Raw genomic sequence first — 55,803 nt, forward strand, 5'->3', positions numbered from 1 at the left:
CCAGGTAGAGGCCGGCCAGCAGGGCGGCAATGGCCAGCACCGAGGTGAGTGCGTCGGCCACCACGTGCAGGTAGGCAGAGCGCAGATTGTTGTCGTGGCCGTCATGGTGGGTGCCGTGATGGCCGTGATGGTCATGGTGTTCTTGGTGCACTTGCCCGTGCGTCTCATGCCCGTGATGCGCACGACCGTGCGGATGATCGTGGGAATGCTCGTGTCCATGATGTCCCTCCATGAGCAGCAAGGCACTGACGATGTTGACGATCAGACCGACGATGGCAATCGGGATCGCCTCGCCAAAATCCACCGTGCTCGGACTGGCCAGCCGCCACACTGATTCGCCGCCAATGCCGATGGCGATCACCGCCAGCACCAGCGCCGATGCAAAACCGGCCAGGTCGCCGACCTTGCCGGTGCCGAAGCTGAAACGGCCATCATGCGCGTGGCGGCGTGCAAACACGTAAGCGCCGGCAGCAATGGCCAGCGCGCCGGTATGGGTGGCCATGTGGAAACCGTCGGCCAGCAAGGCCATGGACCCCGTAAAGTAGCCGGCGGCGATCTCGGCCACCATCATCACGGCGGTCAAGGCCACCACCCACAGCGTGCGTCGGGTGTTGCGGTCATGGTTGGCACCCAGATACATGTGCTCGTGGCGGTAAGTGGCGGGACTGGTCATGGCGTCTCCTTCGACTTCATTTGGCATAGCGCCGAATTGCCTCCAGGACTTCTTCCAGTCCCTGTTGGCGTTGTTCATCGGTCAGGCCGGGGGCGGCCACGTGTTCCCGCGCATGCGCCTCGATCAGCTCGTCCATCAGGCCATGCACGGCGCCACGGATGGCTGCCGCCAGATGCAAGGTCTTGGCACAGTCGGCTTCGCCTTCCAGTGCGCGTTCCAGTGCCTGCACCTGGCCGCCGATGCGACGCACGCGCTTGAGCAGGGCATCCGTCTGTTGTGTGAGATGGGCCATATACCATACCCCCCTATCCTATTAAAGGAGGGGATTATAGCGTCATTGCGCTGGACAAGTGCAATTGGCCTTGGAGCAGGGGTACCGGCGCTCTTGTGCTGTGGCAATATGGCTATATGAAGCTTTGTTCATTCAGTTACGCGTAAGCTGGCCGCTATAGCCTCTGGACAATGCGGTGTGTTTCGTCCGCAATCAAACCTGTAGTGGATCAGGTGAAGAAAAGCGGAAAATCCGCGAGGAGACAAGGATGGGGAAGAACAAGGGAGCCGGTGCATCCGCCCGGGCATGGACTGGTGGATTGCCCTGGGTGGCGGGCTTGGTGCTGGGCGGGGCAGGGGCCTTGGCCTTGCATGCGGCCGGTGCCGCGCAATGGCTGAGTGCGCCAGGCTGCAGCGGTGTGGCCGTGGTGCTGGGGCTGGCCGGGTTTGCCCTGGCGCAGCGGCGTGCACAGCCCGGAGAAGGACAACTGGTCGACAAGATCAGCGGCGAGATCGATCACATCATGATCGGGGCGGCGGAGACCTCCTTCTTTGTCGATACCATCAAGACCAAGATCAGCAAGGACGTCGTCGCCGCCGACCGCATCGCGGCCAGTGCCGAGCAGAACGCCGCTACCACTGAACAGATTGCCGCCAATGCCGAGCGCGCCTCGGCCATCGCGGCGGAGGTGCGTACCGAGAGTGTCAGCGGCCGCTCTGAAGTGGATCGCGGACTGCAGCAGATCGGGCAGGCCCGCACGGATGCCTTGTCAGCCTCTTCGATGATGGCGCAGCTGCAGGAAAAGTCGCGCCGCATCCACGGCATCACCGAAGTCATCAGCGAGATCGCGGCCCGCACCAACCTGCTGGCCCTGAACGCCGCCATCGAGGCGGCGCGCGCTGGTGAGCAGGGGCGCGGGTTTGCCGTGGTGGCGGGCGAAGTGCGCCAGCTGGCCCAGCGGACCAAGGAAGCCACGGATGATATCGGCGTGATGGTGCGGGCCATCACCGAAGAAGCCGAGCGCGCGGCGACCGGCATGAATTCGCTCAGCAGCCGGGTGCTGGAGGCAGCCCAGAACGTGGAGAAGGTACACGGCCTGCTCAACAGCATCGAACGCTCTTCCAGCCAGTCGCAGGAACAGATCGAGGAGATCGCGGTGGCCTCGCGCGAACACGTGCAGACCACGCAGGAGATCGCCGAGGCCATCACCGACATCCGCAACGGCATGCTGCACACCGATCAGGAACTGCCGCGCGTGGCGGCGTCCGCCATGTTGTTGTCAGAGCGTGCCGAAGCGGTGTTCGAAGCCATCATCGATGGCGGCGCCCGCAGCGGACACGACGATATCCGTGTCGCCGCCACGGGTGCGGCGCATGCCGTAGGCAAGCTGTTCGAGACCGCGATCCGTTCCGGCCAGATCAGTGAGGCGGCCCTGTTCGACCGTACTTACAAGCCTATCCCCAACACCTCGCCGCAGAAGCATTCCAGCCAGTTCGACGGCTTTACCGATCGGGTGCTGCCAGCGATCCAGGAAGCGCTGCTGGCTAGCATGCCGCAACTGGCCTACGCGGGTGCAGTGGACAACAACGGCTACTTCCCGACCCACAACAAGAAGTTCTCCCAGCCCCTGACCGGCGACTACGACACCGATCTGGTCAACAACCGCACCAAACGCATCTTCAGCGACCGCACCGGCAAGCGCTGCGGAGCCAATACCAGGCCCTTCCTCCTGCAGACCTACAAGCGCGACACTGGCGAGGTCATGCACGACCTGTCGGTGCCGATCTACGTGAACGGCAAGCACTGGGGCGGCTTCCGGGTGGGGTATCGCTCCAGCCACGCACCGGCCTCCGGCGACACGGTGCCGGCCGAAACGCCGGTGCCTGCCGCAGCCGCACCCCGGCTGGCGTCCGCGGGCACGCGCGCGCTGCGGCGCTGAGGGCGGGACCTGGCGGGGCCATGCCTCACCCCGTCAGATTTGCTTGACACTCCGTAGAGCTTGATAGACTATTCGACAAGTATTTGCAGTGCAGCATAAACCGCCCGCCAGAAGGCCGCGTTGCTTGTTGCACCATCGCAATGAGGTCAACGTGGCTGTCTTTTTGCGTCTGCGGCCTGCTGTTCAGCCTCGGGGCCGAGGTGCAGCGCGCTTCGCTCCAGCGGGGTGATGACGGCGATGCCTCCGGTTGCCGCATGATGGCTTGCGCTGGTCAGCCCATCCCTGAACTGTTGGCCAGGTGGCTCGTCCAAGCCTCTCATTGCAAGGATGACTGGCGGGGCAATGCGCCGACTGTCCCGCGCCAGGTCTTGTGCGCGGATGGATCTCAATCATTTGATTATGGAGTGTGACGATGGCCACCATCGACGTCTTGTTGCCGGTGAAGAATGGCGTGGATTTCCTGGCAGAGTCCCTGGACAGCCTCAAGGCACAGAGTTTCAAGGACTGGCGTGTCCTGGTGCTGGATCACGGCTCGGATGACGGCAGCGCCGAAATGGCCGCGCGCTATCACGAGGCCGATCCGCGTATCGAACTGCATTCCTTCCCCGAGGCGGATGGCTTGTCCGGCCTGCTCAACAAGGGCCTGGAGATCAGCGATTGCCGCTATGTCATGCGGCATGATGCCGATGATGTCTGCTACCCGGAACGCATGGCGCTATCGCTGGCAGCCTTCGAGCAGGACCGCCAGTGCGTGGCCATCGGTGGCCAGGCCGACGTGATCAATGCCGCCGGCGCGCCGATCGGCGACATGTCGATGCCCATCGGCCGCTTGCGCGTCGGTGCCGCCAGCCTGTTCCGCAATCCGATTGCACACCCCACGGCGATGCTGGATTTCGCCCAGGTGCAGAAGGCCGGCATCCGTTACGGCAGCGATTTCATGGGCGTGTTCGCGCCCGAACAGCAGATGGTCGTCAAGAACCTGGCGGAAGATTACTTCTTGTTCGGGCAGTTGGCCGTGCAGGGCAAGTGCAACAACGTGCCGCACAAGCTGATCAAATATCGTTGGCACGGTAACAACGTCAGTGCGCGTCGCTTCGATGATCAAATGAAAGTCTCGCTGCAGATCTCGCGGTATCTGTCCCGCGCTTTTGCGCAGATGAAGCAGCAGCCTTATTTCGATCCCGCGCCTTTCTGCAATCATGGCGGGATCCTGTTCGAGCTGGAAGGGCGCAGCGATTTCTCGGCGGAATTCGAACGCATGGCAGCCAGCGTACGTGGCGGGTTCGAGGGATCGCCGGAGGTCGAGCGTGAACTGCGTTTCCGCAAGATCGCCGACACCCGCAACAGTGCCTTGCTGCTGTGGCGTTACTTCCTGTTCCAGTCGCGCGAAGTACCGGAGACCGGCGAGTGGAACGCGATCCGTTCCTGGCTGATTCGCCGCCTGCCCGGCAAGCGCCGCATGAGTGTCTTGCCGGAAGGTGTTCCGGCCTGATGCCATACCGGGGCGGGACCGATCCCGCCCGCTCCGTCCCACGCTTCCCGTGAGGATTTCCAAGGATTGAGAAGTCTATGCACGGCTGCCCCCGATTGACTTGTCGCAATAGGGGGGTAAAACCGTTTCATTTCCAAGGCTGATTCGCTTGACCCCGCCAGGCGGCTGATAGATTATGCGCCAAGGGGATGTCCGCCCAGATGGGGCGGGCGACAGATAGCAAGCAGCGCCGCGACGTGCGCTGCGCCAGGGAAGGGAAGACAGTGAAGCCGACGGTACCAGGCAAGGGCGAATCATCCGGCAAGGAGTTCGATTTCAACAGCCGTGATTTCGAGCGAGTGCGTGGCCTGATCTACCAGCGGGCCGGCATCGCATTGGCCGACAGCAAGCAGGAAATGGTTTACAGTCGCCTCGCGCGACGCCTGCGCGCCACCGGCATCACTTCCTTCCAGCAATACCTGGACATGCTGGAGCGCACCCACGACTCCGAAGAGTGGGAAGCCTTCACCAATGCGCTGACCACCAACCTCACCTCGTTCTTCCGCGAGGCGCACCATTTCCCCATCCTCGCCGACTTCCTCAAGACCCTGAAGGAACCCGCGACCATCTGGTGTTCGGCTGCCTCCACGGGAGAAGAACCCTACACCATCGCCATGACCGCCTGTGAAGCCTATGGCTCGATGACGCCGCCCGTACAGATCGTGGCCACCGACATCGATACCAACGTGCTCGCTACCGGTGCCAATGGCGTCTATCCCATGGAGCGCATCGAGAAGATGTCGCCCGAGCGCGTCAAGAAGTTCTTCCTGCGCGGCAAGGGCAGCCATGAAGGCTACGTGCGCGTGCGTCCCGAATTGCGCAAGCTGATCACCTTCAAGCAACTGAACCTGCTGGGCGATGGCTGGCCTCTCAGCGGCCAGTTCGACGTGATCTTCTGCCGCAACGTGATGATCTATTTCGACAAACCTACCCAGAGCAAGATCCTGTCCCGATTCGTACCCTTGATGAAGCCTCACGCCTTGCTGTTCGCCGGCCACTCGGAGAACTTCCTGTATGTCTCCGACGCCCTCAAGCTCAAGGGCAAGACGGTCTATGAGCTCAATGCCAACCAGCGCGTCGCGAGGGCCAAGCCATGAGCCACGCCTCGGAGCAGATTGCCACCAATCTCTACTACGACCGCACTTTCGATTGCGATGCGGCCAAGATCCTGCCGGGCGAGTTCTACTTCACCAGCAAGGACATGATGATCGTCACCGTGCTGGGCTCCTGCGTCTCGGCCTGCATCCGTGACCGCGTCTCCGGCATCGGCGGCATGAATCACTTCATGCTGCCCGATGGCGGCGGCGACGATGGCAGCCCGGTGTCGGCCTCGGCGCGCTACGGCACCTATGCCATGGAAGTGCTGATCAACGAAGTGCTCAAGTCCGGCGCGCGGCGCGAGAACCTGGAGGCCAAGGTGTTCGGCGGCGGCAACGTGCTGCGCGGCTTCTCGGCCATCAACGTGGGCGAGCGCAATGCCGAATTCGTGCGGCGCTATCTGAAGGCCGAAGGCATCCGCGTGGTTGCCGAAGACCTCAATGACATTTATCCGCGCAAGGTGTACTTCTTCCCGCGTACCGGCAAGGTGCTGGTCAAGAAGCTGAAACAGATGCACAACGACACCCTGGTGAACCGCGAAAAAGCCTACGCCAGCAAGCTGGTCACCAAGCCGGTCGGCGGCGAGGTGGATCTGTTCTGATGGGGCAGGGTGGACAACGACACCCGAGGCATCTCAGGGCAACCTGCAACATTGAGTTTGAGTGATTGAGTGATTGAGTGATGAAAATTAAAGTTCTTATCGTCGACGATTCGGCACTGATCCGCAGCGTGATGCGCGAGATCATCGGCAGCCAGCCGGACATGGAAGTGGTCGGCGTGGCGCCGGACCCGATCATTGCCCGCGAGCTGATCAAGCAGACCAATCCGGACGTGCTGACGCTGGACGTGGAAATGCCGCGCATGGATGGCCTGGATTTCCTGGAAAAGCTGATGCGCCTGCGCCCCATGCCGGTGGTGATGGTGTCCTCGCTGACCGAGCGCGGCTCCGAAATCACCCTGCGTGCGCTGGAACTGGGCGCGATCGACTTCGTGACCAAGCCCAAGATCTCGATCCAGAGCGGCATGCAGGAATATGCCGACATGATCGCCGACAAGATCCGCGCCGCCGCCAAGGCGCGCGTGCGCGCCCGTCCGTCGCGCGCCGCCGAGCAGGCGACCACGCCCGGCGAGGTCTTGCCGCAGATCCGCAATCCGCTCACCAGTAGCGAAAAACTGATCATCATCGGGGCCTCCACCGGCGGCACCGAAGCCATCAAGGAATTCCTGATCCGCATGCCCTCGGACTGCCCGGGCATCCTGATCACCCAGCACATGCCGGAGGGCTTTACGCGCTCCTTCGCCCAGCGCCTCAACAACCTGTGCAAGATCTCGGTGGTGGAGTCGGCCGGCAACGAACGCGTGCTGCCGGGCCATGCCTACATCGCGCCGGGACACTCGCACCTGAAACTGGTGCGCAGCGGTGCCAACTACATGACCCAGCTCGACCAGGGCCCGCCGGTGAACCGGCATCGTCCTTCGGTGGATGTCCTGTTCCAGTCGGCCGCCACCTGTGCCGGCAAGAACGCGGTCGGCGTGATCCTGACCGGCATGGGCAAGGATGGTGCCCAGGGCATGCTGGAGATGCGCAATGCCGGGGCCTACAACTTTGCCCAGGATGAAGCATCCTGCGTGGTCTTCGGCATGCCGCGCGAAGCGATAGCCATCGGGGCCGCGCACGAAGTGCTGGCGCTGCAATCCATGCCGGGCCGGGTGCTGGCGTGGCTGGCAGAACACGGAAGCCGCGCATTGCGCGTATGAAGCATTTTTCAGCGCTTATTGTTCTGCCAATTTTGTTTTGCTGCACTACAATGCGTTGCAGATAAGAGGCAGCATGGGCTCTCCCGCCCGTGCTGAGGTAAAAAAGAGAGGTCGGTTCAAGTTCGCTGCGCAACTTGCCGATAATCAAGAATTCAATTGTTCAGATGGAGTCTTAGCATGTCGGGTCCCAATACCAAGTTCTTAGTCGTCGATGACTTTTCGACCATGCGCCGCATCGTGCGCAACCTGCTCAAGGAATTGGGCTACACCAACGTGGACGAGGCCGAAGACGGCGTGCAGGCGCTGCAGAAACTGCGCAGCGACCAGTTCGACTTCGTCGTCTCCGACTGGAACATGCCCAACATGGATGGCCTGACCATGCTGCAGGAAATCCGCAAGGATCCGGCCCTGTCCAAGCTGCCCGTGCTGATGGTGACGGCCGAAGCCAAGAAGGAAAATATCGTCGCCGCCGCCCAGGCCGGTGCCAATGGCTACGTGGTCAAGCCTTTCACCGCGGCGACGCTGGATGAAAAGCTGGGCAAGATCTTCGAAAAAATGGCCGCAGGTGGCTGAGGTGGACAACGCCGCTCATCCTGCTCGCACGCCCTCCGCCGAGGGCACCGGGGTCAACGACGAGGTGCTGGTCCGTATCGGCCACATGACGCGCAACCTGCACGACAGCTTGCGCGGCCTGGGCTTCGACCGGCTGCTGGAAAAAGCCGCCAGCGACATGCCGGACGCGCGTGACCGCCTGGAATACGTGGCCCGCATGACCGAACAGGCCGCCCAGCGCGTGCTCAACGCTACCGAACTGGCGAGCCCGCTGCAGGAGCGCATCAATGAAGGTGCCAGCGAGCTCAAGGCGCAATGGGATGCGGCTGCTACCGGCAGTTTTGCCGAAGCCGATGTCCGCGCGCTGGCGGCGAAGACCTCCGCCTTCCTGGCCCAAACCAGCGAAGACAGCAGCGTCACCAAGCAGCAACTGCTGGACATCATGATGGCGCAGGACTTCCAGGATCTGACCGGCCAGGTCATCAAGCGCGTCACCAAGCTGGCGCACGACCTGGAATCGCAACTGGTGCAGCTGCTGGTGGACTACGCGCCCACCGAGACCAAGCGCGAGGATACGGGACTGCTCAACGGTCCCCAGATCGATCCTGCCGGCAAGGATGTCATCGCCAACCAGGGGCAGGTGGACGACCTGTTGGAGAGTCTGGGCTTCTGAAGCCGGTTTCTCCGCATCTCCCGACCCGGATAGACGCTTCGGCACTTGCCAATCAGGCAAGTCCGGAGCGTTTTGTCTTGATGTGGCCGCTACGCCACGCCGGGCGGGCTTTTCAGGCCGGGCAGGTGGCCGCAAGTGCCCGTCCAGCTTGACTTTCTTCACATTTTGACGGCCCGATACGTAGCGTTTTGTCCAAGGCAGACCCTTGCGGTTTTGCCTAGTCCGAAATGGGGGACCTTTTCGCCCCTATTCCCCTGATGATCCGGGCGGCCGCTCGCCAATAATCCTAGCCTATTGTTCTACAAATCCGTCCAGCGCCGGCGCTGGCGGAAAAGCGGTTTAGCAGGGGGATACGGCGGATGGCCGAAGACAGCGACATGGAGCGGACCGAACCCGCCACGGGCAAACGCATTGAGCGTGCCCGTGAGCAGGGGGATGTGCCGCGTTCGCGCGAATTGGCCACGACCTTGATGCTGCTGGTCGGCGGCAGCTGTGTCTGGCTTTTCAGCGGCCCCGTAGTGACCGCCCTGGATCGCATCATGGTGGCGACCCTGACCTTCGAACGGGCGGCCGCCTTCGACCCGGCGCTGCTGTTCGACATGCTCAGTGCCCATATGCTGGATGTGGCCGTTTCCATGATCCCGCTGGCCTTCCTGATGACCCTGGCCGCCATGGCCGCGCCGCTGATGCTGGGCGGCTGGCTGTTCAACGTCGATTCGCTGGCGCCCAAATTCAGCAAGCTCAATCCCATCAGCGGCTTTGCCAACATGTTCTCGATCAATTCTCTGGTCGAACTGGGCAAGGCGGTGCTCAAGACGCTGCTGGTCGGTACCGTGGCCTGGATCGCCATCCGCAGCCAGCTGGATGCCGTCATGGGCCTGGGCGTGGAATCGCTCAAGACCGCCGGTTCACATGCCGCGCAGCTGCTGTGGATCAGCTTCATCACCATGGTCTCGGCGCTGATCCTGATCGCGGCGCTGGACGTGCCTTACCAGATCTGGAATTACGGCCGCAAGCTGCGCATGACGCGCGAAGAGGTCAAGCAGGAACACAAGGAATCCGAAGGCGATCCGCACATCAAGGGCAAGATTCGCGCGATGCAGCGCGCCATGGCCCGCCGCCGCATGATGGCCGAAGTGCCGACCGCCGATGTGGTGGTGACCAACCCGACCCACTTCGCGGTCGCCCTGAAGTACACCGAAGGCAAGATGGGCGCGCCCAAGGTGGTGGCCAAGGGCGCCGACGACGTCGCCGCCAAGATTCGCGAACTGGCGCGCGAGCACAAGGTGCCGCTGCTGGAAGCGCCGCCGCTGGCACGTGCGCTGCACGCCCATACCGAGATCGGCGACGAGATTCCCGAAGCGCTCTACACCGCCGTGGCCGAAGTGCTGGCCTACGTGTTCCAGTTGCGTACCTTCGGTCAGTTCGGCGGCAACCGTCCGGTGGAACCGACCGAACTGAACGTGCCCAAGGACCTTGATCCGGCCACTGCGCCCAAGAAACCTCGCGGCCCCAAGAATAGAAACAGGCAGTAACGATGGCAACCAAACTCAATACCATGAAAATCCCGGCCTGGGTCCCGCTCAAGAGCGGCCGGGCGCTGGCGGCCCCGATCCTGATCGTCATGATGCTGGCGATGATGGTGTTGCCGCTGCCGGCTTTCATGCTGGATCTGCTGTTCAGCTTCAACATCTCGCTGTCGGTGATCGTGCTGATGACTGCGCTGTACACCGTCAAGCCGCTGGACTTCATCGCCTTCCCGGCGGTGCTGCTGGTGTCGACCATGCTGCGCCTGTCACTGAACGTGGCCTCCACCCGGGTGGTGCTGACCGAAGGCCACACCGGTCCGGATGCGGCCGGCAAGGTGATCGAAGCCTTCGGCCACTTCCTGATCGGCGGCAACTACACCGTTGGTATCGTGGTGTTCGTGATCCTGACCATCATCAACTTCATGGTGGTGACCAAGGGTGCCGGCCGTATTGCCGAAGTGGGCGCGCGCTTCACCCTGGACGCCATGCCCGGCAAGCAGATGGCGATCGACGCCGACCTCAACGCCGGCATGATCGGTGAACCCGAAGCCCGCGCCCGCCGCAAGGAAGTGGCGCAGGAATCCGAGTTCTACGGGGCCATGGACGGTGCCTCCAAGTACGTGCGCGGCGATGCCGTGGCCGGCATCATCGTGACGGTGGTCAACATCGTCGGCGGCCTGGTGGTGGGCATGGTGCAGCACGACCTGGCCTTCGACGCCGCGTTGAAGAACTATACGCTGCTGGCCATCGGTGACGGCCTGGTGGCGCAGATCCCTTCGCTGATCATCTCGACCGCCGCCGGTGTGGTGGTCTCGCGCGTGGCCAACGACCAGGACGTCGGCGGGCAACTGATCAACCAGCTCTTCGCCAAGCCGGAAGTGCTCTACATTACCGCCGTCATCATCGGCGGCATGGGCCTGATCCCGGGCATGCCGCACATCGCCTTCCTGCTGCTGGCTGCGGCCATGGCCGGCGGTGCCTACGCCATCAGCAAGCGGGTACAAACGGCCAAGGCCGAAGCCGCCGCGGCCACTCCGCAGGCCGCTGCCGCCGCAGCTGCGCCCTCGGAAGCGGAAGAGGCGACCTGGAACGACGTCATGCCGGTCGATACCCTGGGCCTGGAAGTCGGCTATCGCCTCATCCCGCTGGTGGACAAGGGGCAGGGTGGCGAACTGCTCAAGCGCATCAAGGGCATCCGCAAGAAATTCGCCCAGGAAGTCGGTTTCCTGTCGCCGCCGATTCACATCCGCGACAACCTGGAACTGAAGCCGTCGGCCTACCGCATCACCCTGAAGGGTGTGGAAGTGGGCAACGGCGAGGCGCATGCCGGCCAGTACCTGGCCATCAATCCGGGCATGGTGACTGGTCCGCTGCCAGGGATGATGACCTCCGATCCCGCTTTCGGCCTGCCGGCCGTGTGGATCGACAGCAGCCTGCGCGAACAGGCTTCCACCATGGGTTACACCGTGGTCGATGCCGGTACCGTGGTGGCGACGCACCTGAATCACCTCATCACCACGCACGCGGCCGAACTGCTGGGCCGCCAGGAAGTGCAGAGCCTGCTGGATCACCTGGCCAAGGAAGCCCCCAAGCTGGTGGAAGACCTGGTGCCCAAGATGCTGCCGCTGGGCACGCTGCAGAAGGTCTTGCAGAACCTCTTGCTGGAAGGCGTGCATATCCGCGATATGCGCACTATCATCGAAACATTGGCCGAACACGCCGCCCGCATTCAGGATCCGACCGACCTGACGGCGATTGTACGGATTGCGCTGGGACGCGCCATCGTGCAACAGATTTTCCCGGGCGAGAGCGAGCTGGCCGTCATGGCCCTCGATTCCAAGCTCGAACGCCTGCTCATGCAGGCACTGCAGGCCAGTGGCGACACCGGCGGCATCGAGCCGGGCCTGGCCGATTCGCTGGTGCAGCAGACCGAAATGGCGGCGCAGCGCCAGGAGCAGATGGGCCTGTCGCCCGTGCTGCTGGTCGGCGCACCGCTGCGGACCTTGCTGGCGCGCTTCCTGCGCCGCGCCATGCCGCAGTTGCGCGTGCTGTCGCACGCTGAAGTACCCGAGTCGAAAACGATTAAAGTTACCAGCCTAGTTGGAGGGCAAGCATGAACGTCAAGAAATTTATCGCCAATTCTTCTCGCGAGGCCTGGCGTCAGGTGCGCGAGGCGCTTGGCCCGGATGCCGTCATTCTCTCCAACCGCAATATTCCTGACGGGGTGGAGATCCTGGCCATGGCCAACGAGGACATGACCACCCTGGTGGCCCCGACCGGCGCGCGCGACCCCAATGCTCGCCCGCAGGCGGCCTCGCTGCAGCAGCAGTCCGGTGCGCCGAACGCACAGCAGGCCAAGCGTCCGGCGCTGCTGTCGTCGCCGCTGGCCCAGCAGCCGCCCCGCGCCGCGCGTCCCGAGCATGCGCCATTGCTGGACCAGCCGGCCCACGGCCGCGCGCCTGCGCGCCCGGTGGAAGCCGCTCCGGCCAGCGATGCCCGCGTCTGGCGCAGCCGCCGCGCGGAGCAGGCGGCCGGTGGCCGTCCGGCCTCGGCCCAGCAGGCGCAGGAATCCGGGGAACATGACCAGCGTCCACGTTCGGCCCTGCCTGAATTCGATGGCAAGGACTACGACGAAATCCTCTCCGAAGTCATGAGCGAGATCCGCTCCATGCGCGGCGTGCTGGAAACCCAGCTGGCGGAGATTTCCTGGGGCGGTACGCAGAAACGCGATCCGCTCAAGGGCGTGGTACTGAAGGAAATGCTGGCGGCCGGCTTCTCGGCCAGCCTGTCGCGCCTGATCACCGAAAACCTGCCTGCCAACTCCAAGTCGCAGGACATCATGTTCTGGGTCAAGTCGGTGCTGGCGCGCAATCTCAATACCCTGGCCAACGAAAACGAACTGCTGGAAAACGGCGGCGTCTTCGCGCTGGTCGGCCCCACCGGCGTTGGCAAGACCACCACCACCGCCAAGCTGGCGGCGCGCTGCGTGATGCGCCACGGCTCCGGCAAGCTGGCCCTGATCACGACCGACGGCTACCGTATCGGTGGTTACGAACAACTGCGCATCTACGGCAAGATCCTGGGTGTGATGGTGCACTCGGTCAAGGATGAGACCGACCTGCGCATCGCCCTGGAAGAGCTCAAGGGCAAGCACACCGTACTGATCGATACCGCCGGTGTCGGCCAGCGCGACCAGATGGTGGCCGAGCAGGACGCCATGCTGGCCGGTGCCGGCGTGGACATCAAGCGCCTGCTGTGCCTGAATGCCACCGCCACCGGCGGTACGCTCAATGAAGTGGTGCATGCCTATTCCAGCTCCGGGCTGGCCGGCTGCATCATCACCAAGCTGGACGAAGCCGCCACCATCGGCAACGTGCTGGATGTGGTGATCCGCCACAAGCTCAACCTGCATTACGTGGCCAATGGCCAGCGCGTGCCCGAAGACCTGCATGTGGCCAACAAGCTCTACCTGGCCGACCGTGCCTTCAAGCAGAAGCGTGAAACCGCCCCTTTCGAATTCCAGGAAGGTGAGTTGCCGGGCGTGATCGGTCCTACTGCCATGTCCATGAATGACCGGGGACTGCGTGAGGTGAGCTTTGGCTAGTTACGATATCGACCAGGCAGCAGGGCTGCGCCGGATGCTGGAGCGTCCGGTGCCCAGGCTGTTCACCTTCTTCTCGGTGCTGGGTGAGGAAGAGAAGAGTGCCATGCTCATCAATCTGGCGGCGTCCCTGTCGCAGGCCAAGCACAGCGTGCTGGTGGTGGATGGCGACGTTGCCACGACCGGTCTGCTGACCCGCATCGGCCTGCGTCACGACGTGGCGACGCTGCAGGAAGTGGCGCGGATGGAGCGTCCCATGGCGGAAGCCACACGGCTCCTGCCGGAAGGTTTTTCGATGGCGCGCATCGCCCGCCGCAGCGTGCCCTCGGCGACCGATCCGCATGCCGGCCGTCTGGCGGAGATCTTCGACAGCCTCATCGAGCAGGCCGAGATTACGCTCGTCAATGGCGTGCTGGCGCGCGACCTGTCGCTGCCGGTGCCGACCATGGAAATGGGCGAGATCGTGATCCAGGTCTCGACCACGGCGTCTTCCATCAAGGCGGCCTATGTGCTGCTGAAGAGCCTGAGCGACCGCATCGGCCGCCGTCCCTTCAGTCTCATCGTCAACGATGCCACCGAAGCCGAAGCCCGTACCGTCTATGCCAACATGGCCCAGGCGGCCAGCCGCTACCTGGCGGCGCAGCTCAATTTCATCGGCGCGATTCCGGCGGATGACCATATTCGCCGCGCCACCGGACAGGGGCGGGCGGTGATGGACGTGTTTCCCTTCGCCGGTGCCGCGCTGGCCTTCCAGCGCCTGTCCAAGCGCTTCACGGCCGGTCCGGATGCAGCCCGCAGCAGCTACGGGATGGCCACCGACGGCGCCAGTCTGGGAGTGTGACGTGCATGTATAACGTCAAGGGAAAAAAGGGCAAGAACGACGTGCTGGAGCAGCATGCGCCGCTGGTCAAGAAACTGGCGCATCAGCTCAAGGCCAAGCTGCCCCCCAGCGTAGAGGTGGACGACCTGATCCAGGCCGGCATGATGGGCTTGCTCGACGCCGTCAACCGCTACGAGGAAACCCATGGCGCGCAGTTCGAGACCTACGCCGTGCAGCGTATCCGCGGTGCCATGCTGGATGAGCTGCGCAGCAGCGACTGGCTGCCGCGCAGCATCCGCCAGAATGCGCGCAAGGTGGAAGAAGCCATGCAGTCCCTGCTGCAGCAACTGGGCCGCCAGCCGCAAGAAGCGGAAGTGGCGCAGCACATGAAAATTAGCCTGGCCGAGTATCAGTCGCTGCTGACCGACTGCGGCGGCCACCAGTTGATCTATTACGAAGATTTTCACGACGACGATGGCGGCCACGAACACTTCCTGGACCGCTACCAGACCGGCGACGGCGATGATGATCCGCTGCAGAGCCTGATCAATGGCGGTTTCCGTGAAGCCGTGGTGGATTCCATCAAGGCCTTGCCCGAGCGTGAGCAGATCCTGATGGCGCTGTACTACGAGCAGGAAATGAACCTCAAGGAAATCGGCGCCGTCATGGGCGTTTCCGAATCGCGCGTGTGCCAGTTGCACAGCCAGGCGATCTCGCGCATGCGTTCGTATCTGCGCGAGCATTCCTGGAGCGGGGTGGCCTGAGGCTGCCTGCCTTCAGGGCGCAGATCCGAGAGAGGTCGCAGGACGCGTTAACGACAAAGCCCGGCAAATGCCGGGCTTTTTGTTGATGCGATCTTGCTGTGCTTCCGTGAGCGGGAAGCGGCTGAAACTTATACCACGCCCAGACGGCGTCCCGAGGACCGGATGCTGTTCTGGCCGTCCGGGCCATAGAAATTGCCGGTGCCGGTCTTGCCCTGCAGGATGGTCAGGGCGCTCTGATTGATGGACAGCTTCTTGCCGATCAGCAGGCCATTGACGCGGTTCAGTTCCTTGGCGTCCTGCGCCAGTTCGAACAGGCTGGCCCAGATCTCGCGGTCAGCGTCGCCGGCTTGCTCATTCATCCACTGTTGCATGCCGCTTTCATCTGCACTGTAGCCGAGGCTGCCCAGCAGCGCATGGCGATTGCCGGCCAGCGTGGACATTTCAGCAACTATCGCGGCCTTTTCGGTAATGATGTCGGTCAGGCCTTCGGCGGTGGCTTCCGCCAGCAGTGCCTGTTCCTGGCTCAGTTTTTCCACCAGGCGCGACAGCGCGGCGTGTTCCAGGGACAGGTTGCTGGCCGGATTCATGCGAAAGATCCTCTGAGCGGTAAAACGGTAATCAGGCCGGGCGGGCGCTGATGAGATTCTTGACGGTATCGATCACGCCGTCGGCGATCTTGTCGGCATCGATCTGGAAAGTGCCGTTGGCGATGGCCGCTTTCAGCTTTTCCACTTTTTCGGCATTGAAACCGCCGTTTTTGGTGTCCTTGGTTTCCAGCGCCTGATAGGTGCTGGACAAGCGCACGCTGTCCGAAGCCGCTTTGGTGGCGGCCGGGTCAGTGCCCGCAGGATTGGCGGCAGTCGTGTTGCGGGTCTGCGTTTGCGTCTGCTCGGTGTTGAGGGCAGCAGATTTGAGGGCGTCGTTAACGTTCACGGCAGTATTCCTTGTAGGGTGGGGGCGCTTCGCACCCGCCTGTCGTATGGATTATCGACCAGTTCTGGGCAAACTTTAACATTCCCGCACCTGAATTAAGCTGAATTCGGGTACTTTTCTTCACATTCCTGTTCGGGCGATCCGCTGCGTTCCGCGCGGCACTTGCCCTGCGGGAAATTGCTTCATATCAATACAGAAGCCGGGGTCGCCGGCTCAGTAGTTGATTTCCAGAATCCCGCCCGCTTTGGCAATACCGCTCACCACCTGGCCGGCCGCCGTCCGGGCCTGGGCCATCTGGCCTTCGTTGGCATTGGTCAGGGCGCGCGCTTCGGTGGAAATCTGGAAGCCCGGGCCGATCGATACGACCCGTACCGCCTGGCCTTGCTGCACCACGCGCTGGTTGCGGATGGTGTCGAGGCGCAGCGGCGTACCGGCGCGCAGCGACATGTTGGCGACGCGGCCGATGACCTGTGATTCTTCGGTGATCACGCCGCTGGGCAGCGCCGACATGTCGCCGCGAATGCGTGTGATGTCGCTGGCGCTGATGGTCTGGCCCTGGGCCAGCGGGACCGCGGCGACCAGGTAATCCGAGATCACCTGCACGTTGGCGCGCAGGTAGATGGTCCAGGGGGAGGGGGCCACGCACTTGATGCCGACCGTGGTGCGGCCGAACAGGCGGCCACCATTGGGCATGAAGGCTTGCGGTTCAAGGCAGGCCGCCAGCGTCAGGCGTGCATCGGCGGGATCGATGGTGACCGTGACGCTGCCGGGCAAGCCCGAGGTCTGGCTTTTCAGGAATTGCTCCGCCACTTGTTGCAAGGCTTGCAAGTCCTGCTTTTGGGGGGAGTTGGGGTCGTTCTGGGCGAGCGCAGGCGCAGTCGCCCCCAGGCCGGCTGCCAGCAAGGACAGGACGGCGAAAGTGCGGCGCAGGGCGCGGAAAGCGTGTTTCATTTTGTGCAACTTGCCCGCAGGGCATAGGCGAATCTTGGCACTCATGGTACGTCGCGCGCGCGAGGTCAAAAGGGCAAACAGGGGAGGCTTTTCTCTCTTTATCGCCCCTTAGAGTTCGGGGTGCGAACGTATGATCAAGCCTACGTAATTCCATCATCGGCGCAGTCCGCAAGCGGCCCGGCAACAGGCCGGGCAGGACAGGGGGCGCTGGTACTTCCGGAGGACCTGATGGTCTCTAAGCTCGACGATTATTTCCGTTTCAACGAGATGGCGCTGAACCTGCGGTCCCAGCGCCAGCAGGTGCTGGCGTCCAACATCGCCAACGCGGACACGCCCAACTACAAGGCGCGTGACGTCAACTTTGCCGACGCGCTCAAGAATGCGCTGGACAACAAGTCCAACACGATCCCGCCGCTGCAGCTGGAGCGCACTGCTGCCACGCACGTGGCCGGCACCGCGCCCGACAACGGTCCGGGCAGCATCGGCGGCACCGCCTTGCAGTACCGCACGCCGGCCCAGGGCAGCGTGGACGGCAATACGGTCGATATGGATGTGGAGCGCAATGAATTCCTGGACAACGGCATCCGCTACGAAGCCGGAGTCACCTCCGTGAACGGCCAGATCAAGGCCATGCTGAACGCTATCCAACCGGGCTGATAAACATGTCTCTTTCCAACATCTTCAACGTCGCCGGCTCGGCCATGAGCGCCCAGGCACAGCGCCTCAACGCCACGGCCAGCAACATCGCCAACGCCGACAGCGCGACCAGCCCCGATGGCACGCCCTACAAGGCCAAGCAGGTGGTGTTCGAAGCCATTCCGGTGGGCAGCGTCAAGGACAGCGGCGTGAAAGTGGCGGCCGTGGTCGAGAATCAAGCCCCGCCCAAGCTGGTCTACGACCCCAAGCATCCCATGGCCGATGGCAATGGCTACGTCGCCATGCCCAACGTCAATCCGGTCGAGGAAATGGTCAACATGATCTCGGCCTCCCGCTCTTACCAGACCAATGTGGAAACGATGAACACGGCCAAGGCCATGCTCGTCAAGACCCTCACCATCGGCCAATAACCAGGACCTGAACCATGGCAATCGTCTCCAGTGACCTGCTCACCGCAATGAATGGCACGAGCAGCAGCTCGTCCACTACCACCAGCTCTTCCAGCCTGGACAACAACAGCCCGGACGCGATCCAGAACCGCTTCCTGACGCTCTTGATTGCGCAGATGAAGAACCAGGATCCCAGCAACCCGATGGACAACTCGCAGCTGACCACCCAGATGGCACAGTTGTCGACGGTCACGGGCATCAGCCAGCTGAACAATTCGCTGTCCACGCTGATGAGCAACCTCAATTCCTCGCAGGCGCTGTCGACCGCCAACATGATCGGGCACAGCGTGCTGGCCCCGGGCAACAGCATCCAGCTGACCAGCGATACCACCAAGGATGCCAGCGGTACGGAAACCACCAGCCAGAAGGCGGTGTTCGGCGTGAACCTGTCCGGTACCGCCTCCTCCGTAGTGGTCACCATCAAGGATTCCTCGGGCGCCGTGGTGCACACCACCGACCTGGGCACCCAGGCCGCCGGCGTGGTGCCGGTGATCTGGGACGGCTCCAACGATACCGGCGGCAAGGTGGCCGACGGCAATTACACCTTCACCGTCAGTGCCTCCAACAATGGCACTGCAGTCACCGCTTCGACCCTGTCGTTCGGTACCGTTTCCAGCGTCTCGACTGCGTCGGACGGCGTCAAGCTCAACGTCACCAATGTCGGCACCATCAAGCCGACCGACGTCGTGCAAATTCTTTAATCGTCATTACCGACAACATTCGGAACAAGGGGATATCTCATGAGTTTTCAGCAAGGTCTGAGCGGACTGAACGGCGCAGCCAAGAGCCTGGACGTCATCGGTAATAACGTGGCCAACGCCAGCACGGTGGGTTTCAAGCAGTCGCAGACGCAGTTTGCCGACATGTACGCCAATTCCATGAACCGTTCCGGCAATTCGCCGGTGGGTATCGGTGTGACGGTCGCCAATGTGGCGCAACAGTTCACCCAGGGCAATATCACGTCGTCCAACAACCCGCTGGATATCGCCATCAATGGTGACGGTTTCTTCCAGTTGGCCGCCAGCTCCAGCGACCTGTCGCCGATGTACGGCCGCAATGGCCAGTTCCAGCTCGACAAGAACGGCTACATCGTCAACCCCAGCATGAACGGGGCCTTCCTGATGGGTTATGCAGCCGGCGTGACCGGTGGCGACCCGGTGCGCCTGCAGATTGATACGTCCTCGATCCCGGCGACCACCACCACCACCATCAATACCAAGGTCAACCTGGATTCGCGCGTGACCGTGCCGACCACGACCACCTTCAGCGCCACCGACCCGACCTCGTACAACAACTCGACCGGCGTGACCATCTATGACAGCTTGGGCAATCCGTACAGCGTCCAGACTTTCTATGTGAAGAACACGCCGACCGGCACGCCGCCGACCACTACCTGGGACGTCTACGCCACCGTTGACGGCAAGACCCTGACCACCACCTCGGGCGGCACGGTCCCCCTGAAGCTGGGTTCGATGGTGTTCGATTCGACCGGTACCCTGACCTCGGGCGGTGCCATGACCATCGACCTGACTACGACCGGTACCAACCCCGGGGTGGCCAAGGCGGGCGGCAACTTCGCCAGCACCATTGCGCTGAGCTACACCGGCTCGACCCAGACCGGTTCGGCCTTCGTCAACCTGGCGCAGAGCCAGAACGGCATGCCGCCGGGCACCCTGTCGAGCTTCTCGATTGACAAGGACGGCACCATCGTCGGTTCCTACAGCAACCAGCAGACCAAGAATCTGGGCAGCGTGGTGCTGGTCAATTTCGCCAACCCCAACGGCCTGCAGCCGCTGGGCAACAACCTGTACTCCGCCACGGCCGCCGCCGGCAGCCCGCTGGTGGGCAAGCCGACCACCGGTACCTTCGGTACCCTGCAGGCCCGTGCGGTGGAAGACTCCAACGTCGACCTGACCGCCGAGCTGGTCAACATGATCGTGGCGCAGCGGGTCTACCAGGCCAACTCGCAGACCATCAAGGTGCAGGATACCGTGTTGCAGACGCTGGTCAGCCTGCGTTAACAGGGTGATCCGGCGCGCCTTGCGGCGCGCCTGCTTCAAGGCTGCCGGCGTCGCCGGTGGCCGGTTTCAACCGGTGGTGCCAGGGATGGGTGCCACCACTAAGGGGTGATATGGATCGTCTGGTCTATACAGCGATGTCGGGCGCCAAGCACACGCTTGAGCAGCAAGCCAGCGCCAGCAACAACCTGGCCAATGCCACGACCACGGGCTTTCGTGCCCAATTGAATACCTTCCGTTCGGCACCGGTGGTGGGGCAGGGCTTGCCGACGCGTGCTTTCGTGGTGGACTCCACCGCAGGCAATGATTTTTCGCAGGGTCCGATCCAGGACACCGGCCGTGCGTTGGATGTGGCCATTCAGGGCCGTGGCTGGATCGCGGTGCAGACTGCCGATGGCGGCGAAGCCTACACCCGCAACGGCAGCTTCAAGATCAACGAGAACGGCATCCTGCAGACCCAGAACGGCCAGTCCGTGCAGGGTGACGGCGGTCCGATCACGATTCCGCCCGATACCACCGTGGCCATCGCGGCTGACGGCACGGTGTCGTCGATCCCGACCAACGGCATTCCCAATGCGGTCAACGTGCTGGGCCGCATCAAGCTGGTCAACCCGGACGAGAAGAACCTGAAACGCGGCGACGACGGCCTGTTCCGCACCATCACCGGTGCCGCCCAGCCCGACGCCAACGTGCGCCTGGCCAGCGGTGCGGTCGAAGGCAGCAACGTGAACGTGGTGGAAGCGATGGTCAACATGATCAACCTGTCGCGCCAGTTCGAAATGAACATGAAAGTGATCCAGACCGCCGAAAGTGATTCCACCAAGGCGACCACGATCCTGTCGCTGTCTTGATGCTGCCTACGCACCTGACCTCACCGATGCACCCGCAGCGCAAGCGCTGATTACCGGAGAAACAAATGATTCGTTCCCTGTGGATTTCCAAGACCGGCCTGGATGCGCAACAGACGCAACTGGACGTGATCTCCAACAACCTGGCCAACGTCAGCACCAACGGTTTCAAGCGTTCGCGCGCCGTGTTCGAAGACCTGCTGTACCAGACCGTGCGCCAGCCCGGTGCCCAGTCCTCGCAGCAGACGCAATTGCCCTCGGGCCTGCAGATCGGTACCGGCGTGCGTCCGGTCGCCACCGAACGTATCTTCACCCAAGGCAACGTCAACCAGACCAACAATGACAAGGATCTGGCGATTCAGGGCAACGGCTTCTTCCAGATCCTGCTGCCGGACGGCACCACCGCCTATACCCGCGACGGTTCCTTCCAGACCGACAGCCAGGGCCAGATGGTGACCTCCAGCGGCTATACGCTGCAGCCGCCGATCACCATTCCGCTCAACACCACCAAGCTGACCGTGGGCCGTGACGGTACCGTCTCGATCATGCAGGCCGGTTCGACCGCCACCACCCAGATCGGCACCATCCAGGTCGCCACCTTCATCAACCCGGCCGGTCTGGAAAGCCGTGGCGAGAACCTGTACGTGGAAACCGCCGCTTCCGGTACCCCGAACCCGAACACCCCGGGCACCAACGGTGCCGGTGCCCTGTGGCAGGGTTACGTGGAAACCTCCAACGTGAACGTGGTGGAAGAACTGGTCAACATGATCCAGACCCAGCGCGCCTACGAAATCAACAGCAAGGCCATCACCACTTCCGACCAGATGCTGGCCAAGATTTCGCAGCTGTAATGCAGTCGTGCAGTGGTTTTTGAACAAGGCAGTCGGTAGCAGAAGAAGGACGAGGCAATGATGAAAAGCATGCTGAAATTGGCCACCATCGCGGGCGTGTTGGGCGTGAGCGCCTGCACCACCGTGCCGGACAGTATCGTGACCGGGCCCAAGACGGCGCGTCCGCAACCGGCATCCTACGCACCGCCGACCTCCGGCGCGATCTTCCAGTCGGCGGTCTACCGCCCCTTGCTGGAAGACCGCCGCGCGCGCCTGGTGGGTGACACCATCACCATCGTCATCAACGAAAAGACCAGTGCCGTCAAGTCAGCCGGGAGTTCGGCCAGCAAGACAGGCACGGTAGCCTCGCCGGCACCGACCATCTTCGGCACATCCATCAAGGAGTTGTCCGCCTCCGGTACCTCGTCCTCCAAATTCGAGGACAAGGGCGCCACCAGCTCCAGCAACACCTTCACCGGCACCATCGGCGTGACCGTGGTGGAAGTGCTCCCCAACGGCAACCTGGTGGTCTCGGGTGAAAAGCAGGTGGCGCTGGACAAGGGCGTGGAATATGTCCGCTTCTCCGGCACCGTCAGCCCCGACAACATCCAGACCGGCAACACCGTTTCGTCTACCCTGGTGGCTGACGCCAAGGTCGAATACCGTACCAATACCCGCGTCGACATGGCTGACTTCATGTCCTCGCTGGGCCGTTTCTTCTTCAGCGTTTCTCCTTTCTGATGTGGAGTAGTGCAATGACCCGGAAAGGATTTTTCGCCATGGACATGATCAGGATGGGCAGCAAGCTCCTGTCGGCTGCTGCCGTGGCCGCACTGTGCGTGGCCGCTGCCGCGCCGGCCCACGCCGAGCGCCTCAAGGACCTGGCCAGCATCCAGGGCGTGCGTCAGAACCAGCTGGTAGGTTACGGGCTGGTGGTAGGTCTTGACGGCAGCGGTGACCAGACCACACAGACACCCTTTACGGTGCAGAGCGTGGTGAGCATGCTGCAGCAACTGGGCGTGAACGTGCCCAGCGGCACCAGCAGCAACATGCAGCTGAAGAACGTGGCGGCAGCGATGGTGACGGCTACCTTGCCGGCCTTCGCGCAGCCGGGCCAGCTGATCGACGTGACGGTTTCTTCCATCGGCAACGCCAAGAGCATTCGCGGCGGCACGCTGCTGATGGCTCCCCTGAAGGGTGCGGACGGCCAGATCTATGCCATCGCCCAGGGCAACATCGTGGTCGGTGGTGCCGGCGGTTCGGCTGCCGGCAGCAGCACCGTCATCAACCAGCTGTCGGCAGGCCGCATCTCGGGCGGTGCGACCGTGGAACGGGCGGTGCCCAGTTCCCTCGGTGGCGGCGACATGGTGATGCTGGAACTGAACGACAATGATTTCTCGACCGCCAGCCGGGTGGTCGATGCACTGAACAAGCGTTTTGGCAGTGATACCGCCGTGGCCCAGGATGGCCGCGTGATCCGGGTGCGCGCACCGATCTCCAGCGGCGACCGCGTGGCCTTCCTCGGCGCGCTCGAAAACGTCGATGTCACCCCCGGCAAGCTGGCCGCCAAGGTGATCCTGAATGCACGTACCGGCTCGGTGGTGATGAACCAGAGCGTGATGCTCGATACCTGCGCGGTCTCGCACGGCAACCTGTCGGTGGTGATCCAGGCCGACAATGCGGTCAGCCAGCCCAATGCCCTGGCCGGTGGCCAGACCGCGGGCGTGCAGAATGCCCAGGTCTCGATCAACAAGGAGCCGGGCAAGGTCATGCTGTTGAAGGGCGGGGCCTCGCTGTCCGATGTGGTCAAGGCGCTCAATGCCATCGGTGCCACGCCGCAGGACTTGCTGGCCATCCTGCAGGCCATGAAGGCGGCCGGTTCGCTGCGCGCAGAACTCGAAGTGATCTGACGCTCCGGACTGATCCGACACCCAACGCTTTCCTCCAAGGTAATCCATGCTCAACAAGATCAACCCATCCAATCCGACCGAGGGACTTGCCGTCGATGCGAATGGGCTGAACGGCCTGCGTGAGGCTGCCAAGCAGAACACGCCGGAGTCCGTCAAGGGCGCAGCCAAGCAATTTGAGGCGCTGTTCCTGAACATGGTGATGAAGAGCATGCGGGATGCCACCCCGCAGAACGGCCCGTTCGACAACGAACAGACCAAGATGTTTACCTCCATGCTGGACCAGCAGCTGAGCCAGAGCCTGGCCCAGCGCGGCGTGGGCCTGGCTGACGTGCTGACGCGCCAGCTCTCGGCCTCGCTGCCCAAGAAACTGCCGGACGCGCAGGACCTGGAAGGCAATCCCTTGCCGGGCGAAGAGGGCTTGCCGATGGGTATTCCGCTGGTCAAGGACATGAGCGATGCCGACCGCGCCAAGTTCATCCAGAGCTTCGCCAGCCAGCAGGCGGCGGAGAGTACGGACCAGGATGGCCGCAACAAGCAGCGCCGCAATTCCAACAAGCCGGCCCACGTCGAAGCCTTCCAGAACCGCCTGCAGGCCGACGCCGAAATGGCCAGCAAGATGACCGGCATTCCGGCCAAGTTCATGCTGGCGCAGGCCGCGCTGGAAACCGGCTGGGGCAAGAAGGAAATCGTCACGCGCGATGGCCGCTCGGCGCACAACCTGTTCGGCATCAAGGCCACCGGCAACTGGACCGGCAAGGTGGTCGAGGCCACCACCATCGAATACATCAACGGCAAACCGCAGAAGCGCGTGGAGAAATTCCGCGCCTATGATTCCTATGCGGATGCCTTCAAGGATTACGCCAACTTGCTGCGCAGCAATCCGCGCTACGAGAAGGTACTGGCCAGCGCCCAGGATGCCCACGGCTTCGCCTATGGGCTGCAGCGCGCCGGCTATGCGACCGATCCGCATTATGCGGAGAAGCTTTCGCGCATCATCCGCCAGTCGCTCTCGGCCTGATTTTTCAGCGCCGCAGGGCGTGTCCGGGCGGCAAGCTCATCGGTTCCGGCCGGAAACAAATTTGGACCGGACCCTCTAAAGTTTTGGTCAATCCTGCCGTTGACTTGGTTATTCCGCTAAAAGCTTTCAGGGACGACAACCTAGCATGGCAACTAACATCTTCAGTATCGGGCAAAGCGCGTTGCAGGCGGCCATGGCGGCGCAGGCCACCACCAGCCACAACATCTCCAACGCCACCACTCCCGGCTACAACCGCCAGGAAGTCGTGCAAAGCTCGGCCGGCGGCATCAACTACGGTTACGGTTTCGTCGGCCAGGGCACCCAGGTCACCGAGATCAAGCGCATCTACAACGACTTCCTGACCAAGCAGGCGCTGGCCTCGCAGAGTTCGGCCAGTTCGCTGGATTCGTACTACTCCCAGATCTCGCAGATCAACAACATGGTGGCCGATACCAAGGCCGGCCTGTCGCCCGCGCTGCAGGATTTCTTTGCGGCAGTCCAGAACCTGGCCTCCAACCCGAATACCCAGGCTTCGCGCCAGTCGGTGCTGTCGCAGGCGTCGACCCTGGTAGCGCGCGTCTCCAGCATCAATGACCAGCTGGCCCAGAGCAGCGCCAGCGTCAACAGCCAGATCACCTCCACGGTGACCAGCATCAATTCCTATGCCCAGCAGATCGCCAAGCTGAACCAGGCCATCGTCAATGCCAACGGTACCGGTGGCGGCCAGCCGCCCAACGATCTGCTGGACCAGCGCGACCAGCTGGTGTCCGAGCTGAACAAGTACGTCAAGATCACCACCGTGCCGCAGGATACCGGCGCGGTGAGCGTGTTCATCGGCACCGGCCAGGCGCTGGTGACGGGCGACCAGGTCACCCAGATGGTGGTGACCAATTCGCCTACCGATGTCTCGCGTCTGCAGATCGGCCAGGTCACTGCGGGCGGCGGCACGGTCACGATTCCCGACAGCTTCTTCTATGACGGCGGCAGCCTGGGCGGTCTGCTCAAGTACCGCACGGAAACGCTGGATCCGACCCAGAACGCTTTGGGGCGCATCGCCATCGCCATGGGCACGGCCTTCAACCAGCAACAGAAGCTGGGCCTGGACCAGAACGGCGATGCCGGCACGGCCATGTTCAACGTCAGCTCGCCCAACCTGATCGGTTTCCCCGGCAATACCGGGACGACCAACCTGACGTCGACCATCAGCGATCCCTCGGCGCTGAGCACCAGCGACTACACGCTGAGCTATGACGGCACCAACTACACCTTCACCCGGCTGTCGGACAACACCAAGACCGTCAAGGTCGCGGGTGATTTCCCGGTCACGCTCGATGGCGTGACCTACTCCAACGGTGCGACCCCGGGCGGCGCGCCGACCATGGCCAGCGGCAACACCTACAAGATCCAGCCGACCGCCAATGGCGCAGCTGCCTTCTCGCTGGCGCTCAACAATACCCAGTTGCTGGCCACGGCCGCGCCGATCACCACCGCGATCAACGCCACCAACAACGTCAATGCCAGCACGCCGGGCACCAATACCGGCAATGCGATCATCTCCAACACCTCGCTGGATCCGACCACCTTCAAGCAGGGCTCCTCGGTCGCCTTCACGGCTTCGCTGAGCGGCACCCAGGTGCAACTGACGGCGGCCTGGACCGGAGCAACGCCGGCACCTGCGGTGACCTATACCAATCCGGACGGCACCACCGGTTCGGTGGCAGCCGGCACGGCGTTCAACTACACGCCGGGCATGACCATCAGCAGCGGAGGCGTGACTTACTCCCTGACCGGCACACCGTCGGCCGGCGACAAGTTCAACTTCGCGCCGGTGGCGGCCAACAAGGGCACGGCGACGATCAACACCGGTTCGGTCACGGCGGCGTACCTGACCACCACCACGCCGCTGACCAAGCCGACCACGCTGACCTACAACACCGCGGCCACGCCGCCGGCGTTCACCATTTCGCCGGCCGTGCCTGCTGGTGGCGGCACCATCACCCACCAGGATGGCACCACCACCGCCATCGCAGGCGGTGCCACCAGCCTGGCCTATACCGCTGGCGACACCTACGAGATCAGCGGCGTCAAGTTCAAGATTTCGGGCCAGCCGTCCAATGGCGACCAGTTCACCATTGCCGCCAACACCAGCGCCGCGTCGGACAACCGCAACGCGCTGGCCATGGCCAACCTGCAGACGGCCAACACCATCAATGGCACCAGCTTCCAGGGTTCCTACTCGCAGCTGGTGGCCACCATCGGCAACAAGACCAACGAGATCAACGTCACCAACACGGCCGAGAAGACGCGCCTGACGGCGATCCAGGCCCAGCAGCAGTCCGAGTCCGGGGTCAACCAGGACGAGGAACTGGCGCAGATGATCAAGAACCAGCAGCAGTACCAGGCCGCGGCCAAGATCATCCAGGCCGCCAGCGACATGATCAATGTCCTGCTCACCCTGGGCGGTTAATCAGTTAAAGGAAGACGACCATGCGTATTAGCACCCAGATGCTCTATCAGTCGAGCAACAATGACCTGACCAGCATGCAGAGCCAGATCCTGAAGCTGACGCAGCAGGTGACGGCGCAGCAGAAGGTGTTGCTGCCCTCGGATGATCCGGTGGCTGCCGCCCGCGCCCTGGACATGACCCAGACCTCGGCCCTCAACGACCAGTACAAGACCAATCGCCAGAACGCCAACAGCGCGCTGTCGACCGTGCAGGGAACCCTGGACAGCCTGACCAACATGCTGACCAAGCTGAAATCCAACGTCATCACGGCCGGCAATGCCTCCTACTCGAACGCCGAGCGTATCAACATGGCGTCCGAGATCAAGGGCAACCTCAACGAAGTGCTGGGCTATGCCAATGCCCAGGACGGGCAGGGCAACTACATCTTCTCCGGCTTCAAGAGCACGACGCAACCCTTCACGCTGGATGGTACCGGCGGCGTGGTCTACAACGGCGACCAGGGGGCCATGACGCTGCAGGTGGACTCGACCCGCCAGATGGATGTCAGCGCCTCGGGCCAGACGGTGTTCCAGGGCAATGGTCAGGACATCTTCAAGACCATGACCAACCTGATCAACGTCTTGTCGGTGCCGGTGACCGAAGCCGCCAACAAGGCCGATGACACGGCCGCCAACAACTACGTCTATCCCGCTGGCAGCGGCCAGACCCCGATCGCCGCCTACAAGGCGGCCCAGGCTACCCTGGATGCCATGAAGCCGGACGATCCGGGCTACCAGGCGCAGTTCACCTCGACCGCCGCACTCAAGCTGCAGTCGGATGCGGCCAATGCGGCACGTACCCCGGTGGTCGGCAGCCAGGCGGCACTGGCACGCAACCTGGCGCAGTTCAACACCCAGATCGACTCGATCTCCAGCAGCGTGTCCACCGTCAAGGCATCCATCGGCGCGCGCCAGAACGAGCTGGACAACCTCGACGCCGCCGGTGAAGTCAACAAGGAAAACTACACGCAGACCATCAACAACCTGCTGGGCCGCAACCTGTCCGATACCAGCGAGCTGATCAGCGACCTGACGCTCAAGCAGACCTATCTGTCGGCGGCGCAGAAGGTGTTCGTCACCACCAGTGGCCTGACTTTGCTGAATTACCTGAAATAATGAATTTACTTTCACAGCGACGGCGTTCCAGGCCGATCGCCGTGAAGGAAAATGCAAAAAAGGCGAACCCGCGGGTTCGCCTTTTCATTTGCTGCGGACACAAACTGCCGCCGCTCATTGCGGCGGAGTCGCACGGGCATCGCCGCCCAGGGCCTGGTACAGCGTCATCTGGTTTTTCAGCTGGTTCAGGCGGACCTGTGCCAGCGTGTTCTCGGCGCTGCGGCGTTTGTCCTGCTGATCCAGCCAGGATTGCAAGGTCACCGAGCCGGCCCGGTAACGCAGTTCGTAGAGCTGTTCGGCTGCCCGTGCCACCTCGACGTTGCGCGCCAGCAGCGCCTGCTGCCGAGCGTATTGCGTGCGCGCCGAAAGGGCGTTCTCGACGTCGCTGAAGGCGGCGTACAGAGTCTGGCGGAACTGGGTGACGGCGCTCTCATAGTCGGCCTGCGAGACCTTGATCTGCAGCTTCATCTGGGTCTGCTGCAAAAACGGCAGGCTCAACTGCGCCGCCAGCGAGGCCACCGGATTCTGCACCAGGCGCAGCAAGGCGTCGCTGCTGGTCCCCAGCGATCCGGTCAGGCTCAGCTTCGGATAGAAACTGGCGCGCGTCAGGTCGACGTTGGCCAGCGACTCGCGCAACCGCAATTCAGCCGCCCGCAGATCCGGACGCCGCGCCAGCAGTTCGGCCGGCAGTCCCGCCTCCAGCACCGGCAGGGGCTGCTCCGGCAGCGCCGGTGGCAGGCTGCGGCGCTGGCCGGGCGGACTGTCGAACAGGATGGCCAGGGCATTGTCATTTTCCACCTGCTGCTGCACCAGTTCGGTATAGCTGGCTTGCTGGCTCAGCAGGTTCTGCTGTGCGGTCAGCACATCCACTGACGACACCGCCCCTGCGCGGTACTGGGTATTGATCAGGTCCAGGGTCTTCTGCGCGTAGGCGATGCTTTGTTCGGCAGTGCGCAGCCGCTGGTTCAGGTAGGCACCGGTCCAGTACAGGTTGGCGGTGGTGCCGACCAGCGAGAGCGCCGTGGCCACGCGGTCTTGCTCGGTGGCCAGGACTTCCCAGCGGGCCACGTCGTAGTTGGTACCCAGCCGGCCCCACAGGTCGACTTCATAGGACAGGCTCAGCGAGTTCTGGCTGCTGCGGGCAGTCTGGCGATTGCCATCGAGCGCCTTGCTGGCGGTGCTGCCCACTTGTCCGCTGAGCGCCGGGACGAAGGCATCATTGGCGATCCCGGCCTGCAACTGGGCGCGCCGGACCTTGATGGTCGCCAGCGCCAGGTTGTTGTTCTTGCGCAGGACCTCATCGATCAGGGCGCTGAGGGTCTCATCGCCGAAGCCTTGCCACCAGCGGCTGGCGTTGACGGCAGCGGCCGGGTCGCGTTGTTGCCAGGCGGCCGGGGTCTGGGTCACTGGCGCGGTGTAGGGCGTGCGCACCAGCGAACTGCAGCCGCCCAGCAGGGCCAGCGCCAGCAACAGCGCGAAGCGGGAAGGAGGAGGGAAGGACAGGAACTTGGACATGACGGGCAATTTCATTCGCGGGCGAGGGCATCCACCGGATTGAGGCGCGCAGCATTGCGCGCCGGCAGGAAGCCGAACACCACGCCGATCAGGGTAGAGCAGGCGAAGGCACTGACGATGGAGGCAGTGGAATAGATCAGGTGGAAGCTGCTGACGAAGTGCGCAAACACCGCCCCGAAGGACAGCGCCAGCAGCACGCCCAGCAAGCCGCCGGCCAGGCAGACCAGTACCGCTTCGATCAGGAACTGCTGCATGATGTCGCCCTGGCGCGCACCTACCGCCATGCGCACCCCGATCTCGCGGGTGCGCTCGGTGACCGAGACCAGCATGATGTTCATCACGCCGATGCCCCCGACCACCAGCGAGATCAGCGCAATCATCGACACCAGCAGGGTCAGCGTGGCCGTGGCCTTTTCGATGGTCTGGCGGATGCTGTCGGTGTTGAAGATGTAGAAGTCCTTGGTACGATGGCGCAGCGTCATCAGCTGGGTGATGCCTTGCTCCGCTGCCGCGCCGGGGACCTTGTCGCTGACCCGCACCGTGATGCCGCTCAGGTAGCGCTGGCCGATCACGCGCGTCATGGCGGTGGTATAGGGCACCCAGACATTGAGCGAGCTGTTGTTGCCGAAACCGTTCTCGCGCTTCTGCGTGACGCCGATCACCCGGCACGGCACGCTGCCGAGGAAGATCACTTCACCCAGCGCATTGCCGCCGTTGGGAAAGAGCTTCTTGTAGGTATTGGCATCGATCACCACTTCCTGCGCCTGGCGGCGGATGCTGTCGTTGTCGAAGCTCATGCCCTGTGCCATCTTCAGTCCGCGCACGCGGAAATACTGTTCACCTACGCCATTGATGGTGGCCGTGACCGAGATGTTGCCGTAGCGCGCCGAGGAGGCTGTGGACACGCTGGGCGTGACGCTGTCCACGTAATTCTGTTCAGCCAGGGCGGCGGCATCGGCTGGCGTGAGGGTGCGGATGGCGGCGGACTTCATGTCGCCGAAATCGGTGCCGGGGAAGATGTCGATGGTATTGGTACCCATGGAGCTGATATCGGACAGGATCTGTTCGCGCGAGCCACTGCCCAAGGCCACGACCGAGACCACCGAGGCGATGCCGATGATGATCCCCAGCATGGTCAGGAAGCTGCGCAGGCGATGTGCGTTCATTGCCAGCAGCGACATGCGCAGCGCTTCCTTGAAGCGGTCCAGCGCGGCGCGCCAGGCGCTGGCTTGCCGGTGTTGCTGGCGCTCCTGCTTGATGATGCCGCTCACCGCTGCCGCCTCGGGCGCGTTGTTGCGGCGATCCGCGATGATCAAGCCATCCTTGATCTCGATGATGCGCTGGGCATTGCTGGCCACCTGCATGTCGTGGGTGACGATGATGATGGTGTGGCCTTCGGCGTGCAATTCCTTGAGGATGTTCATCACCTCGTGGCCGCTGTGGCTGTCCAGCGCGCCGGTGGGTTCGTCGGCCAGGATCACGTCGCCGCCGTTCATCAGCGCGCGCGCAATCGACACACGCTGCTGCTGGCCGCCCGAGAGCTGGCCGGGCTTGTGGTGGCCACGGTCGGCCAGACCGAGCCGCGCCAGCAACTGGGCGGCGCGCTGGCGGCGCTGCGCCGCTTCCTGGCCGGCATAGACGGCGGGCACTTCCACGTTGGCGGTGGCGTCCAGGTCCGACAGCAGGTGATAGCGCTGGAAGATGAAACCGAAATGCTCGCGCCGCAGCTGTGCCAGTTCGTCCGGGGCCAGCTTGCCGGTCTCGCGTCCGGCGACCAGGTAGCTGCCGGCGCTGGGCTTGTCGAGGCAGCCAAGGATGTTCATCAGCGTCGACTTGCCCGAACCGGAGGCCCCGACGATGGCGACCATTTCTCCGGCGGCGATGTCGAGGTTGACGTCGTTGAGCACGGTGATGGTGTCATCCCCGGCCGGGAAGTCGCGGCGCAGTGCGCGCAGTTGCAGCAATGGCGTCGTCATGGCCACCTTACATGCGCGGCGGCGGACCGCGATGTTCGCTGCTGCTGTCCGCCGTGCCCGGTACGGCGGTGCCGGTGACGACGCGCTCGCCGGCCTTCAGTCCTTCGATGATCTGCACCTGCGCATTGGTATTGATGCCGGTGCGCACCTGGCGCTCCTGGGCCTGGCCTTGCGCATCCAGTACGCGCACGGTGTAGCGGCCCTGAGCATCCTTCGCACCCAGCGCCGTGGAGGGCACCACCAGCGCGTCCTTGGCCTCGGAGAGCACGATGTTGACCTGGGTGGTCATCGAAATGCGCAGCTTGCCATCGGGATTGGGCAGGTCCAGCAGGCCGTTGTAGTAGATCGCCGTCGAGCTGGAACTGCTGGTGGTAGTGCTGGTGGTGCTGGTGGTGGTGTCGTCCTGCAGGATCGAGTCCGGTGCCGGTTCGATGGCGCGCAGGGTGGTGCGGTAGCGATGCTCGGGATCGCCGAGGATGGTGAAGTACACCGGCAGGCCGGGCTTGACGCGTACCACGTCGGCTTCCGAGATCTGCGCCTTGATGGTGACCGTATCCATGCGTGCCACCTTGATGATGGTCGGGGTGGACTGGTTGGCGTTCACGGTCTGGCCTTCCTGGGCCACGATGGCGACCACTTCGCCATCGATGGGAGCGGTGATGCGGGTGTAGCCCAGGTTCAGGCGGGCGGTGTCAACCTTGATGGCACCGTCCTTGATCTGCGCCTGCAGGGCGGCGATGTCGGCACGGGTGGAGTTGAGGGTGGCTTCGGCCGTCTCGAAGTTCTCGCGCGAGCTGGCGTCGCCGGCCAGCATCATCTGCTGGCGCGCATAGGCCAGTTGCGCCTGTTTCAGCGTGGCTTCCTTGGCACGCAGCTGGGCCTGCAGGTTCTGCAGCGAATATTCGGCGCTGGCCAGGGCATTGGCCTGGGTCAGGGAATCGATCTCGGCCACCAGTTGGCCCTTCTTGACGCGCTCGCCCAGCGCCACCTTGAGCGATTTGATCTGGCCCGACACCTGCGCGCCCACGCTGACCTGCTTGTAGGCCTTGACGGTGCCGCTGGCCAGGACCACGTCCTGGATATCGGCCACGGACGCGGTGGCGGTCAGGTAGCTGGGCGGCGCTGGCGGCGTGAGTGCGCGATGCACGAGGTAGCCCCCGGCCAGCAGGACGGCGAGACTCAGGAGCAGGATCTTGGGGCGGCGGAAGTAGGCGATATTCATGCGAGAAAATGAGGGGCGGCCACAGGGTCGGCCGGACGCACAGCGGTGCTGCAGGCAAAGGCGTCATTGTGAGGCCGTCGCTGCCTTGCGTGTGTCAGCAGACGTAAATGTTGTGCAAGCAAAGCTTGCCGCTTACGGTTTGGGCAGCGCATTGACCGGCGGCACGCTGCCCAGCAGGCGGACCATCTCCACGCCATCGGACAGGAAGCGCTGCAGCGGGGTGAGCATATAGGGAAGGGCGAAGGCGATCAGGATGAATCCCGCCAGCATGGTAATCGAAAAACCGATCCCGAAGAGATTGAGCTGCGGCGCGGCGCGGGTGAGGATGCCCAGGGCGAAGTTGGTGATGAGCAGTGCGATCAGCAGCGGCAGCGACAATTGCAGTCCCATGCTGAAGACCTTGGCCCCCCACAGGCCGAGCTGATGGAAGCCCTCGGTGGTGATCGGCACGCCCGTGATGGGCAGGGTGTGGAAGCTCTCTGCCATCACCTGCAACAGCAGCAGGTGGCCGTTCAGGTTGATGAACACCATGGTGGCCAGCAGCGAGAACACCTGGCTGATGACGGCCGTACGGCCCTGTGTCTGGGGATCGAAGAAGGCCGCGAAGGACAGGCCCATGGTCGAGCTGGTCAGTTCACCCGCCGCTTCCACGGCGGCAAATACCACGCGCATGGCAAAGCCCATGGACAGGCCGATCAGCAATTGCTGCAGCAGGATCAGCAGTCCGGTCATCGACATCGGATCGATGGCCGGGGGAATCGGCACATCCGGCGCCAGCACCGCGCCGATGGCGATGCCCAGCAGGATCTTGACCAGCATCGGCACGCTGGCGCTGCCGAAGGGCGGGGCGATGGACAGCAGCCCGAGGATGCGCGTGGTCGGCCAGATGAACATGGCGACCCAGGCGTAGAGTTGCTGGCTGGTGAAGGTGAGCATGGATCAGGAGCCGCCGGGCCTGCCCGGCGGACCGGCCTACTGGACCATGGCGGGAATCCCGCTGAACATGGTGTGCATGTAGTCGAGGATGATGGTCAGCATCCACGGGCCGGCGATGATCAGTGCCAGGAACACGCCCACCAGCTTGGGAATGAAGGCCAGGGTCTGTTCGTTGATCTGGGTCGCGGCCTGGAAGATGCTCACCAGCAGCCCGATGAGCAGGGCCGTGATCAGCATCGGGGCGGCGATCAGGAGAGTGACTTCCATGGCCTGGCGGCCCATGGTCATGACGCTTTCGGGTGTCATACGTATCCTTGCCTTGGGCTAGTAGAAACTCTGGGCCAGGGAGCCGATCAGCAGCTGCCAGCCATCCACCAGCACGAACAGCATCAGCTTGAAGGGCAGCGAGACGATGGCCGGAGACATCATCATCATGCCCATCGACATCAGGATACTGGCCACCACCATGTCGATGATCAGGAAGGGGATGAAGATGGCGAAGCCGATCTGGAAAGAAGTCTTCAGTTCACTGGTGACGAAGGCCGGGACCAGCAGGCGCAGCGGCACATCCTCCGGACCTTGCAGGGCCGGACCGCGCGACAGCTTCACATACAGCGCCAGGTCGGACTGGCGGGTCTGCTTGAGCATGAATTCCTTGAGCGGCGCGGCTCCCTTGTCCAGGGCTTCCATCATCTGGATCTTGTTTTCCGCGAAGGGCTGATAGGCCTCGGTATAGATGCGGTCGAACACCGGACTCATGACGAAGAAGGTCAAAAACAGCGACAGGCCGACCAGCACCTGAGTGGGCGGCGTGGACTGCGTGCCCAGCGCCTGGCGCAGCAGCGACAGCACGATCACGATGCGGGTGAAACAGGTCATCATCAGCAACGCCGCCGGTATGAACGACAGCGAGGTGAGGAACAGCATGGTCTGGATCGGCAGCGAATAATTCGTACCGCCGCCCGGGGCGGGCATGCTGTTGAGCGCGGGCAGGCCTTGCTGGGCCGAAGCGGCCAGCGGCAGGCACAGCAGCGCCATCCACCAGTAGCGGCTGCGCAGCAGCGCGCCGCTCCGGCGGAGCAGGAAAGAGAGAATGCCTTGCGGCTTAGGATGTGCTGCCATCATTACCCGGACGGTCGCCGTTGCCGGCACCGCCATTTCGTTTGTCCATGGTGTGCTTGAGCCAGCTGGCGAAGGCCGGTCCGGCGCTGGCGGGTTGGGCGGCGACGCCTTCCTGGCGCGGCAGGGTGGCCAGGGCATTGACCCGGCCGGGAGCGACGCCGACCACGATCCACTGGTCGCCCACTTCGACCACCATCACCCGTTCGCGCGTGCCGACCGACACGCCCCCGACCACCTTGGCCACGGCATTGCCGCCCAGGCTGTTGGCCAGGCCCATGCGCTTGAACAGCCAGGCGACGGCGGCCATGACGGCCAGCACCGCCACCAGTCCGAAGAGCATGGTGAACACACTGCCGGAGGAAGAGGGAAGGGAAGCGCCGGCGGCCACTGGCGCGGCTGCAGCCGGAGCTGCGGCGGGGGCATTGTCGGCCCAGGCGTGGGCGGCAGCCACCAGGCTGCCCCCCAGGAAGACCAGGGCCGACATCGACGCCGGACGGATCCGGCGCAGGCCCTGCCACATCGATGCTGCGTAAAAACGTCTCATCAAACTCAAGCCATCCCGCTCAGCGGTTGAGCTTGCGGATGCGTTCTGCCGGCGTGATGATGTCGGTCAGGCGGATACCGAACTTGTCATTGACCACCACCACTTCGCCTTGTGCGATCAGACAGCCGTTGACCAGCACGTCCATCGGTTCACCGGCCATGCCGTCCAGTTCCACCACCGAGCCCTGTGCCAGTTGCAGCAGGTTCTTGATGGCGATCTTGGTGCGGCCCAGTTCCACGGTCAGCTGCACCGGGATGTCGAGGATGAAGTCGATATCGTTGGGAGTGTTGGTCTTGATATCGGCGGCGCTCAGGTCCTTGAAGACGGTGGCCATCGCAGGGGCTGCGGTGATGCCTTTCTCGTCTTCCATCTCGCCTTTTTTCTGCGCCTCTTCAGCCTCGGTTTGCTCGGCCATGGCCGCGCCCCACGGATCGTCTTCCGCTGCGCCTGCGCCTGCTACGTTCTCATCAGCCATTACTAATCTCCTTGAAAGCTTTCCGGTGTTTCTTGATGGGTGATGGACAGCAGTTTTTCAACGCGCAAGGCGTATTGGCCATTGGACTGGCCGTAGCTGCATTCCATCACCGGTACGCCGTCAACCTGTGCCTCGACGGTCGTATTGGTCTGCAGCGGAATGACGTCGCCGACCTGCATGTGCAGCAGATCGGTGAAATTGACTCGGGCGGTGCCGAAATTGACGATCAGTTCGACCTCGGCCGTCTGGATCTGCTGCTTCATCAGGCGGATCCAGCGCTTGTCCACTTCCAGCGCCTCGCCCTGCATGCTGCTGGTGAGGCGGTCACGCACCGGTTCGATCATCGAATAGGGCGTGCAGATGTGAATCTCGCCCGACACCGGTCCCAGCTCGACGGTGAAGGTGGTCGAAACCACCACTTCGTTGGGCGTGGCGATGTTGGCGAACTGCGTATTCATTTCCGAGCGAATGAACTCGAATTCGATCGGATAGATCGGTTCCCACGACTTGGCGTAGGTCTCGAAGGTGATCTCCAGCACGCGCATGATGATGCGCTGCTCGGTGGGCGTGAATTCGCGGCCTTCGATGCGGGTGTGGAAGCGGCCATCGCCGCCGAACATGTTGTCCACCAGCATGAACACGAACTGCGGGTCGAACACCACCAGCCCGATGCCACGGAAGGGCTTGATGTGCACCAGGTTCAGGTTGGTTGGCACCACCAGGTTGCGGATGAATTCACTGTACTTGGACACCTTCACCGGACCGACCGAGATTTCGGCGGTACGGTGAATGAAGTTGAACAAGCCGATGCGGAACAGACGCGCGAAACGCTCGTTGATGATTTCCAGCGTGGGCATGCGCCCGCGCACGATGCGTTCCTGCGTGGCCAGGTTGTAGGTACGTACCGTACCAGGAGCTTCTTCGACGATTTTTTCTTCGTCTTCATCTCCCGTCACGCCCTTCAAAAGGGCATCGACTTCTTCCTGTGATAGAAAATGCTCGGCCATGGTCGACGATCTCTGACTTCGATACGGTGTTACTGCTGTTGGATCACGAACGAGGTGTAGAACACGTCGGTGATCTGCGGTCCCTTGCCCTTGCCCGAGAACGGTTCGCCCAGTTGGTCGATGATCTCGTCGGTCAGGCGGCGCTTGCCTTCGCTGGTCAGCAGCTCCGAGGCCTTCTTGCTGGACAGCACCATCAGCAGGCGGCTGCGCACTTGCGGCATGTACAGTTTGAGGGCTTCAGCGGTCTGGCCGTCCGGCACTTGCAGGGTCATTGCCACTTGCAGGTACTGGTCGCCGGTTTCCTGCTGCAGGTTCACCACGAAGGGTTCGATCACCACGAAGGTCGGTGCCTTGGCTTCAACCTTCTCTTCAGCGTGATCATCACCCTTCTTGCCCTTGCCACCCATCATGAAGAACGCTGCAGCACCGCCGATGACCAGCACCAGCACTGCGCCCACGATGATGAACAGCATCTTCTTGCTGGATTTTGCCGGTGCTGCATCTGCTTCAGCTCCCTTGGCCGGGGCTTTTCCTTTTGTTGCCATCTACTGTTCCTTTCAGTTCGTCAGCGCGGTATGCGAGGTTATCTGCTTATCGGCAGGCAAATCACATTGTTGAGTCTTGCGCAGACGAAAATTGCTTGTTTTTTAAGGTTTCCGGGGCCGGCCGCTTATGCGAAGGTGTCGACCAGGCCGAGTCCGCTGGTGGTCGCCGTCGCGGTGGCCGTGCCGTTGACGGCCACATCGGCCTCCTGCTCCTTGCCGAAGCTGCCGGAAGAACCACTGCGCGCCTGCTGCTGACCGTTGCCGGCACCTTGCTGCTGATTGGGCATGCCGGTCTGGACATTGGCCTGGCCGAGCTGGATGCCGGCCTGGTCCATCATTTCACGCAGCTTGGGCATGGCCGCTTCCAGCGCCTGCTTCACTTCGGGCTGGGCGGTGATGAAGGTAGCGTCGGCTTGCTGGTTGTGCACGTTCAGCACCACCTGCATCGGGCCGAGGTCGGGCGGATTCAGGCTTAGCGAGGCGCTTTGCATGCCCGCCGTGGCCATCCAGGTGATCTTGGTGCCCAGGGCCTGATTCCAGCCGGCACTGCCGACGTTGGACTGGATCTTGTCGCTGTAGGCCGGGGTGAACACGGCCTGCGGCTGGCTGGCGACAGCGGCTTGCTGCATGGCTGGCAGCACCACCGGGGTCGGCGCGGCCGAGGCGGCATCCTGCCTGGCGGCCGGAGCGGCGAGCTCGGGCGTGGCCTTGTTCAGTTGGGCGCGGGCGGTGAGGGCGCTGGCATCGTCCTTGGGTTCGGCCTTGGCGGCAGCGCCCAGGTCGATGGCGGGCTTGGCGTCCTTCGTATTGCTCGCCTGCGGAGCCGGGTTGGCCTCGGCATTGCTCTTGCGGGCCAGTTCGCTGGCGGCGGCATCCTGCTTGCCCTTGGCGGCGGCCAGGGCATCCTGCAGGGCGGCCGGGTCGACCTTGCCTTGCTTGTCGTCCGCCAGGGCTTGCTGCTGGTCGCTCAGGGACAGCTTGCCGCTGCCGCGCTTGCCCTGGGCCAGCAGGTCGGCTGCGCTGCCGTCACCCTTGGCCTTGCCATCGGCGGCCGGCTTGACGGCGTTCTGGGCGATGTTGGCGACCAGAGCCAGCAATTCAGCCGAGGCCTGGGTGGCGGTGTCGCTGCTGTCCTCGTCTTCATCCTTGTCGCTGACCTGACTGCTCTGGTCGCTGCCATCGTTGGCGGCGCTCTTGCTGGCATTGTTGGCGGCAGTCTGGGATTGCTGATTGGCAGCGGCCTGCTTGGCGGCAGCCTGGGCATTGGCCGCCTGGGTGTCGGCATTCTGCTGGGCCTGGCGCGCCTGCGCCTGGTTGTCCTGTACGCGCGTGCTGACCTGGCTGTTGAGGACCTGGTTGAAAGGCACATCGGCCGAGAAGCTGTCGGCAGGATTGCCCGAGCGCGAACCCGTGGCGGCCTGGGAGCCGGTGATCACGTTCAACAGCGGCAGGGAAGTGTTCATGATGGTGGCCTGTCGGTAAATGCGGTCTGCTGCTCTGGATGCTGGTTGCGATTCTGTACTTGCGCGCGTTCGGTTCGGTCTTGCCTGGCTGGCTGCTTCAGCGGTCAGCGCTTGTAGAAGCTGATGCGGGCGGCATGCTCGTCCATGGACTTCTGGTCGCGCTTGTTTTCCTTGCGCATTTCCTGGTCGCGCGCCCGCGTGGCCAGTGTGTCGTAGGACATGCGCTTGCGCTCGCAGGCCTGCCATGCGGTACGGGCTTCGGCCACGCGCTGCTGGCTGCTTTGCACCACGTTGACCTGGCCATCGATGGCATTGTCGATCTTTTCCAGGAACAGCTGGAAGTTGCGATACGCCAGCGCGGTCAGGCCATTGGTCAGGGTTTCCTGGAAGCGCGCGGCGTAATCGTCGCGGTATTGCTGCAGGATACCCAGCTTCTGTTGTGCTTCTTCACTCACGCGAATAGCCCGGCCGAGGCGTTTGGTCGCTTCGTCGGTTTCTTTGGTCGCCAATTCAATCAGCGTATCAAGTGCGGAGGGAGTAGCCATGATCACTCTGATTATATTTTTGAGGATGCGCGCTCAATCACCCGAATAGAGCGGTAAGTTGCCTCAAGCTCTCTGATACATCGGCCTGCTCATGGATGCCCTGCTGCAAAAAGGACTCCATTCTTGGCAACAAGGCAATAGCTTCATCCAGCACGGGGTCGCTGCCGGCGGCGTACGCGCCGACGCTGATGAGGTCGCGGTTGCGCTGGAAACGTGAATACAATTGCTTCAGATGCCGCGAACGCCGCTGATGGTCGGCATCCGTGATGCTGTGCATGGCACGGCTGATGGATTGTTCGATATCGATGGCAGGATAGTGGCCAGCCTCGGCCAACTGGCGGTTCAGCACGATGTGGCCGTCCAGGATGGCGCGGGCGGCGTCGGCGATCGGGTCCTGCTGGTCGTCGCCTTCGGTCAGCACGGTGTAGAAGGCGGTGATGGAGCCGCCGCCTTCATCGCCATTGCCGGCGCGTTCCACCAGGGCCGGCAGCTTGGCGAACACGGAAGGCGGGTAGCCCTTGGTGGCAGGCGGTTCGCCGATGGCCAGGGCGATTTCGCGCTGGGCCATGGCGTAACGGGTCAGCGAATCCATGATCAGCAGCACATCCTTGCCCTGATCGCGGAAATACTCGGCAATGGAGGTGCAGTACGCAGCGCCCTGCAGGCGCATCAGCGGCGGCGTGTCGGCGGGCGCCGCCACCACGACCGAGCGCGCCAGCCCTTCGGCACCCAGAATCTGTTCGATGAATTCCTTCACTTCGCGGCCGCGTTCGCCGATCAGTCCGACCACGATCACATCGGCGCTGGTATAGCGCGCCATCATGCCCAGCAGCACGCTCTTGCCCACGCCGGAACCGGCGAACAGGCCCATGCGCTGGCCACGGCCGACGGTGAGCATGGTGTTGATCGCACGAATGCCGGTATCCAGAATGTCGCGGATGGGCGCGCGTCCCAGCGGGTTGGCCGCACGCACGGCCAGCGGGGCCGAGCGTTCGGTATGCAGGGGGCCGAGATTGTCGAGCGGGCGGCCGGCTCCGTCGAGCACGCGGCCCAGCAGCTCGTCGCCGACCGGCAGGCGACGGCTGTGCTCGTCGACGCGGCGCGGAGTGAAGCTGATGGGGCCGGTGCGCGGAGGAGGGCGCACCGGTTCGACCGGATAGACGCGGGTGCCAGGGACGATGCCTTCGACATCGCTCTGCGGCATCAGGAACAAACGTTCATCCTGGAAGCCGACGACTTCCGCTTCGATCATCGTGCCGTTGGGCAGCGGGACGTTGCAGGGGCTGCCCACAGGAAGCTTCAGTCCGACCGCTTCCATCACCAGGCCGGCTACGCGCGTGATGCGCCCGGCCGTGCGGGTAGGCTCGGCCATGGCGACCAGGCTGCGACAGTTGTGCAGGTAGGCTTGCCACAGGCTGCTATGGGAAGGCATCGGGGAGTTCATGCGGGTCTCCCGTTCAGGTAACTATCACTTCGGATGAATCATTCCAGCCAGTCGAGCTGCTTGGACAGCGACTCACCCAGGCGCTGCCAGCGCGTCGGGGTGGTGGCATCGATCTGGTTGGTGCGGGTTTCGACACGGCAGCCGCCGCGGTCGAGATGGGCGTCTTCCTCGATCTTCCAGCCTTGCTGGGCCAGTTCCTCGCCCAGGTGTTTGCGCACCAGGGCGGCATCTTCGGGATGCAGCGTCAGGCTGGCCGGCAGCTGCAGCACCGGCAAGGCGTGGATGGCCGCGCTGACGGTCGGCAGAATCAGTTCGGGACGCACGTTCAGGGCCGTCTTGAGCATGGATTTGGCCAGGTCCAGCGCCAGGTCCAGCAGTTCGGGGGCCATCTTTTCACTGCACTGTGAGACTTCGGTGCTGAAATTGACTGCGATCTGGCGGAAGTGCTGGATGATTTCGTTGACTTCCTGCTGGCCTTGCTGGAGCCCGGCGACGTAGCCTTCGGAGCGGCCAGCCTGCAGGCCGTGTTCGCGGCCCTCGGCAAAACCTTCCTGGCGGGCGGCCTCGCGGATGGCATCAAGCTGTTCGGCTGTCAGTTGCGGGACCGGTGGCGGCTCTTCGAGGAATTCTTCTTCCTCGGGCAGCATTTCGGGCTGCGGCTCCGGTTCGGGTTCTTCGTTGAAGGACGCCAGCTCCCATCGCTGGTAGGGCGTCATCTCTTCCTTGGGAATGATCTTTGCACGCATGGCTTCTTTGACTCCTCAGGCCGGCATGCCGACGGCACCCTGCATCTGCCTCAAACGCATCAGACGAACGCGTCCTCGCCCTTGGCACCCAGCACGATCTGGCCTTCGTCGGCCAGGCGGCGCACGATCTGCAGGATGGCCTTCTGTTGCGCATCGACTTCGGACAGGCGCACCGGTCCCTTGGATTCCAGGTCTTCCTTCATCATCTCGGCCGCACGCTGCGACATGTTGGCGAAGATCTTGTCGCGCAGGCCTTGCGAGGCACCCTTCAGCGCCACGATCAGCGATTCGGACTGGACTTCGCGCAGCAGCAGCTGGATGCCGCGGCCGTCGATGTCGATGATGTTCTCGAAGACGAACATTTCGTCCATGATCTTCTGCGCCATGTCCTCGTCGTAGGAGCGCAGGTTGTTCATCACTGCGGTCTCGTTCTCGCCCGACATGAAGTTGAGGATCTCGGCCGCGGTGCGGATACCGCCCATCTGTTGTTTCTTGAGGCTTTCGTTGCCGGTCAGCAGCTTGGTCAACACGTCGTTGAGTTCGCGCAACGCGGCCGGCTGCACGCCGTCCAGGGTTGCAATACGAAGGATGACGTCGTTGCGCAAACGTTCCGTGAAATTGTTGATGATGCCGCAGGCATGGTCGCGCTCCAGGTGGACCAGGATGGTGGCGATGATCTGCGGGTGTTCGTTGCGGATGAGCTCGGCCACCGACTGCGCGTCCATCCACTTGAGGCTTTCGATACCGGAGGCATCGCGCCCGCCCAGGATGCGGTTGAGCAGGGAAGTGGCCTTGTCGTCGCCCAGCGCCTTGGTCAGCACGCTGCGGATGTATTCATCCGAATCCAGGCCCAGCGAGGAGGCCTGGCCGGTTTCGGCGACGAAGGCTTCCAGCACTTCGTTGATTTCCTCGAAGCTGACGTTGCGCAGGGCCGACATGGCCGCGCCCAACTTCTGGACCTCTTTCGGGCCCAGGTATTTCATGACTTCGGCGGCCTCATCCTCGCCCAAGGCGAGCATGAGGATGGCACCTTTCTGAACGCCGTCGTTACTCATTGTTCACCCATGACTTGATGATGCTTGCCACCAGCTTCGGATCATTCTTGGCCCACTGCTTGGCGGTTTCCAGGTTGGCCTTGTACTGTGCACGTTCGTCGACTGCCGGCTCGCCGGAGAGGTTGACGATGGCGTCCGGATCGTCCGGATCGAAGCCGGCGGCAACCGCTGCTGCAGCGGCGGCGGCCTCGGCCTCGGCCTTTTCCTTGGCCAGGCGCTCGCGCTCTTCGCGGCCCGACAGCTTCCAGACGATCGGGCGCAGCACGCGGAAGTAGAGGAACAGCAGGACCGCGGCCACCAGCACGTATTTGCCGATTTCCTTGGCCAGTTCGATCATGCCTGGCTGCTTCCACAGCGGCACTTCCGGTTCCATGTCGGTGCTGAACTGGGTATTGACCACGTTGAGCGAGTCGCCGCGATCCTTGTTGTAACCCATCGCTTCCTTGACCAGGTCGGTGATCTGGTTGCGCTCGGCCTCGGTCAGCGGGCGCATCACGATCTTGCCGGTATTGTCCAGGGTACGCTTGTAGTTCACCACCACGGCCACCGTCAGGCGGCGCACGCCACCCATGGGTTGCTGGGTGTAGCGCACGGTCTTGTCGACCTCGTAGTTGATGGTCTCGTCCTTGCGCGAATTGCCGCTGGCCGCCGGGGTCGGTGCTGCGCCGTTGGGCGTGGCCGCCGTACCGTTCTGGTTGGCAGCACCATTGGCCACTGCCGGGTTGACGATCGGCGCGGTGGCAGGGGCAGGGGGCTGGTTGGTCAATGCACCCGGAATGCCCGAGGTACCCGAGGTCGCGCTGTTGGCCTCGCTGCTCTGCTTGCTGCGCACGGCAGCGGTGTCGCGCGTCTGGTTGGGCTTGTAGGCCTCCGAGGCCTGCTCGCTGCGGGAGAAATCGACATCAGCCGTGGCTTCGGCGCGGACGTTGCCGTTGCCGACGATGGGGGCGATGATGGACTCGACGCGCTTGACGATGTCCTGCTGCATGTCCTGGACATACTTCAGCTGGGTCGGGTCGAGCGTGTTGGTCTGGGCTTGCTTGGTGGTGTCGGAGAGCAGATTGCCGTTCTGGTCGACGATGGTCACGGCCTTGGGCGAGAGCTCAGGCACGCTGCTGGCCACCAGATGGACGATGGCGCTGACTTGCTGCTGGTCCAGGAAGCGGCCTGGGTAGAGGCTGAGGATCACCGAGGCGGTCGGCTTCTGCTGGTCGCGGACGAACACCGAGGCCTTGGGCAGGGCCAGGTGAACACGGGCGGTCTGCACCGAAGCCAGCGATTGTACCGAGCGTGCCAGTTCGCCTTCCAGCGCGCGCTGGAAGTTGACCTGCTCCAGGAACTGGGAAATGCCCAGCTTCTGGTTTTCCATCAGTTCGAAACCGACGTTGCCGCCCTTGGGCAGGCCTTGCGAGGCCAGCTTCAGGCGAGCGTCATGCACCATGTTCTCCGGGACCAGGATGGCCGTGCCGCCGTCCGAATACTTGTAGGGCACGTTCATCTGCTGCAGCGAGGCCACGATGGCTCCGCCATCGCGGTCGTTGAAATTGGCGAACAGGACGCGGTACTCGACCTTCTGGCTCCACAGCCAGATGCCCGCCATCAGCGCCAGCGTGGCGGCGGCGGCAATGATGAGCAGAATGCGCTTGCCCTGCGGCGAACGGGCGTAGCCCATCACGCCGCCTTGGGCGGCCTGCCCTTGGGGCATACCCTCAATATTGCCGAGTTCGCCCGGATTGTTGGGTTCGCCGGTCATCGTGCCGTCGGCTGCTACCGCCATGATTTCCCCTCTGGCGTTCCCTCGATTGCCAGCTTGATAAAGACTTTGATCACTGCCTACCTTTGTGAGGTTTTTTGCTCAGTGTGGATTGTCCGTTGGCAGGAAGAATTTGATCGCCCGAACAGAATGGCAAATTCCCCGCTTATTGGTGCGATTTGTCAATGCAGCAGTGTTAAGGTGCTGCTGTAGATGGCGAAGGTGCGTATTGTGCTTTTGCCAAGCGGCAAAATGAACTCAAGAGGTGGCAGATGGCAATCGACAGTGTGATTGATACCAGCAAGATCGAGGCAATGGTGGCCCAGCTGAAGGCTGCGGCAGCCCGCGCCCAGGGTGGCGTGGACCCGGTCCAGAGCGGCGTCGCGGCGGAGAAGCCGGCGCAGCGCGTGGACTTCGCCGACGTGCTCAAGGGCGCGATTGACCAGGTCAATGATTCCCAGGCAAAAGCCGCCAAGATGTCGCAGGCCTTTGCCATGGGGGATGACAGCGTGAATCTGTCGGATGTGATGATCGCTTCCCAGAAGGCCAGCATCTCCTTCCAGACCAGCATCCAGGTGCGCAACAAGCTGGTTTCGGCCTACCGTGACATCATGACCATGCAGGTGTGAAGTTTTCTGCTGTGGGGCGGGCTGGATTGTTGCTCGTCCTTCCATGAAAAAAACACCCCAGAACCGGTTTCCGGTTGCTGGGGTGTTTTTTCATGGGCGCCGCCGGGAAGCGGCGCTGAATTACATCATGCCCGAGGCCTTGGCGTTCTGTTCGCGTTCCAGCTTGGTGATGAAGCGTTGGATGGCGGCCAGGACGGTGCGCGGGATGTCGATGAACTGGCAGCCGAAGCGATTGACGACCTTGCCGTTGGTCATCTTGAACTCCTTGCAGTCGCGCACCTGCAGCTTGACCGAGACCAGGGTGTTATCTCCCAGTTCGAGCTGGCAGTCTTCATACATGGCGCCCGGGGTAGTGGGCAGCAGCTTCTTCTCGTCGGTGATGCCCACGCCGCCGGCGCTGATGTTGTTGAGCAGCGTGACCACCGTGACGAAGGAGCCGTCTGCTTGCGTGATGCGGAAGGTGCAGCGCAGAGGCTTGGCGATCGGAGTCGGGATGCGGAAATACTCACGGCGCTGCAGGCGCACCAGGCTTTCCGGAATGCCGACCTTCAGCGCCGGGCGGCTCTGATACTCCACCTGCCGTGCGCCGTCCACGTTGAAGGTGATGCGGATGCTGTTGTACAAGGCTTCGAAGCCGATGCGCTTGCTGGCCACGATGCTCTCGTTGAGCATGGCGCTGGGAGCCGCGTCGATGATGAGCGAGTCGTCATCGGCATCGACTTCCAGAATGGACGTGATCACGGACTCGGATCCGCCCTTGATCAGCAGGCTCAGGAGCTGGTTTTTCTCCATCATGCTGGTCAGCAGGGCAATGATCTCCCGCCGTGAATGAACCCGGTATGGGCTGTCGTCGTCGATCTCGTCGTTGTTAGCCATCTGTGCGTCGTGTACGTCGGAATTCAGCGAGTAGGATCGCTTTCCCCAGAGGAATTATTGGAATAGTTTGACCCTGTATCATACATCACTGACCCGCTTAATTGCATATTTTCAATACGATATAGCCAGGCCAGCAATTCGGCGACGGTGCGGTACAGGGCGGGGGGGATTTGCTGGTCCAGTTCGACCTGCATCAGCAGCGAGACCAGTTCCTTCGATTCATGAACGTAGACGCCGGCATCACGCGCCCGCGCGATGATGGCTTCGGCCACCAGGCCGCGGCCCTTGGCCACTACCTGGGGGGCTGCCTGGCTGGCGTTGTAGGCCAGGGCCACGGCATTTTGCAGCGGAATATTAGGTTTCTCCATCGGCTTGCTTGACGATCAGGGAGTCGAGAGAGGTGCCGGCTGCCGCCATGGCATTGGCAAACAGGCCAGTGTTGCCGCGCAGGGCTGCGGTGGCAGCGTCATTGTCCGCCTTGACCTGCACGTGGATCTGCTGGCCGATCAGGCGGATCGAAGCCGAGACGCTGCCCAGGTGGGCGAAGTTGAAGCGCACCACGCTGTGCCAGGTGGGGGCGTTTTCGTCGTCGGTGGCACCCTGTTTCGGGGAGTCCTGGCCATGTTCCTGGTTGATTTCCCATTCCATCTTCTGGCCCGGCCAGACTTCGCCGTGCCAGACCACACGCTGCTGTTCCAGCGCATTGAGCTGGAGATTGATGATCTGCCCCAACTGGTTCTGGGCGGGATCGCTGTCGCTGAGCAGGTTGATGTTGCCGCCCTGGCGCGCCGCGACCTGGGCTTGCGGTTCCTTCATCAGTTCGTCGGCAGGGCGCTGGCCGGCGGCCCAGGCAGCGACGTGCGATTCATAGAAGACTCCGCTGTGGGCAATGGCATCCTTCAGGGCCGAGGCCATCTGGTCGACAGGGACGCCGGCCTTGGGCAGCAAGGGTGTGGCCGCATTGATGTGATCGGTGACGTCGCCTTGTTGCGACGCGTGCAGCAGCGTGTCGATGAGACGGCCGGCGTTGCTGAGGGTGGTAGTGCTGCTGGCGGGCGGGCCGGACTGCCCCTGGCGCGCACCCTTGGCCTGGGCATCGGCGATGTCCTCGTTCTGGGCGATCTGTCCGGCACCGCTTTCGTCACGGGTGACGAACTGCAGCGACTTGAGGTCCTTCTGCATCGCGCGGCCGGCGGTGCTCAAGGCGACCGATGCACTTTCCTCGTCGGGACGGATGCTGCCTTCATTGACCGAGAAGGTCGGACGCGGATCCTTGGAGACCAGCGTCAGGGTCAGGGTGTCGCCGACCTGGGCGCTGTTGGGCAGCACCATGCGCGCCGCCGTATTGGCGATGCGCACCAGGAAGGTACCGTCGTTGAAGTTGGAGAGGATGCGGCCCGACATCTGCTGGCCGATCGCAATCTGGGCCAGGCGGCTGAAGGCTTCCTGCCGGGCATCAGCAACCGAAACGACGGCCGTGGCCGCTTCGACAGGATTGACGGGCTGGACGGCGCTGGCGATATCGGCCCGCGGCAACATGGTCAACTACCCATGCCGTAGGTATTGAGGAGCTTCTGTTCGGTCTGGTTGCTCTGGATCAGCGCCGACAGCTTGCGCAGTCCCGGTTCGGTGAGATTGCGGATGTCGCGGTCGTCTTCCAGGATTTTCTTGATGATGTCGACCTTGCGATGGCGCAGCGGCTCAGGCAGGGTGATGTTTTCCTCGCTGTCGCGCAGGCTGGCGATGTGCTTGCCGCACTGGGCTTCCAATGCTGCCAGCAGATCCCAGTCGCCGGCACGGGCGGCCGACAGCATCTCGTTGGTCAATTGCGAGATCGACTCATAGAGGGCGATGACGTCGTCACCGTTCATGTCAGTCATGCCTTTGCAAAGCTGGAAAGAGAAACATCCTGGGTCATGGCCATCGGCGGGGCAGCAGACTGCACTGCATTCGGTCCGATCTGTTCCCAGGCGGAGCGGATGTCGTCGAGCAAACCGTGGATTTCGTCGAGGATGGCCGGATTGTTCGTGGCATTGGCCTCGAACAGGCGGCGGCTCATGTATTCATACAGCGAATCCAGATTCAGCGCCAGTTCGCCGCCGACTTGCTTGTTCAGGCTGGCGCGCAGGCCATTGTCGATGATCAGGATGGCCTTGGTGATGGATTCGCCCTTGTCCTTGATATTGCCTTCGCCCATGGACTTCTTGCCCAGGGCGATGGCCACCAGTGCACCGTCGAAGAGCATGGTGATCAGCTTGTGCGGGCTGGCGGCGATCACGCCGGTTTCCACCCCGATGTTGGCGTAGGCATTGGCCCCGCGCTTCATGCTTCCGAACATGACGTTCTCCTATGTTCGCGGTGTCGCTTCAACTGCTCTTGGCCAAGCTGGCCAATTGCTGGGTCAGGTAGCTTTGCGTGGACTGCATGCTGGCCAGCGTGACGTTGAGGCGGTTGAACTGATTGGTGTAGTCGTCCTTCAGATTCGACAGGCGGGTCTGCACCGTGGTCTGGCGATCCTGATTGATCTTCAGGCTGGCCTGCAGGCCATTCGTCTTGGAGGCGATGATGCCGCTGTCACTCAACAGACTGGTCATCAAGGTCTGCAACTTGGTGACGATACCATTTTTGGACGACGTAGTGTTGGTCGTATCAGGATCGGTGCCAGTGAAGAGATTGGCAATGCCGGCGAAATTGTTGGTAGCCGCCGTGGCCAGCTTGGTGGAGTCCAGCGCCAGGGTGCCATCCTTCTGGAAGCTGATGCCGATGTCGGACAGGCTGCTGATTCCATTGCCGCCGTCCACTGTGGCGAACAGGGTATTGCGCAGCTGGTTCATGATGGTCTGCACCGACGACTCGCTGGCCAGCGGAGCCGAGTTGTTGGCCTGGCCCAGGGTGGTGGAGGGCGTCTGCGCAGTCATCCCGGCCACTGCCTTGGCCAGCGTGTTGTAGGCCGTCACGAAGCTGTTGGCGGCGGTGGTGATGCCGGAGGTGTCGTTGCTGATGTTCAGGGTGAAGTTGTCAGAAGAGGTGGTGACCTTGGCCAGATTGAGCGTCACGCCGGAGATCGCGTTCTCGACCTTGTTGCTGGTGCTGGTCACCGCCACGCCATCGATGGACAGCTTGGCGTCCTGCGCCTTGAGCAACTGGCCCATGCCGCTCATGGTCAGGCCCGAATAATCGCCGCTGCCGGTCAGCGAGACTGCCGCCGTCGCACTGCTGCCGGTCGGAGTCAGTACCAGGTGGTTGTTGGTGCCGTCGTTGCTGATGGAGGCGGTCACGCCTGCGCTGGCGCTGTTGATGGCACTCATGACCTGGTTCAGGTCAATGTTGCCGCTGCCATTGGCGGTCGGGTTGATGGCCACCGTGGTGTCGCCTACCTTCAGGCTCAGCGTGCCGGAGCTGTAAGTCTGGCTGGTGCTGACGTTGGGCGAGATCACGGTCCCGCTGGGATCGGCGCTGAAGACGGAATAATTGCCGGTGCCGGTGATCTTGATGGTATTGGCCGCGCCGCTGTCCTTGGCAGTAATCACCAGGTGGTCGTTGGTGCCGTCGCTGACGATGGTGGCGTTCACGCCGGCATCGCTGCTGTTGATGGCATCGCGCACGCCAGCCAGGGTGTTGGTGGCAGGCTTGATGATGGTGGTGGAGCCGGTGCCGGTCTTGATGGCCAGAATGCCGTTGTCAAAGGTCGTGCCCGGCGTGATGCTGGCCGAACTCAGCTTGGCCGTTTGCGCCAGTTGCGACACGGCCACCGAATAGGTGCCGGAAGCGGCTTTGGTGGCGTCGCGCGGGGCCTGGATCTGCGTCATGGTGCTCGGTGTCGAGCTCGACGGATCATAGGCAAATGCGGACAGGCTGTTGTTGGCCGTGACCTTGATGGTGTTGGCAGTGCCGCCGGTGGGCGATTCCAGGACCAGGTGGTCGCCACTGCCATCGGTGGTGATGGAGGCGGTGACGCCTGCCTTGGAGGCATTGATCGCATCACGTACGCCAGCCAGGGTCGAGTTGGCTTGCAGGGTGATGAAGGTGGGCGAATTGGTGCCGATCTTGATGGCGATCGAATCGCCGGCGTTGTAGGTCGTGCCGCTGCTTACGCCGGCCGACTGCAGTTTCTGCGCCAGGATCTTGGTCGAATCGTCGCTGTTGACATCGGCGGTGAACGGGTCGGTGGTCAGCGTGGTGCCGGTGCCGGCGTTGCTTACCGAACTCTTCTGCGAGCTGAAGCTGGCCGAGGTCAGCGACTTGATGGCCGACTGATAGCTCGACAAGGCGCTCTTGAGGCTGCCATAGGCGGAAATGAGGGTGTTGTAGCTGCTCGCCTGGGTGGTCAGCGGCGTCAGCTGTGTCTGGCTTTCGGCCGAGATCAGTTGACTGACCAGTGTGGAAACATCGAGCGGGCCTGCCGATGTGGAAATGGTGCCGGTGGAAGTCGCCACGGTTCAACTCCTGAAACTTTGCGTGAGGCACAGCGCTGTGCGGTTGTCCAGCGCGGTCAAGAGGAGATGGGCTCTCAAGTACGGCGTCGGGTAGGGCAGAGAGGGACGCTGTGCGGAATAACTATCTGAATCCGTTATGAACTGGGGTAGCCGATTCCGTCATGCGCAATGAACGGGCATTGACGCATGCGGTTGTTCAGCCACTGCAGTTCGTACCAGACTCGAGGGGATACTCAAGCCTTTTCCTTGATCAGCAGGCCTTGCATCTTGTCGATCGATTTGGCGATGGCAATCGCTTCTTCGCTGGGAATCTGGCGAATCACGGTGTCAGTAGCCGTATCGACAACCTTGATGATGGTCTTGCCGGTGTCCTGGTCTTTCGAGAAATTCAGTGCGGCAGCATTGGCGGCTGCAAAGTCGTTCAACTTGCCAACGGCATCGTTGACTTCACTTTCGGTTGCGCGGCGTGCTTCCGGAGTGGCCGCCGGTGCGACCGTCGATACCACGGGATCGGGCTTTTCGGTCGTCTTCGGTGCTGCATAGGCAGTACCGGAGTCACCAGCAGCAGTGATATTAAGTGGGGCAATCGACATGGTACTACTCCCTTCCTTAAAGGAACGTGCGGAGAATAAGGTCTATCCCCCGCACGTCATCCTACCTAGCTATCTGGCTTATTTCAACAGCGAGAGAACCTGCTGCGGTGCCGAGTTGGCCTGCGACAGCATCGCGGTACCAGCTTGCTGCAGGATCTGCGCACGGGTCAGGTTCGCGGTTTCCTGCGCGTAGTCGGTATCCATGATACGGCTGCGCGACGCGGTGATGTTTTCGCTCGACACTTGCAGGTTGCTGATGACCGCGCTGAAGCGGTTCTGCACTGCACCGAATTCTGCACGCTTGGAGGAGATCAGGCTGATGGCCTTGTCCAGGTTCTGGATGGCCTTCTGAGCGTCGCTCTGAGCGGACGGGGCGGCAACTGCCTGATCCAGCGACAGCTTGGCGCTGTCAACGGCAGCTTGCAGGGTCACGGCCGACGAAGCCAGTGCCGAGGAGGACAGGGACGAACCGGTAGCGAACAGGTTGTCCAGGGCAGCCTTGGCCGAGGTGTAGGTCGCTTGCGCGGTGCTCACGCCGGAGGTGTCGCCCAGACCGATCAGGCCCTTGGCGCTGGTGCCGATGACGGTAGCGATGGTGGAGTTGTTCGACAGGTCATCCAGGGTGATGGTGATCTGGTCGTTCAGCTTGTTGTCTTGCACGTTGGCGCCGACCTGGAACGACAGGGTCAGGGAAGCCGACACGTTCGAAGCGTTCGAGCCGGTACCGGCCGATGCGCCTTGACCAACACCGGTGAACAGGTTCTGGCCGTTGAAGCTGGTGCCGTTCAGAACACGGAACACTTCCTGCGACAGCTGGGTGTATTCGTCGTTCAGGGTCTTGCGGTCTTGTGCGCTGTTGGTGCCGTTGGCTGCTTGCACAGCCAGTTCACGCATACGCTGCAGGTTGTCGCCGACGGTCGACAGAGCGCCTTCAGCGGTTTGCGCCATCGAGATACCGTCGTTGGCGTTACGTTGTGCAACTGCCAGGCCCTTGACCTGGGAGTTCATGCGGTCGGCGATGGCCAGGCCGGCGGCGTCGTCCTTGGCGCTGTTGACGCGCAGGCCGGACGACAGACGTTGGATCGAGGTATTGAGCGACGACTGCGAGGAATTCAGGTTCCGTTGCGTATTGAGCGACGGAATATTGGTATTAATGACTGCTGCCATGTTAATTCTCCTAAGATTTGAGACCGATGATCCGAGTTTCAGTGCCTAACGTTGGTCTTCTACCCATGAGCCCCAGGCGTTTCAACCTCTGTTGATTGCTTTATCGGGCAGTCTTGGAAAAAGTTTAGGGCTTTTGCAAAAAATCTTTTTCAAGGCTTTCCGAACTAAAACTGCGTGCTTTGAAACTCCAAGCAAATCCTTTTTCGACGGCAATTCCAAAAACTTTAGGAAAATTGCTGTTGCGGCCAAGAAAAATGTTCCGAAAAGCAAAAACCGCCCGGGAAGGGCGGTTTCCTGCAATGGCTGGGCGCTCCTAGCCAGCTCAGCCTTGGGCTTTCTTATGTTGCAGCAGCGTTAATTCTTCGCCAACCTTTTTCAGGACCGAGTCCCAATCGCTGACTGCCGGCTGGCGGAACAGGCGCATGCCGGGATACCACGGGGAATCATCGCGGTCGTTGAGCCACCGCCAGTCGGGTACATGCGGCAGCAGTACCCAGGTGGGGTGGCCTAGTGCTCCGGCCAGATGGGCCACCGAAGTATCCACGCAGATAACCAGGTCAAGATTGCTGATGGCGGCAGCGGTATCGGCGAAGTCCTGGCACTCATTGCCCAGGTCAAAGACGGGCCAATCGGCTGGCAACTCCTTCAGGCCGTCGGCAGGCTTGCCTTTTTGCAATGAGTAGAATTCCATCTTGGGGACTTCAAACAATTGCTTGAATTTGTCCAGTGGAATCGAACGATGGCGGTCATTGCCATGCTCCGGATTGCCGCCCCAGACGATGCCGACGCGCAGATTGTCCGCTGATCGTGTCAAGGTGGAAATCTTCTGCTTCCAGTGCGCCGCCAGCGACGCATCGGCAGACAGATAGCCTTCCGCATAGCGCGGGATATCCTCGACGCTATGGGTGCGCAGGGCATAGGGCAGGCTCATGAGCACATAGGCGCAGTCGCAGGGTGGCAGGGGATCGCTTTCGCGCACCAGTGTCACTGCTGGTGTGAAGGATTGGAACAGGCGGTACAGAGGATTCTTCACATGCAGCGCCACGCTGGCACCTTGCTCCATGAGCAAGCGGGCATAGCGCAGGAACTGGATGCTGTCGCCAAAGCCTTGCTCGTGCATCAGCAGGATGCGCTTGCCCGCCAGCGAGGACTTGCCATCCCATTTCGGAATGACCTCGAACAGCTTGTGGATCAGGCGGTAGACGTGGGCGCGTTCCTTGGTGGTGAGGCGGCTCTCGTGGCACTCCCAGCCTTCCTCGAACTGTCCGCGCAGCAACAGGGTCAGTGCCAGGTTGTGCTTGGCGGTCGGGTAATTCGGCCGCAGCGCCAATGCCGTGCGGAAATTGCCAAGCGCATCGTCATAATCGCCATGATCGTGCTGGATCGCGCCGATGTTGTTGTAGGTGAGGGCGTGCTTGGGGTCCAGCGCCAGGGCCTGCTTGAACATGCGCATGGCATCGTCGAAGCGGTCGCCCGTGTTGAAGTAGCTTGAACCGAGCTTGACGTAGCCATTCGGATCCTTGGGTGCGATCTCGATGACGCGCAGCAGGTGTTCGTGGGCTTCTTCGATCTTGTTGATTTTCAGATAACTATCGGCGATCTTGTTGTGGGCGTAGGTGTCCTGGGGATCGAGCAGGATGGCGGTCTTGTGGGACTCTACGGCCTCCTTGTACATCTCCATGGCATGAAAGGCTTCGCCCAGGGCGGTGTGGGAGGGAGCGAAATTGATCTGGTATTCGAGCGACTTCAGAATCGTGGCGACCGCCTCGTCAAAGCGCCGTGCGTCGATCAGGGCGCGGCCCAGGTGCGACAGCGGGCCCGGTGCGTTGGGTTCACGCCGGGCCGCATCCTCGAAGTATTTGATCGAGGCTTCCGGATCGTTCTTTTCGTGCAGGGCATTGGCCAGGCCGATGCGTGCCGCCCGGTTTTCCTTGTCGATGGCGATGGCGCGCTCGTAGATGGCGATGGACTCGTCGATGCGATCCTGGCTCAGCACCGTACCGGCCAGGTTGCTGAGGTATTCGGCGTTGTTCGGATCGGCCTCGATGGCCTTGCGCAGGTATTGCTCGGCTTGCGCGAACTGGCCTTCCTGCATGGCGATCAGTCCGCGTGCGTGGTTGGCAAACACCAGATTGGGGGCGCGGGCCAATACGGCTGTACAGATCGCCTTGGCTTCCTCGGTCTTGCGATTGTCGAGCAGGTCCAGACATTTGCGAACGTCCAGCAGATCCTGCAGGTTGGACTTGGCGGCCGCTGGGGCCGGAATATGTTTGCCGTGCTTGTTGCTGCTCTTGCGCGTCGACATCGAAAAGGGTCCTCTTGGTTGGGCGCATCCATTGCGCCGGGCATAGCTGTCCAGCAAGGATGATATGCGTAACCGGTCACAGGTGAAGAGCTAAATAGAAAGCAAAAAACCTCCGTTTTAAGCGGAGGTTCATGCATAAACAAGCGATCAGTCGCCGCTGGCAGCGTCTTTCCGGCGGTCGGGCCTGCGCGCCGCTCCGAATTCAGTTCCAGCTGCGCAGCAATCCCACGGCCAGTCCTTCGAGTGCAAACTGGTCGTCTTCCGGCTTGACGATGATGGGCTCGAATTCCGGATTCTCGGGGAACAGGGTGATGACGCTGCCGCTCTTCTGGTAGCGCTTGACCGTGACCTCGTCAGCCAGGCGGGCCACCACGATCTGGCCATTGCGCGCCTGGTCGGCGCGCCGCACGGCCAGCAGGTCGCCGTCCAGGATGCCGGCGTCGCGCATGGACATGCCGCGCACCTTGAGCAGGTAGTCGGGCTTGGCCCGGAACATGGCCGGGTCGACCTGGTAAGTCTTTTCCACGTGTTCCTGGGCCAGGATGGGGGAGCCCGCCGCCACGCGCCCGATCAGCGGCAGGCTCAGCTGCATCAGGGCGGGATGGGGCAGGGCCATCTGGCGTGCAGTGCTGATGCCTGTGGTACCTGATTCGCGCAAGCGGATGCCGCGCGAGGTGCCGGGGGAAATCTCGATGGCGCCCTTGCGGGCCAGGGCCTGCAGATGCTCTTCGGCGGCGTTGGCGGAACGGAAGCCCAACTCGGCAGCGATCTCTGCACGCGTGGGAGGGAAGCCGGTGTTCTCGATGGCGTTCTTGATCAGGTTCAGGATCTGTTCCTGGCGCGCAGTCAGTTTGAGCATGAGGGTGGCCTTTCTCGGAGGGAAGGCTGTCTGGATGAACAGTCTGTATTTTTATACAGGTGCAATCCTTGTGTCAACGGCAACATGCATATTCCGGGGCGGAAAAGGCAAGCTTTCTCATTTATATAGAGCGCGCCGCAACTGAA

The 55,803-nt window shown here is 62.6% G+C and carries 55 protein-coding genes (1 of these 55 running past the window's edge); 24 read left to right on the forward strand and 31 right to left on the reverse strand.

Annotation, left to right across the window (positions count from 1 at the left end):
- Together dmeF and J2X56_RS00835 are read right to left on the reverse strand one after the other, a co-directional pair.
- Positions 1-673: the 5' portion of a CDF family Co(II)/Ni(II) efflux transporter DmeF gene (gene dmeF / locus J2X56_RS00830; protein ID WP_310157388.1), read on the reverse strand. The gene continues 320 nt to the left of window position 1, outside the view; 673 of the gene's 993 nt are visible here — the first part of the coding sequence; its start codon is at positions 671-673; the stop codon falls past the left edge of the window.
- Between the two features lie 16 nt (positions 674-689).
- Positions 690-965 (reverse strand): metal/formaldehyde-sensitive transcriptional repressor, encoded by a 276-nt coding sequence (locus J2X56_RS00835; protein WP_034330055.1) that lies wholly within the window; start codon positions 963-965, stop codon positions 690-692.
- 247 nt (positions 966-1,212) lie between these two features.
- Between J2X56_RS00835 and J2X56_RS00840 the strand changes: the two genes are divergently transcribed.
- From J2X56_RS00840 to J2X56_RS00895, 12 genes are all read left to right on the forward strand, one after another.
- Entirely contained in the window at positions 1,213-2,883 is a 1,671-nt protein-coding gene (locus tag J2X56_RS00840; RefSeq protein ID WP_310157393.1) for a methyl-accepting chemotaxis protein, read from the forward strand.
- Positions 2,884-3,295: 412 nt separating this feature from the next.
- A complete protein-coding gene (locus tag J2X56_RS00845; protein WP_310157397.1) occupies positions 3,296-4,375 on the forward strand; it encodes a glycosyltransferase family A protein in 1,080 nt (359 codons plus the stop codon).
- A 263-nt stretch (positions 4,376-4,638) separates the two neighbouring features.
- Complete coding sequence (locus J2X56_RS00850) at positions 4,639-5,511, forward strand: CheR family methyltransferase (protein WP_034329518.1); 873 nt, start codon at positions 4,639-4,641, stop codon at positions 5,509-5,511.
- Positions 5,508-6,113 (forward strand): chemoreceptor glutamine deamidase CheD, encoded by a 606-nt coding sequence (gene cheD / locus J2X56_RS00855; protein ID WP_039788508.1) that lies wholly within the window; start codon positions 5,508-5,510, stop codon positions 6,111-6,113. The genes J2X56_RS00850 and cheD overlap by 4 nt, the downstream gene beginning before the upstream one ends.
- A gap of 80 nt (positions 6,114-6,193) precedes the next feature.
- Positions 6,194-7,270, forward strand: coding sequence for a chemotaxis response regulator protein-glutamate methylesterase (locus J2X56_RS00860; RefSeq protein ID WP_204725389.1), 1,077 nt, complete (start codon positions 6,194-6,196; stop codon positions 7,268-7,270).
- A gap of 177 nt (positions 7,271-7,447) precedes the next feature.
- Complete coding sequence (gene cheY, locus J2X56_RS00865; RefSeq protein ID WP_006712751.1) at positions 7,448-7,843, forward strand: chemotaxis response regulator CheY; 396 nt, start codon at positions 7,448-7,450, stop codon at positions 7,841-7,843.
- Positions 7,836-8,495, forward strand: coding sequence for a protein phosphatase CheZ (gene cheZ, locus J2X56_RS00870; RefSeq protein WP_134135248.1), 660 nt, complete (start codon positions 7,836-7,838; stop codon positions 8,493-8,495). The genes cheY and cheZ overlap by 8 nt, the downstream gene beginning before the upstream one ends.
- A gap of 359 nt (positions 8,496-8,854) precedes the next feature.
- On the forward strand, positions 8,855-10,030 hold the full coding sequence (gene flhB / locus J2X56_RS00875) for a flagellar biosynthesis protein FlhB (RefSeq protein WP_121039716.1): 1,176 nt from the start codon (positions 8,855-8,857) through the stop codon (positions 10,028-10,030).
- Positions 10,031-10,032: 2 nt separating this feature from the next.
- Entirely contained in the window at positions 10,033-12,141 is a 2,109-nt protein-coding gene (gene flhA, locus J2X56_RS00880) for a flagellar biosynthesis protein FlhA (protein WP_039788504.1), read from the forward strand.
- Positions 12,138-13,628: a flagellar biosynthesis protein FlhF gene (flhF, locus tag J2X56_RS00885; protein WP_121039719.1), complete on the forward strand. Its 1,491-nt coding sequence runs from the start codon at positions 12,138-12,140 to the stop codon at positions 13,626-13,628. The genes flhA and flhF overlap by 4 nt, the downstream gene beginning before the upstream one ends.
- A 34-nt stretch (positions 13,629-13,662) precedes the next feature.
- Complete coding sequence (locus tag J2X56_RS00890) at positions 13,663-14,466, forward strand: antiactivator of flagellar biosynthesis FleN protein (RefSeq protein ID WP_039788501.1); 804 nt, start codon at positions 13,663-13,665, stop codon at positions 14,464-14,466.
- A 5-nt stretch (positions 14,467-14,471) separates the two neighbouring features.
- Positions 14,472-15,209 carry an RNA polymerase sigma factor FliA gene (locus J2X56_RS00895; protein WP_121039722.1) on the forward strand — a complete coding sequence of 246 codons (738 nt, stop codon included), beginning with the start codon at positions 14,472-14,474 and terminating at the stop codon, positions 15,207-15,209.
- A 128-nt stretch (positions 15,210-15,337) separates the two neighbouring features.
- On the opposite strand, the gene J2X56_RS00900 is transcribed toward J2X56_RS00895, so the two are convergent.
- The 3 genes from J2X56_RS00900 to flgA form a co-directional block, all read right to left on the reverse strand.
- On the reverse strand, positions 15,338-15,796 hold the full coding sequence (locus J2X56_RS00900) for a flagella synthesis protein FlgN (protein ID WP_134135250.1): 459 nt from the start codon (positions 15,794-15,796) through the stop codon (positions 15,338-15,340).
- 31 nt (positions 15,797-15,827) lie between these two features.
- The gene (gene flgM, locus J2X56_RS00905) at positions 15,828-16,142 is read right to left on the reverse strand and encodes a flagellar biosynthesis anti-sigma factor FlgM (protein ID WP_039788497.1); all 315 of its coding nucleotides are present in this window, start codon (positions 16,140-16,142) and stop codon (positions 15,828-15,830) included.
- A gap of 213 nt (positions 16,143-16,355) precedes the next feature.
- A complete protein-coding gene (gene flgA, locus J2X56_RS00910; RefSeq protein ID WP_227022625.1) occupies positions 16,356-17,093 on the reverse strand; it encodes a flagellar basal body P-ring formation chaperone FlgA in 738 nt (245 codons plus the stop codon).
- Positions 17,094-17,321: 228 nt separating this feature from the next.
- Between flgA and flgB the strand changes: the two genes are divergently transcribed.
- From flgB to flgL, 11 genes are all read left to right on the forward strand, one after another.
- A complete protein-coding gene (flgB, locus tag J2X56_RS00915; RefSeq protein ID WP_034329662.1) occupies positions 17,322-17,750 on the forward strand; it encodes a flagellar basal body rod protein FlgB in 429 nt (142 codons plus the stop codon).
- A gap of 5 nt (positions 17,751-17,755) precedes the next feature.
- Positions 17,756-18,160 (forward strand): flagellar basal body rod protein FlgC, encoded by a 405-nt coding sequence (gene flgC / locus J2X56_RS00920; RefSeq protein ID WP_034329665.1) that lies wholly within the window; start codon positions 17,756-17,758, stop codon positions 18,158-18,160.
- Positions 18,161-18,174: 14 nt separating this feature from the next.
- Positions 18,175-18,900 carry a flagellar hook assembly protein FlgD gene (locus J2X56_RS00925; RefSeq protein ID WP_034329667.1) on the forward strand — a complete coding sequence of 242 codons (726 nt, stop codon included), beginning with the start codon at positions 18,175-18,177 and terminating at the stop codon, positions 18,898-18,900.
- Between the two features lie 39 nt (positions 18,901-18,939).
- Entirely contained in the window at positions 18,940-20,220 is a 1,281-nt protein-coding gene (flgE, locus tag J2X56_RS00930) for a flagellar hook protein FlgE (protein ID WP_310157433.1), read from the forward strand.
- 110 nt (positions 20,221-20,330) lie between these two features.
- Entirely contained in the window at positions 20,331-21,068 is a 738-nt protein-coding gene (gene flgF / locus J2X56_RS00935) for a flagellar basal-body rod protein FlgF (protein WP_034331591.1), read from the forward strand.
- A 65-nt stretch (positions 21,069-21,133) separates the two neighbouring features.
- A complete protein-coding gene (gene flgG / locus J2X56_RS00940) occupies positions 21,134-21,916 on the forward strand; it encodes a flagellar basal-body rod protein FlgG (RefSeq protein WP_034331590.1) in 783 nt (260 codons plus the stop codon).
- A 60-nt stretch (positions 21,917-21,976) separates the two neighbouring features.
- Positions 21,977-22,636 (forward strand): flagellar basal body L-ring protein FlgH, encoded by a 660-nt coding sequence (locus J2X56_RS00945; protein ID WP_134135366.1) that lies wholly within the window; start codon positions 21,977-21,979, stop codon positions 22,634-22,636.
- Positions 22,637-22,674: 38 nt separating this feature from the next.
- On the forward strand, positions 22,675-23,805 hold the full coding sequence (locus J2X56_RS00950; protein WP_134135252.1) for a flagellar basal body P-ring protein FlgI: 1,131 nt from the start codon (positions 22,675-22,677) through the stop codon (positions 23,803-23,805).
- 46 nt (positions 23,806-23,851) lie between these two features.
- On the forward strand, positions 23,852-24,823 hold the full coding sequence (gene flgJ, locus J2X56_RS00955; RefSeq protein ID WP_034331587.1) for a flagellar assembly peptidoglycan hydrolase FlgJ: 972 nt from the start codon (positions 23,852-23,854) through the stop codon (positions 24,821-24,823).
- Between the two features lie 145 nt (positions 24,824-24,968).
- The gene (flgK, locus tag J2X56_RS00960) at positions 24,969-27,290 is read left to right on the forward strand and encodes a flagellar hook-associated protein FlgK (RefSeq protein ID WP_310157439.1); all 2,322 of its coding nucleotides are present in this window, start codon (positions 24,969-24,971) and stop codon (positions 27,288-27,290) included.
- 20 nt (positions 27,291-27,310) lie between these two features.
- Positions 27,311-28,444 carry a flagellar hook-associated protein FlgL gene (gene flgL, locus J2X56_RS00965; protein ID WP_121039734.1) on the forward strand — a complete coding sequence of 378 codons (1,134 nt, stop codon included), beginning with the start codon at positions 27,311-27,313 and terminating at the stop codon, positions 28,442-28,444.
- A gap of 114 nt (positions 28,445-28,558) precedes the next feature.
- Here the strand turns inward: flgL and J2X56_RS00970 are convergent, their stop codons facing one another.
- The 16 genes from J2X56_RS00970 to fliF form a co-directional block, all read right to left on the reverse strand.
- Complete coding sequence (locus J2X56_RS00970; RefSeq protein ID WP_121039737.1) at positions 28,559-29,959, reverse strand: efflux transporter outer membrane subunit; 1,401 nt, start codon at positions 29,957-29,959, stop codon at positions 28,559-28,561.
- 11 nt (positions 29,960-29,970) lie between these two features.
- Positions 29,971-31,935 carry a MacB family efflux pump subunit gene (locus J2X56_RS00975; RefSeq protein WP_310157444.1) on the reverse strand — a complete coding sequence of 655 codons (1,965 nt, stop codon included), beginning with the start codon at positions 31,933-31,935 and terminating at the stop codon, positions 29,971-29,973.
- Positions 31,936-31,942: 7 nt separating this feature from the next.
- Positions 31,943-33,157 (reverse strand): efflux RND transporter periplasmic adaptor subunit, encoded by a 1,215-nt coding sequence (locus J2X56_RS00980; protein WP_310157447.1) that lies wholly within the window; start codon positions 33,155-33,157, stop codon positions 31,943-31,945.
- A gap of 132 nt (positions 33,158-33,289) precedes the next feature.
- On the reverse strand, positions 33,290-34,093 hold the full coding sequence (fliR, locus tag J2X56_RS00985) for a flagellar biosynthetic protein FliR (protein ID WP_121039743.1): 804 nt from the start codon (positions 34,091-34,093) through the stop codon (positions 33,290-33,292).
- Between the two features lie 36 nt (positions 34,094-34,129).
- On the reverse strand, positions 34,130-34,399 hold the full coding sequence (gene fliQ / locus J2X56_RS00990; protein ID WP_034331685.1) for a flagellar biosynthesis protein FliQ: 270 nt from the start codon (positions 34,397-34,399) through the stop codon (positions 34,130-34,132).
- An 18-nt stretch (positions 34,400-34,417) separates the two neighbouring features.
- Positions 34,418-35,215, reverse strand: coding sequence for a flagellar type III secretion system pore protein FliP (gene fliP / locus J2X56_RS00995; RefSeq protein WP_375165997.1), 798 nt, complete (start codon positions 35,213-35,215; stop codon positions 34,418-34,420).
- Positions 35,199-35,759, reverse strand: coding sequence for a flagellar biosynthetic protein FliO (fliO, locus tag J2X56_RS01000; RefSeq protein WP_310157454.1), 561 nt, complete (start codon positions 35,757-35,759; stop codon positions 35,199-35,201). Before fliO ends, fliP begins: the two co-directional genes overlap by 17 nt.
- A gap of 19 nt (positions 35,760-35,778) precedes the next feature.
- Positions 35,779-36,234 (reverse strand): flagellar motor switch protein FliN, encoded by a 456-nt coding sequence (gene fliN, locus J2X56_RS01005; RefSeq protein ID WP_121039746.1) that lies wholly within the window; start codon positions 36,232-36,234, stop codon positions 35,779-35,781.
- A 2-nt stretch (positions 36,235-36,236) separates the two neighbouring features.
- Entirely contained in the window at positions 36,237-37,241 is a 1,005-nt protein-coding gene (gene fliM / locus J2X56_RS01010; RefSeq protein WP_017450944.1) for a flagellar motor switch protein FliM, read from the reverse strand.
- 29 nt (positions 37,242-37,270) lie between these two features.
- Positions 37,271-37,786 carry a flagellar basal body-associated protein FliL gene (gene fliL / locus J2X56_RS01015; protein WP_121039749.1) on the reverse strand — a complete coding sequence of 172 codons (516 nt, stop codon included), beginning with the start codon at positions 37,784-37,786 and terminating at the stop codon, positions 37,271-37,273.
- A gap of 125 nt (positions 37,787-37,911) precedes the next feature.
- The gene (locus tag J2X56_RS01020) at positions 37,912-39,249 is read right to left on the reverse strand and encodes a flagellar hook-length control protein FliK (RefSeq protein ID WP_121039752.1); all 1,338 of its coding nucleotides are present in this window, start codon (positions 39,247-39,249) and stop codon (positions 37,912-37,914) included.
- Between the two features lie 104 nt (positions 39,250-39,353).
- Positions 39,354-39,794, reverse strand: coding sequence for a flagellar export protein FliJ (gene fliJ, locus J2X56_RS01025; RefSeq protein ID WP_034338552.1), 441 nt, complete (start codon positions 39,792-39,794; stop codon positions 39,354-39,356).
- 37 nt (positions 39,795-39,831) lie between these two features.
- Complete coding sequence (fliI, locus tag J2X56_RS01030; RefSeq protein ID WP_121039755.1) at positions 39,832-41,238, reverse strand: flagellar protein export ATPase FliI; 1,407 nt, start codon at positions 41,236-41,238, stop codon at positions 39,832-39,834.
- A 38-nt stretch (positions 41,239-41,276) separates the two neighbouring features.
- Positions 41,277-41,984: a flagellar assembly protein FliH gene (fliH, locus tag J2X56_RS01035; RefSeq protein ID WP_039788445.1), complete on the reverse strand. Its 708-nt coding sequence runs from the start codon at positions 41,982-41,984 to the stop codon at positions 41,277-41,279.
- A 59-nt stretch (positions 41,985-42,043) separates the two neighbouring features.
- A complete protein-coding gene (gene fliG / locus J2X56_RS01040; RefSeq protein ID WP_034338562.1) occupies positions 42,044-43,039 on the reverse strand; it encodes a flagellar motor switch protein FliG in 996 nt (331 codons plus the stop codon).
- A complete protein-coding gene (gene fliF, locus J2X56_RS01045; RefSeq protein WP_121039760.1) occupies positions 43,032-44,816 on the reverse strand; it encodes a flagellar basal-body MS-ring/collar protein FliF in 1,785 nt (594 codons plus the stop codon). The genes fliG and fliF overlap by 8 nt, the downstream gene beginning before the upstream one ends.
- Before the next feature lie 248 nt (positions 44,817-45,064).
- Here fliF and fliE point away from each other — a divergent pair, with 248 nt between their 5' ends.
- On the forward strand, positions 45,065-45,421 hold the full coding sequence (fliE, locus tag J2X56_RS01050) for a flagellar hook-basal body complex protein FliE (RefSeq protein WP_039788439.1): 357 nt from the start codon (positions 45,065-45,067) through the stop codon (positions 45,419-45,421).
- A gap of 120 nt (positions 45,422-45,541) precedes the next feature.
- Here the strand turns inward: fliE and J2X56_RS01055 are convergent, their stop codons facing one another.
- The 10 genes from J2X56_RS01055 to lexA form a co-directional block, all read right to left on the reverse strand.
- Positions 45,542-46,297 (reverse strand): flagellar brake protein, encoded by a 756-nt coding sequence (locus J2X56_RS01055; RefSeq protein WP_121039763.1) that lies wholly within the window; start codon positions 46,295-46,297, stop codon positions 45,542-45,544.
- 23 nt (positions 46,298-46,320) lie between these two features.
- Positions 46,321-46,665 (reverse strand): EscU/YscU/HrcU family type III secretion system export apparatus switch protein, encoded by a 345-nt coding sequence (locus J2X56_RS01060; RefSeq protein ID WP_034332781.1) that lies wholly within the window; start codon positions 46,663-46,665, stop codon positions 46,321-46,323.
- Positions 46,652-47,836 (reverse strand): flagellar hook-length control protein FliK, encoded by a 1,185-nt coding sequence (locus tag J2X56_RS01065; protein WP_121039766.1) that lies wholly within the window; start codon positions 47,834-47,836, stop codon positions 46,652-46,654. The genes J2X56_RS01060 and J2X56_RS01065 overlap by 14 nt, the downstream gene beginning before the upstream one ends.
- A 2-nt stretch (positions 47,837-47,838) precedes the next feature.
- The gene (locus tag J2X56_RS01070; RefSeq protein ID WP_034332793.1) at positions 47,839-48,168 is read right to left on the reverse strand and encodes a flagellar protein FliT; all 330 of its coding nucleotides are present in this window, start codon (positions 48,166-48,168) and stop codon (positions 47,839-47,841) included.
- Positions 48,169-48,173: 5 nt separating this feature from the next.
- On the reverse strand, positions 48,174-48,635 hold the full coding sequence (fliS, locus tag J2X56_RS01075) for a flagellar export chaperone FliS (protein ID WP_034332785.1): 462 nt from the start codon (positions 48,633-48,635) through the stop codon (positions 48,174-48,176).
- Positions 48,636-48,663: 28 nt separating this feature from the next.
- On the reverse strand, positions 48,664-50,733 hold the full coding sequence (gene fliD / locus J2X56_RS01080; protein ID WP_310157488.1) for a flagellar filament capping protein FliD: 2,070 nt from the start codon (positions 50,731-50,733) through the stop codon (positions 48,664-48,666).
- 233 nt (positions 50,734-50,966) lie between these two features.
- On the reverse strand, positions 50,967-51,326 hold the full coding sequence (locus tag J2X56_RS01085) for a flagellar protein FlaG (RefSeq protein WP_121039773.1): 360 nt from the start codon (positions 51,324-51,326) through the stop codon (positions 50,967-50,969).
- Between the two features lie 78 nt (positions 51,327-51,404).
- Positions 51,405-52,493 carry a flagellin gene (locus tag J2X56_RS01090; protein ID WP_121039776.1) on the reverse strand — a complete coding sequence of 363 codons (1,089 nt, stop codon included), beginning with the start codon at positions 52,491-52,493 and terminating at the stop codon, positions 51,405-51,407.
- 322 nt (positions 52,494-52,815) lie between these two features.
- Positions 52,816-54,798, reverse strand: a complete 1,983-nt coding sequence (locus J2X56_RS01095) for a tetratricopeptide repeat protein (RefSeq protein WP_121039779.1) — start codon at positions 54,796-54,798, stop codon at positions 52,816-52,818.
- Between the two features lie 202 nt (positions 54,799-55,000).
- The gene (lexA, locus tag J2X56_RS01100) at positions 55,001-55,657 is read right to left on the reverse strand and encodes a transcriptional repressor LexA (RefSeq protein ID WP_121039782.1); all 657 of its coding nucleotides are present in this window, start codon (positions 55,655-55,657) and stop codon (positions 55,001-55,003) included.
- Between the last annotated feature and the right edge of the window lie 146 nt (positions 55,658-55,803).

The organism is Herbaspirillum sp. 1173, assembly GCF_031455335.1.
Lineage (GTDB): Bacteria > Pseudomonadota > Gammaproteobacteria > Burkholderiales > Burkholderiaceae_D > Herbaspirillum > Herbaspirillum huttiense.

What these genes read in the sequence shown, in the direction of transcription:
- J2X56_RS00945 (WP_134135366.1), top strand. Translation starts at nt 21,977, where the DNA reads ATGAAAAGCATGCTGAAATTGGCCACCATCGCGGGCGTGTTGGGCGTG.
- J2X56_RS00950 (WP_134135252.1), top strand. Translation starts at nt 22,675, where the DNA reads ATGGACATGATCAGGATGGGCAGCAAGCTCCTGTCGGCTGCTGCCGTG.
- J2X56_RS01065 (WP_121039766.1), bottom strand. Translation starts at nt 47,836, where the DNA reads ATGTTGCCGCGGGCCGATATCGCCAGCGCCGTCCAGCCCGTCAATCCT.
- lexA (WP_121039782.1), bottom strand. Translation starts at nt 55,657, where the DNA reads ATGCTCAAACTGACTGCGCGCCAGGAACAGATCCTGAACCTGATCAAG.
- fliI (WP_121039755.1), bottom strand. Translation starts at nt 41,238, where the DNA reads ATGAACTCCCCGATGCCTTCCCATAGCAGCCTGTGGCAAGCCTACCTG.
- flgB (WP_034329662.1), top strand. Translation starts at nt 17,322, where the DNA reads ATGGTCTCTAAGCTCGACGATTATTTCCGTTTCAACGAGATGGCGCTG.
- flhB (WP_121039716.1), top strand. Translation starts at nt 8,855, where the DNA reads ATGGCCGAAGACAGCGACATGGAGCGGACCGAACCCGCCACGGGCAAA.
- J2X56_RS00925 (WP_034329667.1), top strand. Translation starts at nt 18,175, where the DNA reads ATGGCAATCGTCTCCAGTGACCTGCTCACCGCAATGAATGGCACGAGC.
- J2X56_RS01090 (WP_121039776.1), bottom strand. Translation starts at nt 52,493, where the DNA reads ATGGCAGCAGTCATTAATACCAATATTCCGTCGCTCAATACGCAACGG.
- J2X56_RS01055 (WP_121039763.1), bottom strand. Translation starts at nt 46,297, where the DNA reads ATGGCTAACAACGACGAGATCGACGACGACAGCCCATACCGGGTTCAT.
- flgE (WP_310157433.1), top strand. Translation starts at nt 18,940, where the DNA reads ATGAGTTTTCAGCAAGGTCTGAGCGGACTGAACGGCGCAGCCAAGAGC.
- J2X56_RS00900 (WP_134135250.1), bottom strand. Translation starts at nt 15,796, where the DNA reads ATGAATCCGGCCAGCAACCTGTCCCTGGAACACGCCGCGCTGTCGCGC.
- flgC (WP_034329665.1), top strand. Translation starts at nt 17,756, where the DNA reads ATGTCTCTTTCCAACATCTTCAACGTCGCCGGCTCGGCCATGAGCGCC.
- flhF (WP_121039719.1), top strand. Translation starts at nt 12,138, where the DNA reads ATGAACGTCAAGAAATTTATCGCCAATTCTTCTCGCGAGGCCTGGCGT.
- fliH (WP_039788445.1), bottom strand. Translation starts at nt 41,984, where the DNA reads ATGCGTGCAAAGATCATTCCCAAGGAAGAGATGACGCCCTACCAGCGA.
- fliF (WP_121039760.1), bottom strand. Translation starts at nt 44,816, where the DNA reads ATGGCGGTAGCAGCCGACGGCACGATGACCGGCGAACCCAACAATCCG.
- fliL (WP_121039749.1), bottom strand. Translation starts at nt 37,786, where the DNA reads ATGGCAACAAAAGGAAAAGCCCCGGCCAAGGGAGCTGAAGCAGATGCA.
- J2X56_RS00980 (WP_310157447.1), bottom strand. Translation starts at nt 33,157, where the DNA reads ATGAATATCGCCTACTTCCGCCGCCCCAAGATCCTGCTCCTGAGTCTC.
- J2X56_RS01060 (WP_034332781.1), bottom strand. Translation starts at nt 46,665, where the DNA reads ATGGAGAAACCTAATATTCCGCTGCAAAATGCCGTGGCCCTGGCCTAC.
- fliQ (WP_034331685.1), bottom strand. Translation starts at nt 34,399, where the DNA reads ATGACACCCGAAAGCGTCATGACCATGGGCCGCCAGGCCATGGAAGTC.
- J2X56_RS00845 (WP_310157397.1), top strand. Translation starts at nt 3,296, where the DNA reads ATGGCCACCATCGACGTCTTGTTGCCGGTGAAGAATGGCGTGGATTTC.
- flgL (WP_121039734.1), top strand. Translation starts at nt 27,311, where the DNA reads ATGCGTATTAGCACCCAGATGCTCTATCAGTCGAGCAACAATGACCTG.
- J2X56_RS01020 (WP_121039752.1), bottom strand. Translation starts at nt 39,249, where the DNA reads ATGAACACTTCCCTGCCGCTGTTGAACGTGATCACCGGCTCCCAGGCC.
- cheD (WP_039788508.1), top strand. Translation starts at nt 5,508, where the DNA reads ATGAGCCACGCCTCGGAGCAGATTGCCACCAATCTCTACTACGACCGC.
- fliN (WP_121039746.1), bottom strand. Translation starts at nt 36,234, where the DNA reads ATGGCTGATGAGAACGTAGCAGGCGCAGGCGCAGCGGAAGACGATCCG.
- J2X56_RS00975 (WP_310157444.1), bottom strand. Translation starts at nt 31,935, where the DNA reads ATGACGACGCCATTGCTGCAACTGCGCGCACTGCGCCGCGACTTCCCG.
- J2X56_RS00840 (WP_310157393.1), top strand. Translation starts at nt 1,213, where the DNA reads ATGGGGAAGAACAAGGGAGCCGGTGCATCCGCCCGGGCATGGACTGGT.
- J2X56_RS00970 (WP_121039737.1), bottom strand. Translation starts at nt 29,959, where the DNA reads ATGTCCAAGTTCCTGTCCTTCCCTCCTCCTTCCCGCTTCGCGCTGTTG.
- flgF (WP_034331591.1), top strand. Translation starts at nt 20,331, where the DNA reads ATGGATCGTCTGGTCTATACAGCGATGTCGGGCGCCAAGCACACGCTT.
- fliP (WP_375165997.1), bottom strand. Translation starts at nt 35,215, where the DNA reads ATGGCAGCACATCCTAAGCCGCAAGGCATTCTCTCTTTCCTGCTCCGC.
- flgG (WP_034331590.1), top strand. Translation starts at nt 21,134, where the DNA reads ATGATTCGTTCCCTGTGGATTTCCAAGACCGGCCTGGATGCGCAACAG.
- fliJ (WP_034338552.1), bottom strand. Translation starts at nt 39,794, where the DNA reads ATGGCTACTCCCTCCGCACTTGATACGCTGATTGAATTGGCGACCAAA.
- J2X56_RS00835 (WP_034330055.1), bottom strand. Translation starts at nt 965, where the DNA reads ATGGCCCATCTCACACAACAGACGGATGCCCTGCTCAAGCGCGTGCGT.
- cheY (WP_006712751.1), top strand. Translation starts at nt 7,448, where the DNA reads ATGTCGGGTCCCAATACCAAGTTCTTAGTCGTCGATGACTTTTCGACC.
- flgA (WP_227022625.1), bottom strand. Translation starts at nt 17,093, where the DNA reads ATGAAACACGCTTTCCGCGCCCTGCGCCGCACTTTCGCCGTCCTGTCC.
- flhA (WP_039788504.1), top strand. Translation starts at nt 10,033, where the DNA reads ATGGCAACCAAACTCAATACCATGAAAATCCCGGCCTGGGTCCCGCTC.
- J2X56_RS01085 (WP_121039773.1), bottom strand. Translation starts at nt 51,326, where the DNA reads ATGTCGATTGCCCCACTTAATATCACTGCTGCTGGTGACTCCGGTACT.
- J2X56_RS00860 (WP_204725389.1), top strand. Translation starts at nt 6,194, where the DNA reads ATGAAAATTAAAGTTCTTATCGTCGACGATTCGGCACTGATCCGCAGC.
- J2X56_RS01095 (WP_121039779.1), bottom strand. Translation starts at nt 54,798, where the DNA reads ATGTCGACGCGCAAGAGCAGCAACAAGCACGGCAAACATATTCCGGCC.
- fliR (WP_121039743.1), bottom strand. Translation starts at nt 34,093, where the DNA reads ATGCTCACCTTCACCAGCCAGCAACTCTACGCCTGGGTCGCCATGTTC.
- flgK (WP_310157439.1), top strand. Translation starts at nt 24,969, where the DNA reads ATGGCAACTAACATCTTCAGTATCGGGCAAAGCGCGTTGCAGGCGGCC.
- fliS (WP_034332785.1), bottom strand. Translation starts at nt 48,635, where the DNA reads ATGTTCGGAAGCATGAAGCGCGGGGCCAATGCCTACGCCAACATCGGG.
- fliM (WP_017450944.1), bottom strand. Translation starts at nt 37,241, where the DNA reads ATGGCCGAGCATTTTCTATCACAGGAAGAAGTCGATGCCCTTTTGAAG.
- fliO (WP_310157454.1), bottom strand. Translation starts at nt 35,759, where the DNA reads ATGAGACGTTTTTACGCAGCATCGATGTGGCAGGGCCTGCGCCGGATC.
- fliG (WP_034338562.1), bottom strand. Translation starts at nt 43,039, where the DNA reads ATGAGTAACGACGGCGTTCAGAAAGGTGCCATCCTCATGCTCGCCTTG.
- flgJ (WP_034331587.1), top strand. Translation starts at nt 23,852, where the DNA reads ATGCTCAACAAGATCAACCCATCCAATCCGACCGAGGGACTTGCCGTC.
- J2X56_RS00890 (WP_039788501.1), top strand. Translation starts at nt 13,663, where the DNA reads ATGCTGGAGCGTCCGGTGCCCAGGCTGTTCACCTTCTTCTCGGTGCTG.
- fliE (WP_039788439.1), top strand. Translation starts at nt 45,065, where the DNA reads ATGGCAATCGACAGTGTGATTGATACCAGCAAGATCGAGGCAATGGTG.
- J2X56_RS01070 (WP_034332793.1), bottom strand. Translation starts at nt 48,168, where the DNA reads ATGAACGGTGACGACGTCATCGCCCTCTATGAGTCGATCTCGCAATTG.
- J2X56_RS00895 (WP_121039722.1), top strand. Translation starts at nt 14,472, where the DNA reads ATGTATAACGTCAAGGGAAAAAAGGGCAAGAACGACGTGCTGGAGCAG.